At 73.8% G+C, this 56265-nt stretch carries 48 protein-coding genes (1 of these 48 only partly in view); 29 read left to right on the forward strand and 19 right to left on the reverse strand.

Annotated features, from left to right (window positions below; all coding sequences use genetic code 11):
* On the forward strand, positions 1 to 664 hold a 664-nt coding region (locus tag MFF04_RS10465; RefSeq protein WP_373320007.1), incomplete at its 5' end, for a spermidine synthase.
* Positions 665 to 676: 12 nt separating this feature from the next.
* On the opposite strand, the gene MFF04_RS10470 is transcribed toward MFF04_RS10465, so the two are convergent.
* A complete protein-coding gene (locus MFF04_RS10470; protein ID WP_238275651.1) occupies positions 677 to 1615 on the reverse strand; it encodes a LysR family transcriptional regulator in 939 nt (312 codons plus the stop codon).
* A gap of 118 nt (positions 1616 to 1733) precedes the next feature.
* Between MFF04_RS10470 and MFF04_RS10475 the strand changes: the two genes are divergently transcribed.
* The 3 genes from MFF04_RS10475 to MFF04_RS10485 all read left to right on the forward strand — a co-directional run bounded on the left by MFF04_RS10475 (position 1734) and on the right by MFF04_RS10485 (position 4380).
* Positions 1734 to 2663, forward strand: a complete 930-nt coding sequence (locus tag MFF04_RS10475) for a ring-cleaving dioxygenase (protein WP_238275652.1) — start codon at positions 1734 to 1736, stop codon at positions 2661 to 2663.
* 69 nt (positions 2664 to 2732) lie between these two features.
* Positions 2733 to 3374, forward strand: coding sequence for an alpha/beta hydrolase (locus MFF04_RS10480; RefSeq protein WP_238275653.1), 642 nt, complete (start codon positions 2733 to 2735; stop codon positions 3372 to 3374).
* Between the two features lie 169 nt (positions 3375 to 3543).
* Complete coding sequence (locus tag MFF04_RS10485; protein WP_238275654.1) at positions 3544 to 4380, forward strand: alpha/beta fold hydrolase; 837 nt, start codon at positions 3544 to 3546, stop codon at positions 4378 to 4380.
* 62 nt (positions 4381 to 4442) lie between these two features.
* On the opposite strand, the gene MFF04_RS10490 is transcribed toward MFF04_RS10485, so the two are convergent.
* Complete coding sequence (locus MFF04_RS10490; RefSeq protein WP_238275655.1) at positions 4443 to 5207, reverse strand: Crp/Fnr family transcriptional regulator; 765 nt, start codon at positions 5205 to 5207, stop codon at positions 4443 to 4445.
* A 308-nt stretch (positions 5208 to 5515) separates the two neighbouring features.
* Here MFF04_RS10490 and MFF04_RS10495 point away from each other — a divergent pair, with 308 nt between their 5' ends.
* From MFF04_RS10495 to MFF04_RS10510, 4 genes are all read left to right on the forward strand, one after another.
* Complete coding sequence (locus tag MFF04_RS10495) at positions 5516 to 6946, forward strand: ABC transporter substrate-binding protein (RefSeq protein WP_238275656.1); 1431 nt, start codon at positions 5516 to 5518, stop codon at positions 6944 to 6946.
* Positions 6947 to 7020: 74 nt separating this feature from the next.
* Entirely contained in the window at positions 7021 to 7812 is a 792-nt protein-coding gene (locus tag MFF04_RS10500) for an ABC transporter permease (RefSeq protein WP_238275743.1), read from the forward strand.
* Positions 7809 to 8672, forward strand: a complete 864-nt coding sequence (locus MFF04_RS10505; RefSeq protein WP_238275657.1) for an ABC transporter ATP-binding protein — start codon at positions 7809 to 7811, stop codon at positions 8670 to 8672. The genes MFF04_RS10500 and MFF04_RS10505 overlap by 4 nt, the downstream gene beginning before the upstream one ends.
* A 301-nt stretch (positions 8673 to 8973) precedes the next feature.
* Positions 8974 to 17388, forward strand: a complete 8415-nt coding sequence (locus tag MFF04_RS10510; RefSeq protein WP_238275658.1) for an ExeM/NucH family extracellular endonuclease — start codon at positions 8974 to 8976, stop codon at positions 17386 to 17388.
* A 135-nt stretch (positions 17389 to 17523) separates the two neighbouring features.
* Here the strand turns inward: MFF04_RS10510 and MFF04_RS10515 are convergent, their stop codons facing one another.
* Both MFF04_RS10515 and MFF04_RS10520 read right to left on the reverse strand, forming a co-directional pair.
* Positions 17524 to 18858, reverse strand: a complete 1335-nt coding sequence (locus MFF04_RS10515; protein WP_238275660.1) for a sensor histidine kinase — start codon at positions 18856 to 18858, stop codon at positions 17524 to 17526.
* Positions 18855 to 19517 carry a response regulator transcription factor gene (locus MFF04_RS10520; RefSeq protein WP_238275661.1) on the reverse strand — a complete coding sequence of 221 codons (663 nt, stop codon included), beginning with the start codon at positions 19515 to 19517 and terminating at the stop codon, positions 18855 to 18857. Before MFF04_RS10520 ends, MFF04_RS10515 begins: the two co-directional genes overlap by 4 nt.
* Positions 19518 to 19763: 246 nt before the next feature.
* On the opposite strand from MFF04_RS10520, the gene MFF04_RS10525 reads away from it, so the two are divergent.
* The gene (locus MFF04_RS10525; RefSeq protein ID WP_238275662.1) at positions 19764 to 20420 is read left to right on the forward strand and encodes a DNA-binding protein; all 657 of its coding nucleotides are present in this window, start codon (positions 19764 to 19766) and stop codon (positions 20418 to 20420) included.
* 44 nt (positions 20421 to 20464) lie between these two features.
* Here MFF04_RS10525 and MFF04_RS10530 read toward each other — a convergent pair whose 3' ends face one another.
* From MFF04_RS10530 to MFF04_RS10580, 11 genes are read right to left on the reverse strand one after another with little or no spacing between them, the layout of a single operon-like run.
* Complete coding sequence (locus MFF04_RS10530) at positions 20465 to 21508, reverse strand: EscU/YscU/HrcU family type III secretion system export apparatus switch protein (protein ID WP_238275663.1); 1044 nt, start codon at positions 21506 to 21508, stop codon at positions 20465 to 20467.
* Complete coding sequence (sctT, locus tag MFF04_RS10535) at positions 21505 to 22335, reverse strand: type III secretion system export apparatus subunit SctT (RefSeq protein WP_238275664.1); 831 nt, start codon at positions 22333 to 22335, stop codon at positions 21505 to 21507. Before sctT ends, MFF04_RS10530 begins: the two co-directional genes overlap by 4 nt.
* Positions 22336 to 22345: 10 nt before the next feature.
* The gene (locus MFF04_RS10540) at positions 22346 to 22621 is read right to left on the reverse strand and encodes an EscS/YscS/HrcS family type III secretion system export apparatus protein (RefSeq protein ID WP_238275665.1); all 276 of its coding nucleotides are present in this window, start codon (positions 22619 to 22621) and stop codon (positions 22346 to 22348) included.
* Between the two features lie 11 nt (positions 22622 to 22632).
* Entirely contained in the window at positions 22633 to 23295 is a 663-nt protein-coding gene (sctR, locus tag MFF04_RS10545; RefSeq protein ID WP_238275666.1) for a type III secretion system export apparatus subunit SctR, read from the reverse strand.
* Positions 23296 to 23305: 10 nt separating this feature from the next.
* On the reverse strand, positions 23306 to 24532 hold the full coding sequence (sctQ, locus tag MFF04_RS10550; RefSeq protein WP_238275667.1) for a type III secretion system cytoplasmic ring protein SctQ: 1227 nt from the start codon (positions 24530 to 24532) through the stop codon (positions 23306 to 23308).
* Complete coding sequence (locus tag MFF04_RS10555) at positions 24529 to 25047, reverse strand: hypothetical protein (protein ID WP_238275669.1); 519 nt, start codon at positions 25045 to 25047, stop codon at positions 24529 to 24531. The genes sctQ and MFF04_RS10555 overlap by 4 nt, the downstream gene beginning before the upstream one ends.
* Positions 25023 to 26360 carry a type III secretion system ATPase SctN gene (gene sctN, locus MFF04_RS10560; RefSeq protein WP_283206362.1) on the reverse strand — a complete coding sequence of 446 codons (1338 nt, stop codon included), beginning with the start codon at positions 26358 to 26360 and terminating at the stop codon, positions 25023 to 25025. The genes MFF04_RS10555 and sctN overlap by 25 nt, the downstream gene beginning before the upstream one ends.
* The gene (sctL, locus tag MFF04_RS10565; RefSeq protein ID WP_238275671.1) at positions 26357 to 26959 is read right to left on the reverse strand and encodes a type III secretion system stator protein SctL; all 603 of its coding nucleotides are present in this window, start codon (positions 26957 to 26959) and stop codon (positions 26357 to 26359) included. The genes sctN and sctL overlap by 4 nt, the downstream gene beginning before the upstream one ends.
* Positions 26952 to 27545: a nodulation protein NolU gene (locus tag MFF04_RS10570; RefSeq protein ID WP_238275673.1), complete on the reverse strand. Its 594-nt coding sequence runs from the start codon at positions 27543 to 27545 to the stop codon at positions 26952 to 26954. The genes sctL and MFF04_RS10570 overlap by 8 nt, the downstream gene beginning before the upstream one ends.
* A 10-nt stretch (positions 27546 to 27555) precedes the next feature.
* Entirely contained in the window at positions 27556 to 28416 is an 861-nt protein-coding gene (gene sctJ / locus MFF04_RS10575; protein WP_283206363.1) for a type III secretion system inner membrane ring lipoprotein SctJ, read from the reverse strand.
* Between the two features lie 40 nt (positions 28417 to 28456).
* A complete protein-coding gene (locus tag MFF04_RS10580) occupies positions 28457 to 29044 on the reverse strand; it encodes a nodulation protein NolB (RefSeq protein WP_238275675.1) in 588 nt (195 codons plus the stop codon).
* 236 nt (positions 29045 to 29280) lie between these two features.
* Between MFF04_RS10580 and MFF04_RS10585 the strand changes: the two genes are divergently transcribed.
* From MFF04_RS10585 to MFF04_RS10625, 9 genes are all read left to right on the forward strand, one after another.
* Positions 29281 to 30135: a hypothetical protein gene (locus MFF04_RS10585; protein ID WP_238275677.1), complete on the forward strand. Its 855-nt coding sequence runs from the start codon at positions 29281 to 29283 to the stop codon at positions 30133 to 30135.
* Positions 30136 to 30498: 363 nt separating this feature from the next.
* Complete coding sequence (locus MFF04_RS10590) at positions 30499 to 30717, forward strand: hypothetical protein (protein ID WP_238275678.1); 219 nt, start codon at positions 30499 to 30501, stop codon at positions 30715 to 30717.
* 76 nt (positions 30718 to 30793) lie between these two features.
* Positions 30794 to 31027: a hypothetical protein gene (locus tag MFF04_RS10595; RefSeq protein ID WP_238275679.1), complete on the forward strand. Its 234-nt coding sequence runs from the start codon at positions 30794 to 30796 to the stop codon at positions 31025 to 31027.
* 82 nt (positions 31028 to 31109) lie between these two features.
* Positions 31110 to 32198 (forward strand): SctD/MshK family protein, encoded by a 1089-nt coding sequence (locus MFF04_RS10600; RefSeq protein ID WP_238275681.1) that lies wholly within the window; start codon positions 31110 to 31112, stop codon positions 32196 to 32198.
* A 62-nt stretch (positions 32199 to 32260) separates the two neighbouring features.
* On the forward strand, positions 32261 to 32815 hold the full coding sequence (locus MFF04_RS10605) for a hypothetical protein (protein WP_238275683.1): 555 nt from the start codon (positions 32261 to 32263) through the stop codon (positions 32813 to 32815).
* Positions 32812 to 33300, forward strand: coding sequence for a type III secretion apparatus assembly chaperone SctY (sctY, locus tag MFF04_RS10610; protein WP_238275685.1), 489 nt, complete (start codon positions 32812 to 32814; stop codon positions 33298 to 33300). Before MFF04_RS10605 ends, sctY begins: the two co-directional genes overlap by 4 nt.
* Positions 33297 to 35459: a type III secretion system export apparatus subunit SctV gene (gene sctV, locus MFF04_RS10615; protein WP_238275686.1), complete on the forward strand. Its 2163-nt coding sequence runs from the start codon at positions 33297 to 33299 to the stop codon at positions 35457 to 35459. The genes sctY and sctV overlap by 4 nt, the downstream gene beginning before the upstream one ends.
* Positions 35460 to 35517: 58 nt before the next feature.
* On the forward strand, positions 35518 to 38904 hold the full coding sequence (locus tag MFF04_RS10620) for a DUF4781 domain-containing protein (RefSeq protein ID WP_238275687.1): 3387 nt from the start codon (positions 35518 to 35520) through the stop codon (positions 38902 to 38904).
* Between the two features lie 33 nt (positions 38905 to 38937).
* Complete coding sequence (locus MFF04_RS10625) at positions 38938 to 39327, forward strand: hypothetical protein (RefSeq protein WP_238275688.1); 390 nt, start codon at positions 38938 to 38940, stop codon at positions 39325 to 39327.
* A gap of 96 nt (positions 39328 to 39423) precedes the next feature.
* Here the strand turns inward: MFF04_RS10625 and MFF04_RS10630 are convergent, their stop codons facing one another.
* Both MFF04_RS10630 and MFF04_RS10635 read right to left on the reverse strand, forming a co-directional pair.
* Complete coding sequence (locus tag MFF04_RS10630) at positions 39424 to 40320, reverse strand: response regulator (RefSeq protein ID WP_238275689.1); 897 nt, start codon at positions 40318 to 40320, stop codon at positions 39424 to 39426.
* A 336-nt stretch (positions 40321 to 40656) separates the two neighbouring features.
* Positions 40657 to 41805: a DUF1521 domain-containing protein gene (locus MFF04_RS10635; RefSeq protein WP_238275690.1), complete on the reverse strand. Its 1149-nt coding sequence runs from the start codon at positions 41803 to 41805 to the stop codon at positions 40657 to 40659.
* A gap of 454 nt (positions 41806 to 42259) precedes the next feature.
* On the opposite strand from MFF04_RS10635, the gene MFF04_RS21935 reads away from it, so the two are divergent.
* The 8 genes from MFF04_RS21935 to MFF04_RS10675 all read left to right on the forward strand — a co-directional run bounded on the left by MFF04_RS21935 (position 42260) and on the right by MFF04_RS10675 (position 50959).
* Positions 42260 to 44119: a LysM peptidoglycan-binding domain-containing protein gene (locus MFF04_RS21935; RefSeq protein ID WP_283206364.1), complete on the forward strand. Its 1860-nt coding sequence runs from the start codon at positions 42260 to 42262 to the stop codon at positions 44117 to 44119.
* On the forward strand, positions 44113 to 44613 hold the full coding sequence (locus MFF04_RS10645; RefSeq protein ID WP_238275691.1) for a hypothetical protein: 501 nt from the start codon (positions 44113 to 44115) through the stop codon (positions 44611 to 44613). The genes MFF04_RS21935 and MFF04_RS10645 overlap by 7 nt, the downstream gene beginning before the upstream one ends.
* Before the next feature lie 17 nt (positions 44614 to 44630).
* Positions 44631 to 46325: a radical SAM/SPASM domain-containing protein gene (locus MFF04_RS10650; RefSeq protein ID WP_238275692.1), complete on the forward strand. Its 1695-nt coding sequence runs from the start codon at positions 44631 to 44633 to the stop codon at positions 46323 to 46325.
* Positions 46322 to 47212 carry a hypothetical protein gene (locus MFF04_RS10655; protein ID WP_238275693.1) on the forward strand — a complete coding sequence of 297 codons (891 nt, stop codon included), beginning with the start codon at positions 46322 to 46324 and terminating at the stop codon, positions 47210 to 47212. Before MFF04_RS10650 ends, MFF04_RS10655 begins: the two co-directional genes overlap by 4 nt.
* 2 nt (positions 47213 to 47214) lie before the next feature.
* The gene (locus MFF04_RS10660) at positions 47215 to 47583 is read left to right on the forward strand and encodes a YybH family protein (protein WP_238275695.1); all 369 of its coding nucleotides are present in this window, start codon (positions 47215 to 47217) and stop codon (positions 47581 to 47583) included.
* Between the two features lie 102 nt (positions 47584 to 47685).
* On the forward strand, positions 47686 to 48162 hold the full coding sequence (locus MFF04_RS10665) for a zinc-ribbon domain-containing protein (RefSeq protein ID WP_238275697.1): 477 nt from the start codon (positions 47686 to 47688) through the stop codon (positions 48160 to 48162).
* Positions 48163 to 48428: 266 nt separating this feature from the next.
* Positions 48429 to 50033: a type II and III secretion system protein family protein gene (locus MFF04_RS10670; RefSeq protein ID WP_238275699.1), complete on the forward strand. Its 1605-nt coding sequence runs from the start codon at positions 48429 to 48431 to the stop codon at positions 50031 to 50033.
* A gap of 14 nt (positions 50034 to 50047) precedes the next feature.
* On the forward strand, positions 50048 to 50959 hold the full coding sequence (locus tag MFF04_RS10675; RefSeq protein WP_238275701.1) for a CpaD family pilus assembly lipoprotein: 912 nt from the start codon (positions 50048 to 50050) through the stop codon (positions 50957 to 50959).
* A 103-nt stretch (positions 50960 to 51062) separates the two neighbouring features.
* On the opposite strand, the gene MFF04_RS10680 is transcribed toward MFF04_RS10675, so the two are convergent.
* Both MFF04_RS10680 and MFF04_RS10685 read right to left on the reverse strand, forming a co-directional pair.
* Positions 51063 to 53081: a hypothetical protein gene (locus MFF04_RS10680; RefSeq protein ID WP_238275703.1), complete on the reverse strand. Its 2019-nt coding sequence runs from the start codon at positions 53079 to 53081 to the stop codon at positions 51063 to 51065.
* Between the two features lie 82 nt (positions 53082 to 53163).
* The gene (locus tag MFF04_RS10685; protein ID WP_238275705.1) at positions 53164 to 53799 is read right to left on the reverse strand and encodes a DJ-1/PfpI family protein; all 636 of its coding nucleotides are present in this window, start codon (positions 53797 to 53799) and stop codon (positions 53164 to 53166) included.
* Positions 53800 to 53870: 71 nt separating this feature from the next.
* Between MFF04_RS10685 and MFF04_RS10690 the strand changes: the two genes are divergently transcribed.
* The 3 genes from MFF04_RS10690 to MFF04_RS10700 all read left to right on the forward strand — a co-directional run.
* Positions 53871 to 54482, forward strand: a complete 612-nt coding sequence (locus tag MFF04_RS10690) for a helix-turn-helix domain-containing protein (protein ID WP_238275706.1) — start codon at positions 53871 to 53873, stop codon at positions 54480 to 54482.
* 325 nt (positions 54483 to 54807) lie between these two features.
* Complete coding sequence (locus tag MFF04_RS10695) at positions 54808 to 56070, forward strand: MFS transporter (RefSeq protein ID WP_238275745.1); 1263 nt, start codon at positions 54808 to 54810, stop codon at positions 56068 to 56070.
* A 91-nt stretch (positions 56071 to 56161) separates the two neighbouring features.
* Positions 56162 to 56265, forward strand: partial view of a Rid family detoxifying hydrolase gene (locus tag MFF04_RS10700; RefSeq protein WP_238275708.1) — the beginning only. Its footprint extends 292 nt past the window's final position; 104 of the gene's 396 nt are visible here — the first part of the coding sequence; the start codon lies at positions 56162 to 56164; its stop codon lies off the right edge, out of view.

Raw genomic sequence — 56265 nt, forward strand, 5'->3', positions numbered from 1 at the left:
CGACACGGCCGCGATCCCCGGCGAGCCGGATCCCATGCGGCTGATGCGCCGCGGCGACGAGTTCTCGATCGTGCCGACCACGATCGAGCTCATGAACAACCGCCTGCGCGGCTCCGAGCAGGCGCTCGGCACCCTCACCTGCCAGCGGCTGCGGGACCGGGCGCGGCCCCGCATCCTGATCGGCGGCCTCGGCATGGGCTTCACCCTGCGCGCGGCGCTGGACGCCCTCCCGCCCTCGGCGCAGGTGACGGTGGCCGAGCTGATGCCCGCCGTCGTGGACTGGGCGCGGGGGCCGCTCGCGCCGCTCTTCGCCGGCAGCCTCGACGACCCGCGGGTGGAGGTGCGGGTGGAGGACGTCAACCGCACGATCCAGTCCGGCCCCGAGGCCTTCGACGCCATCCTCCTCGACGTGGACAACGGCCCGGAGGGGCTGACGCGCCGCTCCAACGACCGGCTCTACGACGTCTGGGGGCTGGGGCGGGCCCGCTACGCCCTGCGGCCGGGCGGCATTCTGGCGGTCTGGTCGGGCTCTCCCGACCGCCGCTTCAAGAGCCGGCTGCAGCGCTGCGGCTTCGCGGTCGACGAGCAGCGCGTCCACGCCAACGGCCGCTCCGGCCGCCGGCACGTCCTCTGGCTCGCCACCCGGCCTTCCGGGCGGGATTAGGCTCCGGGCCTCCTACCCGCCGGCACCGCGTCCCGCGGCGCGATCATGCGCCCAGGGAGCGCTCGACAGCCGCCGCGCCAGGAAGTCGATCAGGGCCGTGACCCGCGCCGGGCGGGGCTCGCCGGGCGGCATCACGAGGTGCAGGGCGATGGGCGGCGCCTGCCAGTCGGCGAGCACCCGCTCGAGCCGGCCGGCCTCCAGATCGTCCCAGATCATGAAGTCCGGCTGCAGGGCGAGGCCGAGCCCGGCCCGCAGCGCCGGCACCAGCGCCTCGGCGTTGTTCGCCCGCAGGCACGCCCGCGGCGCCACGACCGCCGCGCGCCCGTCCGGATGGGTGAAGCGCCAGCGGTCGGCGCTCGGGAGATAGGCGTAGCCGAGGCAGGCGTGGTCGAGGAGTTCGTCCGGGTGCGCGGGCCGTCCCCGCTCCGCGAGGTAGCTCGGGGCCCCGACCACGGAGCGGCGCACCTCGCAGAGGCGGCGCGCCTTCAGCGCGGAATCGGGCAGGGCCGCGATGCGCAGGCCGATGTCGAAGCCGAGCCCGACGAGGTCGACGGTCGCGTCGGACAGGTGCAGGTCGACCGCGACGTTCGGGTGCCGCGCCAGGAACTCCGGCAGGAGCGGGGCCACGTGCATCACCCCGAAGCTCATGGGGGCGGCGAGGCGGACGAGCCCGCGGGGCTCGGCGGCGTCCGCGCTCGCCCGCGCCTCGGCCGCCTCCCCTTCCGCGAGGATGCGTGCCGCGCCCTCGCGTGCGGCGAGCCCCGCCTCGGTGAGCGCCAGCTTGCGGGAGCTGCGGTGGAACAGGCGCGCCCCGATCCGGGTCTCGAGCCGCCCGACCGCCTTCGAGACGGTGCCCTTCGACAGGCCGAGATCCACCGCCGCCGCGCTGAAGGAGCCAGTCTCCGCCACCTTCGCGAACACGGCCCAGGCCTCGAAATCCGGAAGTCTCATGGTTCGATCCAGAAACGATGGTTTTCCATCGTTTCCATTTTCTCCGGATCGGGCAAGGGCCAGATTGCGGTCATCGAGACGGCGCCGTCCGCGCCGCTCTCCCAGGGGAGTTCCCGCCATGACCGAGACCGGCCTTCACCACTTCACCGCCTTCTCCGGGCCCGCGGAGCGCAATGTCGGCTTCTACACCGGCGTGCTCGGCCTGCGGCTCGTGAAGAAGACCGTCAACTTCGACGATCCGGGCACCTACCACCTCTACTACGGCGACGAGACCGGGCAGCCCGGCACGATCCTGACCTTCTTCCCCATCGCCCACGCCGCCCCCGGCCGCGTCGGCGTCGGGGAGACGGGGGAGACGGCCTTCCGGGTGCCGCTCGCCTCGATCGGCTGGTGGGTGCAGCGCCTGATCGAGAAGGGCGTCGCCCACGAGACGCCCGCGACCGCCTTCGGGGAGCCGGTGCTGCGCCTGCGCGACCCCGACGGCACGATGCTGGCGCTCGTCGGCGTCGCGGAGGACGGAGCGGCGCCGGCCTGGTCGGCGGGGGGCGTGCCGGTCGAGCACGCGGTCCGCGGGCTGCACGGCGTCACCCTGCTCCTCGACAGGGCGGCGGCGACGGGGCGGATCCTCACGGACGCGCTCGGGTTTCGCGAGACCGGCCGGGAGGGGTCCTCGACCCGCTACGCCGGCAGCGCCGGGCGGGGCGCCTTCGTCACCCTGCGGGAGGTCGGCGGCTTCCTGCGCGGCCGGCCGGGCGCCGGCTCGGTCCACCACATCGCCTTCCGTGCCGCAGACGACGCGGCGCAGGCGGCCATGGCCGAGCGGCTCGCGAGCGAGCACGGGCTCGTCGTCACCGAGCAGCGGGACCGGCAATACTTCCGCTCGGTCTACTTCCGCGAGCCCGGCGGCGTCCTGTTCGAGATCGCCACCGACAGTCCCGGCTTCGGCGTGGATGAGCCCGTGGCCGAGCTCGGCCGCGTCCTGAAGCTGCCCGCCTTCCTCGAACCGCACCGGGCCACGATCGAGCAGGCGCTGCCCGCCGTCGCCTGACCCGTCCCTTCACACACGACCTCCGATCCTCCCGCGCGAGGGTCGGAGGGGCCTGCCAGGAGAACCTCCATGCGTCCCAGCGACCTCTCCTTCCTCCACCGCTTCGAGCCGGGCGACGGCTCCGCGCGGCCGCCGCTGCTGCTCCTTCACGGGACCGGCGGCGACGAGGGCGACCTCCTGCCGCTGGGCCGGATGGCCGCGCCGGGCGCCGCCCTGCTCTCCCCGCGCGGACAGGTGCTGGAGCACGGCCAGCCCCGCTTCTTCCGGCGCCTCGCCGAGGGAGTGTTCGACGAGGCGGACCTGCGCCGGCGCGTCGAGGACCTCGCCGGCTTCGTCGCCGAGGCCCGGGCCGCCTACGGGCTGCCGGCCCCGGTGGCCCTCGGCTTCTCGAACGGCGCCAACATCGCCGCCGCGATGCTGCTGCTGCGACCCGACGTGCTCGCGGGAGCGGCCCTCGTGCGGGCGATGACCCCCCTCGCCTCGCCCCCGCAGGCGCGGCTCGACGGACGGCCGGTGCTGATGCTGTCGGGGGCGATGGACCCGATCGTGCCGCTGGCGAACGCCGACCGGCTCGCCGGACAGCTCACCGAGGCCGGCGCATGGCTCGATCGTCGCATCCTGCCCGCCGGGCACGGGCTCGGCCAGGCCGACGTCGCGGCCCTGTCGGCGTGGTTCGCATCGACCGCCATGCAGGGCGCGAACGCTGCCTGAGGAGACGTGCTTCGATAGTCGTCGAAACAGAAACGATGCCTTTCGAAGGTTTCTGTTTTGCGGAAGCGAGAATCACGCGACAGTAGATACGCCGGATGGGAAGCGCCCGGCGATCCCGAGGGCCTCGAGGCCCGCGATCACCACCACGCTTCACGCGCAGGAGACCCCCATGCCCTTCGTCACCACCGCCGACGGCACCGAGATCTTCTTCAAGGACTGGGGACCGAAGGACGCCCAGCCGATCGTGTTCCACCACGGCTGGCCGCTCTCGTCCGACGACTGGGACGCGCAGATGCTGTTCTTCGCGGGCCACGGCTACCGGGTCGTCGCCCATGACCGCCGCGGCCACGGCCGCTCCGCGCAGGTCCCGGACGGGCACGACATGGACCACTACGCCGCCGACGCCTCGGCGGTCGCCGAGCATCTCAACCTGAGGAACGCCGTGCATATCGGCCACTCGACCGGCGGCGGCGAGGTCGCCCGCTACGTCGCGAAGCACGGCGAGCCGCAGGGGCGCGTCGCCAAGGCGGTGCTGGTGAGCGCCGTGCCGCCGCTGATGCTGAAGACCGAGGCCAACCCGGAGGGCCTGCCGATCGAGGTCTTCGACGGCTTCCGCAAGGCGCTCGCCGACAACCGCGCCCAGTTCTTCCTCGACGTCCCGACCGGCCCCTTCTACGGCTTCAACCGGGAGGGCGCCGAGGTCCATCAGGGCGTCATCCGCAACTGGTGGCGGCAGGGCATGATGGGCTCGGCGCTGGCGCATTACGCGGGCATCAAGGCCTTCTCCGAGACCGACCAGACCGAGGACCTGAAGGCGATCTCGGTGCCGACCCTCGTGCTCCACGGCGAGGACGACCAGATCGTGCCGATCCACGACGCGGCCCTGAAGGCGATCGAGCTGCTGCGCAACGGCACGCTCAAGACCTATCCCGGCCTCTCCCACGGCATGCTCACCGTGAACGCCGACCTCCTCAACGCCGATCTGCTGGCCTTCGTGCGCGGCTGACCGGCGCGCCGCCCCGCCCGGCGATGCGCCGGGCGGGGCGGCGTCGGCCCGCGCGCTGGGGCTCAGCCCTCGGTGAGCACGATCTCCTGGAGCCGGCCCGGCCGGACCAGGCGGATATGGGCCCTGTCGATGGCGATGACGCCCTCCCGCTGGAAGCGCTTGAGCATCATCGTCACCCATTGCCGGGTCGAGCCGACCAGGGCGGCGATCTCGTCGTGGGTGATGCGGCGGCGGATGACCACCGTGCCGTCCTCCGGCGTGCCGTAGAGCGCGCCGAGGTTGATGAGGAGCTGGGCCAGCCGCTCGATCACCGAGCGGGTGCCGAGCATCTGCGCCATCGCCGTGTAGCAGCGGCCCTTGGCCTCCAGCGCCTCGATCAGGCAGAGGGCGAAGTTCGGCATCTGGCGGACGAGCCCGCGCAGGGTCGCGCTCGACAGGATCGTCACCCGCACCGGCTCGATCGCCACCCCCGACCACTGGTGGACGCCGCCTCCGGAGATGCTCGGGCCGCCGATGAAGTGCCCCGGCGTCCAGTAGGCCAGCGTCACCTGCCGGCCGGAGGGGCCGGAATAGAACACCCGCACCCGGCCGGACTCGATCAGGAAGATGCCCTCGTGCGGCTCGCCCTGCGTGAACACGCTCTCGCCGGGGGCGAGGCCGACGGCGCGTCCGGCCTGGCGCAGCCTTTCGGCCTCCGCCGGCGTCAGCCGGTCGAGGAAGCCGGCGCCGTCGTCGAGCCCCTCGATGGTCTCGCTGAGGAAGAGCGCGCTGGCGATCAGCGGCGCCGGCCTGCGGCGTTCGGGAAGGGGGAGCGGCGCCGACGACATCGATGCAACCGGGGCTGGAGCCAGCCCCGATCGGAGGCCGCGGGGCGGAGCGGCCGATTATCGGGCGGTTCGCCCCTGGAGCAATTCCAAAGATCGGATCGCACCGCAAAAGATGCTCTCCGGACAAGTCGTTCCGGGAGATGTTCTTTCTCTGTCGCGATGAAGGCACGCGCGAAGAACGGCGAACATCTTGCGGATGAAATTAATTGCTCGCCGCAATGCAGCAGACCAGGGCTTGAATGCAGCGTCGCCCTGCCGCGGAACGCCCGTTCCCGGCACCCCGCCCGCCTCCCCGATGGAGCCCGACCGTGCCGCTCTCCCGCAGCCTCGCCGCCCTGCTGCTCTCCGCCACCGCGACCCTCGTCACGAGCCTCGGCGCGGCGCGGGCCGAGACCATCCGCGTCGCGGTGGGCACGCAGGACACCACCATCAACTGCGCCACGGGCGGCCTCCTGATCCGCGAGCTGAAGCTCCTGGAGAAGCACCTGCCGCGGGACGGTAAGTACAAGGACGCGACCTACGACATCCAGTGGCGCAACTTCACCAGCGGCGCGCCGCTCACCAACGAGATGGTGGCGGGCAAGCTCGACCTTGGCGCCATGGCCGACTTCCCGGGCTCGCTGAACGGCTACGCCTTCAACAAGGCGGGCCGGCAGAGCCTGTTCATCTCGGTGCTCTCGGGCAGCATCAAGGGCAGCGGCAACGGCATCGTGGTGCCGGTCGAGTCGCCGGTGCAGTCCCTCGCGGCGCTGAAGGGCAAGACCATCTCGGTGCCCTTCGCCTCGACCGCCCACGGCCTGCTCCTGCGGGCGGTGAAGGCACAGGGCTGGGACCCGGAGCGGGACGTGACCATCATCACCCAGGCCCCGGAGGTGGCGGGCTCGGCGCTCAAGGCCAACAAGATCGAGGCGCATGCCGACTTCGTGCCCTTCGCCGAGCTGTTCCCCTGGCGGGGCATCGCCCGCAAGATCTACGACGGCGCGCAGGCGAACGCCCCGACCTTCCACGGCTCCCTGGTCGATGCGGCCTATGCCGAGAAGTACCCGGAGGTCGTCACCGCCTATCTCGAGGCCGCGATCGAGGCGGACGCCCTCTTCGCGGCCGAGCCCGAGACGTATTCCGAGCTGATCGAGAAGGTCACCGGCATCGAGGCGGAGGTCGCCTACCTGTTCCACGGCCCCCTCGGGCTTCAGACCCGGGACGTGACCTGGAAGCCCGAGTACCGTCAGGCGGTGAAGACCTCCTTCGAGACCCTGAAGCTCCTGAAGAAGGCCGATTCGGACATCGACCTCGACCGCTTCGTGAACGACCGCTTCATCCGCGCGGCGGCGGCGAAGGCCGGGATCGACTACGAGGCCCGGCTGAGGGACTACGGGCAACGGCCGCTTGCCGCCAGCGACGCCGTCACGGGCAAGCCGATCGCCGACCCGAACCGGGTCGCGCAGATCTGGGTCAAGGGCGAGCCCAAGGTCCGCCACTACGCCTCGCCGGAGGGCGCGTTCTCCGCGCTCGCCGAGATCGAGAAGGGCGGCGGGCAGGCCCGCGTCGTCTACGCGCAGGACCGCGAGAGCGGCATCAAGCTCTTCGCGAACCAGGCCTGGTTCGTCCGCGACGGCGAGCGGCGGCTCAGCGCCTTCTTGCTCAAGGGCGACGCGGAGGCCTACGCCAAGGCGCAGGGCGGCGAGGTCGTCGACTACGCCGCGGCGCGGGCCGGCACCACCCAGCTGACCGCGCGATGAGCGGGGCCGCGATCGAAGCCCCGGCGGCGATCCTCGACGGGGCCGCCGCCGGGCGCTCCCGGACGCGCAACGCCATGGCGCGCGGGGGCCTGCCCCTGCGCCGCCTCGCCCTGCGGGGCGCGGCGCTGGCGCTGGCGCTCCTCGCCTGGCACCTCCTGGCGAGCGCCCGGCTCGATCTCGGGGTCGTCACCTTCCGCAACGTGCCCACCCCCGTCGAGGCGGCCCGCGCCGCCTGGGCGCTGATCCAGTCGCCGAAGCTCGCCGCGCATCTCGGGGCGAGCCTGGCGCGGGTGCTCTCCGGCTTCCTGGCCGCGCTCGCCGCCGGGGTGGCGCTCGGCCTCGTCATCGGCCGCTCGCGAACCGCCGCCGACCTGCTTCTGCCGCCCCTCGAGGTGCTGCGGCCGATCCCGGCGGTGGCCTGGATCCCGCTGGCGATCCTGATGTTCCCCTCCTCCGAGCTGTCGATGGCCTTCATCACCTTCACGGGCGCGCTGTTCCCGATCCTGCTCAGCACGATCCACGGCGTCGAAGGGGTCAATCCCAGGCTGGTGGCCGCCGCCCGCAGCCTCGGGGCGGGACGGGGCGCGATCCTGCGGGAGGTGATCGTGCCCGGCGCCGCGCCCAGCATCATCACCGGCGCGGCGATCGGCATGGGCACGGCCTGGTTCTGCCTGGTGACCGCCGAGATGATCTCCGGCCAGTACGGGATCGGCTACTTCACCTGGGAATCCTACACGCTCCAGAACTACGACGACATCGTCGTCGGCATGCTGCTCATCGGGCTTCTCGGCATGGGCTCGAGCCTCGCCGTGCGCCGGCTCGGCGCGCTCGCGACCCCCTGGATCGGCGCGGGAGAGACGCGATGAGCGCGCCGCACGCCCCCGAAGCGCGTTCCCCCGCGTCCGGCGGGATCGCCGTCGACGCCGCCGCGATCCGCCTCGGCGAGGGCGCCAACGCCTTCGACGTCGTCGAGGACATCGACCTCGCGATTCCCGACCGCCAGTTCGTGTGCCTGCTCGGCCCCTCGGGCTGCGGGAAGTCGACGCTCCTCGGGGCGCTCGCCGGCCACCTCGGCCTGAGCCGGGGCCGGGCGCTCCTCGACGGGCAGGCGATCCGCGAGCCGCATCCGGAGCGGGGCATCGTCTTCCAGCACCACACCCTCTTCCCCTGGAAGAGCGTGATCGAGAACGTCGCCTTCGGCCTCAAGATGCAGGGCGTCGGCAGGGCCGAGCGGCTGGCGCGGGCGCGGGAGTACCTCGCCCTCGTCGGGCTCGACGGCTTCGCGGAGCGCTACCCGGCGGAGCTGTCGGGCGGGATGCAGCAGCGGGTCGAGATCGCCCGCGTGCTCGTCAACGGCCCCCGCGTGCTCCTCATGGACGAGCCCTTCGGCGCGCTCGACGCGCAGACCCGCCTCGTCATGCAGGAGCTGCTCCTCGACGTCTGGACGCGCCGGCGCACCACCGTGGTCTTCGTGACCCACGACATCGACGAGGCGCTGTTCCTCGGCGACCGTGTGCTGGTGATGACCCCGCGCCCCGGGCGCATCCTCGACGACATCGCGGTGCCCTTCGCCCGGCCCCGGCGGCGCGACCTCGTGGCGGAGCCGGAGTTCGCCGCGCTGAAGCGCCGCTGCCTCGACCTGCTCCGCCCGCGGACGGGCACGCATCCGCTGCCGCGCCTGACGCCGCTCGGCCTGCCGAACGGGGCGTCGAGCCCCGCATCCTGACGGGCCCGCGTCCCGGATCGCGCAGATACGTAGTTCGACGCGGGCGATGCGGCGATCCCTGTGAAAGGGTTTGGTAACTTTCACGTGAGTGTCGCAAACGATCCATACAGGTCGGATCCGACCGGAAACAGATCGTAGCAACGCCCCTCATCCCGCAGGTCGTCTCAAGAGGAGACTCGGCCGGCGTGAAGTCGTGCGCGGTCGCGTCTGAAGTTCCCGGAGACGAATCCATCCGCTGTACGCTGCGCATGCTCGACGAGCGTGCCCGGCGATCGCAGGCCTGTGCCCGGAGTTCCGTACCATGGCGACGACTCTCGCTGCCGGTGATCTCGCGCTCGTCGGATACGACGCGGACAACCCGGACGATTTCGCCTTCGTGCTCCTGCGCGACATCGAGGCGGGCACCGAGATCCACTTCACCGACAACGGCTGGACGGCGGCCGGCGCCTTCCGCGGCGGCGAGGGCATCTACACCTTCACGGCGGCCGCGGCGCTCGCGGCGGGCACGGTGATCCATCCGACCACCGATGCCACCGCCGGGGGGGCGAACACCCCCGTCTTCACGGCGTCGAACTTCGCGCTGAACGCCTCGGGCGACCAGATCCTCGTCTACCAGGGCGCGGCGGCGAGCCCGACCTTCCTCTACGCGATCAACTTCGCCGACGGCGTCGGCGCCTTCGCGGGCGACGCCACCAACGCCAGCACCTCCGCCCTGCCGACGGGCCTCACCCTCGGCACGACGGCGGTGGCGCTGCCCGCCGACAACGGCCGCTACGCCGGGCCGACCACGGGCACCCGCGATCAGATCCTCGCCGCGATCGGCTCGGCGTCCAACTGGACGCAGGACGACGCGGTCCGCGTCGGGGCGGGCAGCTACGGCGCCTTCACGGTGAGTCCGGCCGCCGTCACGCCGAGCCTCTCGATCGCCGACGCGTCGATCACCGAGGGCAACACCGGCACCAAGGCGCTGACCTTCACGATCACCCTCTCCGACCCGGCGCCGGCCGGCGGCGTCACCTTCGACATCGCGACCAGCGACGGCACCGCGACCGCGGGCTCCGACTACGTGGCGCGGACGCTGACGGGCCAGACCATCGCCGCCGGCCAGACGAGCGCGACCTTCAGCGTCGACGTGATCGGCGACACCGTGTTCGAGGCGGCCGAGACCTTCACCGTCACGGTCACCAACCTCACCGGCGCGACGCTGGCCGACGGGCAGGCCACCGGCACCATCCTCAACGACGACGCGCCCTCGACCATCAACGGCATCGCCGTCTACGACGCGGCGCCCTCGCTCCAGGGCCAGTCGGGCGCGACCGCGACGACGCCTCCGGCGGCCACGAACGCGCTGACGCTCGTGCGGCTCGGCGCCTTCGCGGCGACCGACGACCCGGCGACGGCCGCCGCCCCCAACGCCGAGGTCGTCGCCTACGATTCGACCACGAACCGCCTCTACATCCAGAACACCAACGAGAACCGCATCGAGATCGCCGCGATCACCGCCGCGGGCGCGATCGAGAAGACCGGCGAGATCCTGCTCTCGGGTCTCGAAGGCTACGGCGCGGTGAACTCGGTCGCCGTCTTCAACGGGCTCGTGGCCGTGGCCTACGCGAACCCGGTCGGCGACCAGCCCGGGCGCGTCGCCCTGTTCGATGCCGCGGGCAATCTCCAGCGCACCCTCACGGTCGGGGTCGGCCCCGACCAGATCGTGTTCAACCGCGACGGCACCCGCCTCCTCGTGGCGAACGAGGGCGAGCAGGCGAGCGTGGCGAGCAACCCGGTCGGCGGCGTCTCGATCATCGACGTGTCGGGCGGCGCGGCCGCGGCGAGCGTCGTCGCGACGGTCGGCTTCGAGGGCCTGAACGGCAGCGAGGACGCGCTGCGCGCCAAGGGCCTGGCGATCACGCCCGGCAAGTCGGCCGCCGCCGACATCGAGCCCGAGTACATCGCGATCTCGCCGGACAACCGCTTCGCCTACGTCACCCTGCAGGAGGTGAACGGCGTCGCGATTATCGATCTCGCCAACCCGGGCACCGCCCCGATCGCGATCCAGCCGCTGGGCTCGGTCAACCATTCGCTCGCCGGCAACGAGTTCGACGCCTCCGACCGCGACGGGCCGGGCGGCACCGCCTCGATCCGCATCGGCGCGACGCCGGCCGGCACCCCGATCTACGGCCTCCTCCAGCCGGACGCCTTGGCGAGCTTCTCGACGGGGGGCGTCACCTACTTCGTGACCGCCAACGAGGGCGACCAGCGGGTCATCGGCGGGGCCGACGACACCGGCGACGTCGCCCGGCTCAGCACGGTGGCGAACAGCCGCCTGACGCCGGAGCTCCAGGCGCTGAAGGCCGATCCGGCCTACGCCCGCCTCAACGTGCTGCTGCGCTATGGCGACACGGACGGCGATGGGGTCATCGACCAGCTCCACACCATGGGCGGCCGCGGCATCTCGATCTTCCGCCAGAACGCGGACGGCACCATCACCAAGGTCCGCGAGACCGGCGGCGAGTTCGAGAAGATCTTCGCGGCGCTTTCCCCCGAGCGGTTCAACAACGATCAGGTCGTCGGCAACACGCCCGACGACCGCTCCGACAACAAGGGTCCGGAGCCCGAGGGCGTCACCATCGGCACCGTGAACGGCCGCATCTACGCCTTCGTCGGGCTGGAGCGGCAGAGCGGCGTCATCGTCTACGACGTCACCGATCCGGCCAACGCCGCCTACGTCTCCTACGTGCCCCCGCTGGCCGGCGCGACGACGGACCTCGGGCCGGAGGTGCTGACCTTCATCGCCGGCGACAAGAACCCCACCGGCACGGCGCTCGTCGTCAGCGCCAACGAGGTCGCCAACGGCGGCGCCGTGATCTACGCGGCGCTTCCCCAGGGCTTCACGCAGGAGGTCGGCTTCGCGGCGGGCTCGCTCACCGTCGCCCAGGCCGAGGGCAACGCCGGCGGCACCGTGTTCACCTTCACGGTGGAGCGCAGCAACGGCACGCTGGGCGCCGTCTCCTTCACCGCCGAGCTGACCGGCAGCGGCGCGAATGCCGCGAACGGCGCCGACTTCGCCGGCGCCCCGACCCTGCCGCTGACGATCTCCGGCACCATCCCCGCCGGGGCCGCGTCGGCGCAGGTCAGCGTCACCGTGCAGGGCGACCTGACCCCTGAGGCCAACGAGAGCTTCGCGCTGAGCCTGCGCAGCGCAACGTCGAGCCAGGCCGGCATCGCCGCCGCGGTGAAGGCGTCGGCCGCGACCGCCACGGGCATCATCCTCAACGACGACGTGACCCTGATCTCCGCGGTGCAGGGCACGGGCTCGGCGAGCCCCCTCGTCGGGCAGACCGTCACTGTCGAGGCGATCGTCGTCGGCGACTTCCAGAACGGCGACGGCGACGCCAAGCGCAACCTCGGCGGCTTCTACCTCCAGGAGGAGGCCGCCGACCAGGACGGCAACCCGCTCACCTCCGAGGGCGTGTTCGTCTACGAGGGCACCGGCAACCGCCTCGTCGACGTCGCCGAGGGCGACCGGGTGCGGGTCACCGGCGTCGTCACCGAGTTCAACGGCGAGACGCAGATCACCGTCACGGGCGCCTCCGCGATCCAGGTCGTGCAGGCGGGCGCGCTGAGCGCGGCGCAGGTGAAGGCCTCCGCCGTCACTGTCGAGCTGCCCGCGGCCGGGGTCGTCGGCACCGGGGTGACGGCCCAGCCCGACCTCGAGCGCTACGAGGGCATGCTGGTGCGGCTGCCCCAGACGCTGACGATCACCGAGCAGTTCAACCTCGACCGCTTCAACGAGATCCGCCTCGCGGCGGGCGGGCGCCCGGAGACCTTCACCAACGCCAACGAGCCGAACGCGGCCGCCTACGCCGCCTACCTCGCCGAGACGGCGGCCCGCTCGATCACCTACGACGACGGGCTCAACAGCCAGAACCAGCCGATCACCAACCTCGACGGGCTCGGGCCGGTCTACAACACCGCCACCGCGCCGCGCATGGGCGACACGGTGACGGGGCTCATCGGCACCCTCGGCTTCGGCCCGAGCGGCGCCTACCGGGTGCGCTCCATCGACGACGGCGACAACAGTTTCGTCCACGCCAACCCGCGCCCGGCGGCGCCGGACGCGGTCGGCGGCACGCTGACCGTCGGCAGCCTCAACGTCCTCAACTACTTCACGACCCTGAACAGCTCCTCGAACGCGCGCACCGCCATCGGGGCGGCGCCGCGGGGCGCCAACACCGCCGAGGAGCTCGCCCGCCAGACGGACAAGCTCGTCACGACGCTGATCGGCACCGGCGCCGACGTGCTCGGCCTGACGGAGCTCGAGAACCAGTTCCGTCCCGGCGATCCCGGCAACGCGCTGGAGTACCTCGTCGGCCAGCTCAACCTGCGGGCGGGTGCCGGCACCTACGCCTACGTGAACCCGGGCTCGCAGCTCGACGGGGGCCAGTTCCTCGGCGGCGACGCCATCGCGGTCGGCTTCATCTACAAGCCGAGCAAGGTCAGCGTGGCGATGAACACCACGATCGAGCGGCTCGACGATTCCGACGTCGCCCGCTTCGACCCGGCCTTGCTCCAGCAGAGCACCGTCGGGGGCATCTTCAACGGCGCCAACACCAGCCGCGTCGCGCTCGCCGTGACCTTCAACGAGATCGCCACCGGCGAAGAGTTCACGGCGGTCATCAACCACCTCAAGTCGAAGAGCGGCACGGGCACCGGCGCCGACGCCGACCAGGGCGACGGCCAGGGCAACTGGCAGCATCAGCGCGAGCTCGCCGCGACGGCGCTCTCCGAGTGGATCGCGACGCGGCCGACCGGCACGCAGGACAGCGACACGATCCTGCTCGGCGACTTCAACGCCTACCTCAAGGAGGATGCCCTCGACATCCTCAAGGCCGGCGGCTTCACCAACCTCGCCGAGGACCGTCTCGCCAAGGCCTACTCCTACGTCTTCGACGGGGCCTACGGCGCCCTCGACCACGCGCTGGCCAGCGCCAGCCTGAACCGCCAGGTCACCGGCGTCACCGAGTGGCACATCAACGCCGACGAGGCCGACGCCCTCGACTACAACCTCGATTTCGGCCGCGATCCGGCGATCTTCGACGGGCGCGTCGCCGCCCGCGAGTCCGACCACGACCCCGTCCTCGTCGGCCTGCGGCTCGACCAGAAGGCGCCGACCCTGGTCTCGGCGACGCCGAGGGACAACGCGGGCTCGGGCACGGACCCGGACGTGAACAACAACCCGGCCGTGCCGGTCGGATCCGACATCACCCTGACCTTCAGCGAGGCGGTGCGGGCCGGCAGCGGCACGATCACCATCCGCGACGGGGCCGGCGACACCCGCGCCATCGCGGTGGGGGACACCTCGCAGGTCACGGTCCGCGGCAACACGGTGACGATCAACCCGTCGGCCGATCTCAAGCCCGGCACCCGCTACGAGGTGATCGTGCCTGCGGGCGCCTTCACCGACGCGACCGGCAACGCCTTCGCCGGCATCGCCCAGAACCAGCTCGACTTCACCACGCAGCAGGCGGCCCCGATGACCTACACGCTCCAGATCCTGCACGCCTCAGACTGGGAGGGCGGCCTGCTCGCCACGCAGCGCGCCGCGAACTTCGCCGCCATCGTCGAGGGGCTCGAGCGCACCGCGACGAACTCGATCACGCTCTCGACCGGCGACGGCTGGATCCCGAGCCCGTTCTACATCGCCGGCGCCGACCCGCAGCTCGCCGCGACCTACAACGGCATCTACAACCAGCTCTACGGGCTCTCGGGCGCCGCCGCCTACGGCCGGCTCGCGGCCTCGGCGGGCCGCGCCGACATCACCATCCAGAACATCATCGGCGTCCAGGCGGCGGTGTTCGGCAACCACGAGTTCGACGGCGGACCGACCGAGGTCGCCAACATCATCGGCGCCAATCTCGGAAGCGCGGCGGGCGCGGCGGACGACACCTGGGTCGGCGCGCAGTTCCCCTATCTCTCGGTGAACCTCAACTTCTCCCGCGAGGCCGCGCTCTCGGGGCTCGTCCACCGGGACGGCGACCTCGCCACCTTCGCCCAGACCGGGCCGACCTCGACCCAGACCGGCACCGGTGCCGACAAGATCGCCCGGTCCACGATCATCGTCGAGAACGGCGAGCGCATCGCCTTCATCGGCGCCACCACGCAGCTCGAGCCGCTGCTCACGACGCTCGGCAACGTCACCGTCGACGGCTTCACCGGCCGCGACGAGATCCGGCTGCTCGCCGACCAGATCAACGCCGAGGTCGACCGGGTGCTCGCGGCCAATCCCGGTCTCAACAAGGTCATCGTCGGCACCCACCTCCAGCAGCTCGCCAACGAGCAGGCGCTGGCGCCGCTCCTGCGCAACGTCGACGTGCTGATCGGCGGCGGCTCGCACACCGTGCTCGCGGACTCGAACGACCGGCTCCTGCCGGGCGACACCGCGGGCGGCAGCTACCCGCAGTTCTTCACCAACGCGAGCGGCCAGACCCTCGCCCTGGTGAACACCGGCTCCGAGTACTCCTATGTCGGGCGCCTCAACGTCACCTTCGACGACCAGGGCAACGTCATCCGCGACTCGATCACCCCGCAGAACTCCGGCGCCGTCGCCGTCGACGACGCCTCCGTGGCGCAGCTCTGGGGCTCGACGGCGGCCGCCTTCACGCCGGGCAGCAAGGGCTACCTCGTCCGCGAGATGATCGAGGGCCTCGACGCCAACAACGACGGCATCCAGGAGACGCTGGGCGTCGCCGACATCATCCGCCAGCAGGACGGCAACATCCTCGGCCGCACCAGCGTCTACCTCGAGGGGCGCCGCGGCGAGGTCCGCACCGAGGAGACCAATCTCGGCGACCTCACCGCCGACGCCAACCTCTGGTACGCGCGCCAGTTCGACAGCACGGTCACGGTCTCGATCAAGAACGGCGGCGGCATCCGCGACTCGATCGGCTCCTTCTCGACGGCGGGCGGCGGCACCGCCGAGCTGCCGCCTGCGGCCAACCCCGCCGCCGGCAAGGCGGCCGGCGACATCTCGCAGCTCGACGTCACCAACTCCCTGCGCTTCAACAACGCGCTGGCCATCACCACGGTGAGCGCGGCGGAGCTGGAGCGGATCCTGGAGCACGCCGTGTCCTCGGTCGCGCCCGGCGCCACCCCCGGCGCCTTCCCGCAGATCGGCGGCATCACCTTCTCCTACGACGCCACCCGCCAGGCCCAGACGCTCGACATCAACGGCAACGTCACCCGCGAGGGCCAGCGCATCATCTCGGCGGCGATCGTCGACCAGGACGGCTACCTGCTCGACACCCTGGTGCGCGACGGGCAGCTCGTGGGCGACCCGAACCGCGGCATCCGCACCGTGACGCTCGACTTCCTCACCACGGGAACCGCCACCGCGCCGGGGCTCGGCGGCGACAACTACCCCTTCCCGGCCTACGGAGAGAACCGCGTCACCCTGCGCGACGCCACGCCGACCTCGCTGCCGAACGCCGCGACCTTCGCGGCCCAGGGCACCGAGCAGGATGCGCTCGCCGAGTACCTCAAGGCGTTCCACGCCGTGACGCCCTACGGGCAGGCCGACACCACCCCGGCCGGCGACACCCGCATCCAGAACATCGCCGCCCGCGCCGACACCGTGCTCGCCCACGGCATCAGCCGGACCGGCACGAGCGGTGCCGACGTCCTCCAGGGCACCGACTTCGCCGATCGCCTGATCGGCGGCGCGGGCAACGACACCATCTTCAACAGCCCCGGCAACGACATCCTGCTCGGCGGCCAGGACAACCCCGGCCGCGGCACCGACACGCTGGTGTTCAACTCCTCCTTCGCCTCGATCACCGTCAGCGAGGATGGCGGCCTCACCCTAATCCGCGGCCCCGAGGGCAACGACCGGGTCGGCGGCTTCGAGCGCTACCTGTTCTCGGACGCGACCATCGTCACCGACGACGGCGGCCCCCTCGTCGACGACCTCTTCTACCTCTCCCGCAACCCGGACGTGTTCCGGGCGGGCGTCGACGCCGACACCCACTACGCTGAGCACGGCTGGCGGGAAGGCCGCGACCCGAACGCCTTCTTCTCGACGGCGGGCTACCTCGCGGCGAACCCGGACGTGCGGGCGGCGGGCGTCAACCCGCTCACCCACTACGACGCCCACGGCTGGCGGGAGGGCCGCGACCCCGGCGCGCTCTTCGACAACGAGGCCTACCTCGCGGCCAACCCCGACGTGCGCGCGGCCGGCATCGACCCGCTGCGCCACTACATCGAGTACGGCCAGGCCGAGGGCCGGGCGATCCACGAGGCGGTGGGCCGGCCCGAGACCATCCGCGGCGGCTTCGACGCGGAGTTCTACCTGCTCTCGAACCCGGACGTGGCCCGTGCCGCGGCGGCGAGCCCCGACAGCTTCGCCTTCGCCGCCCGCCACTTCGAGACCTTCGGCTGGCGGGAGGGCCGCGACCCGAACTCGGTGTTCGACACCAAGGGCTACCTCGCGGCCTACGCGGACGTGCGGGCGGCGGGCGTCAACCCGCTGACCCACTACGACACGAACGGCTGGCGCGAGGGCCGCGACCCCTCGGTGGAGTTCGACACCTCCGCCTATCTCGCCGCCCAGACGGACGTGGCGCGGGCCGGGATCGACCCGATGCAGCACTTCCTGCAGTTCGGCCTCGTCGAGGGCCGCCCCTCCTACGCGGACGGCACCTTCGGCGCCGGCCTCGTCGGCTAACGGGCGATCGGACGGGCCATCCGTCCGGCAACGGCGAGCGTGCGGGGGCGGCGGCGAGATCCGCGGCCCCCGTCGGCGTGAGAGAAGGGCGTCGCGGACCCGGGATCGCGCCCGCGGTCGGCGCCCCGCCCCGTCTCAGCCCGGCAGCACCAGGGTGACCCGGAGGCCGCCGAGCCCGGCGCGGGCGAGATCGAGGCGGCCGCCGTAGAGGCCGGCAAGCTCGGTCGCGATCGGCAGCCCGAAGCCGTGACCCGGCGTGCTCTCGTCGAGCCGCCGGCCCCGCTGCAGGACTTTGGCGATCTGCGCCGGATCGAGGCCGGGTCCGTCGTCCTCCACCACGATCCGAACCTCCGGTCCCTCCGCGGCGGCCGCTACGCGCACCTCGCCCGCGCACCAGCGACAGGCGTTCTCGATGAGGTTGCCCAGCATCTCGTCGAGGTCCTGCGGGTCGCAGGCGACGCCGAGACCGGCGGGGATCCCGACGTCCATCGCGATCGTCTTGTCGGCGTGGAGGCGCAGCATCGCCGCGCGCAGATCCGCGACGTGGGCGGCGAGCGGCGCGCGCGCCCGCGCGGGGCCGGCGCCCGCGGCGCTGCGGGCCCGGCGCAGGTGATGCTGCACCCGGCGGTCCATGCCCGAGACCAGGCTGGCGAGCTCGCCCCCCGCCTCGCCCCGGTTGGCGAGCGCCAGCGAGAGCGTGGCCAGCGGCGTCTTGAGGCCGTGGGCGAGGTTGGCGACATGCGCGCGGGCGGCCTCCAGGCTCGCCGCGTTCTGGTCGATGAGCGCGTTCATCTCCTCCACGAGCGGGCGGACCTCGTCCGGATGGCCGCCCGAGAGCCGCGCCGCGCGGCCGGCCCGCACCGCGGCGAGGTCGTCGCGCAGGCGCGCCAGCGGTCGCAGGCCGAGCCCGACCTGGAGCCACGCCCCCGCGGCCAGGAACGCGCCCAGCAGGCCGAGGCACAGCGCCAGGGTCCCGAGAGCCTCCGTGACCGGCCCGCGCAGCGCCGCGACCGGAGCCGAGGCGAGGATCGTCGTCGCCGGCTCGCCGGGGATCGCCAGCACCCGCGCGACCAGCGGCTCGCCCCAGGGACCCTCCATGTCGGCGGGCCGGATGCTCCCGGGGTCGCGCGGCCGGGGCCGGCGCTCCGGCGGCGCGAGATCGCGCCCCTGGAGCGAGGCGGAGCGCAGGGTCTCGTCGCCCCGCGTGACCTGCCAGTACCAGCCGGAGCGGGGGCGGTCGAAGGGCGGCACGTCGAGGTCCCGGCGCAGGGCGAGACGGGGGCCGGGCCGGATGTCCGAGGCCAGGGCGAGGACGCGCTCGTCGAGCCGGCCGTCGACCTGGCCCCGCACGAAGCGGTGCAGGATGAGCCCGATCGCGACGCCCGCCGCCACGAGGGCGACGAGGGTCAGCGCGAGGGCCGCCAGCAGCAGCCGCCGCCGCAGGGAGCCGGAGGCGCGCCCGCCGCTCACGGCGCCTCGGCGACGAGCCGGTAGCCGAGGCCGCGCACGGTCTCGATGCCCGCCGGCGCGATCTTGCGGCGCAGCCGCGTGACGATGACCTCGATCGAGTTCGAATCGACCTCCGCGTCCCCGTCGTAGACCCGCTCGATGAGCTGGGCGCGGGGCATGGTGCCGGGGTGCAGGATGAGGGCGGAGAGCACGCGCCATTCGAGCCCGGTCAGCCGCAGGGGCAGGCCGTCGCGCTCGAAGGTGCCGAGCCCCGGATCGAAGGCGAGCGGTCCGCAGGCGATGCGCCCGGCGCCCCCCGCCTGCGCCCGGCGCACGAGCGCCCGCAGGCGCATCACCAGCTCCTCGATCCGGAACGGCTTGCCGAGGTAGTCGTCGGCGCCGGCCTTGAAGGCCGCGACCTTGTCCGACCAGCCGTCCCGGGCAGTGAGCACCAGCACCGGCATCGTGCGGCCTCCCGTGCGCCAGGCGGCGAGCACCGAGACGCCGTCGCGCTTGGGCAGGCCGAGATCGAGCACGACCGCGTCGTAGCGCTCGGTCTCGCCGAGATGCTGCGCGTCCTCGCCGTTGGCCGCCCGGTCGAGGACGAAGTTCTCGGCCCTCAAGGCGCGGACGACCTCGGCGGCAAGGGCCTCGTCGTCCTCGACCAGCAGAACTCTCATGCGTTCGTCCTCGCGACCGGCCCCGTCCCGGCGACCGGGGCGCAGTCCGGCGAAGTGGATACCGGTTCGCGGACGGAATGCACGGCGGAACAAGGACCTAGGGACGCCGGCCCGAGGCGGCCGGGCCCGAGGCGGCTCTAGGCGCGCCCGTTTAACCGAACCTGAACGGCGCGGTTCAGGGTGGATTGGCAGCCCCGTCCTAGAACCGGCGCACCCCGAGAGGGTCACCGATTGAGGACGAAACCCATGAGCATCGACGTCACCCCCACCGAGACCTCCTCCGCCACGGAGCCCACCCGCGGGCCGGAGGGCCGGCGCAGGCTTCGCCGCACCCTCGCCATCGGCGCCGTCGGCGCGGCCCTGGTGGCGGGCGCGGCGGGCTTGTCCTCCGCGCAGACCGTGATCCCGACGACGGTCCCGCCGATCGCGATCTCGGCGCTGGCGCCTTCCGGCGCGACCGCCGTGAAGGGCGAGGTCGCCGAGATCTTCGGCAACAAGTTCGTCGTGCAGGATTCGAGCGGCCGCGCCCTGGTCGAGACCGGCCGCGAGGGCGAGGGCGGCATGCTCGTCACCAAGGGCGAGTCCGTCACCGTGCAGGGCCGCTTCGAGAAAGGCTTCCTGCATGCCCGGGTCCTGACCCGCGGCGACGGCACCATCGTGCGGATGGGCCCGGCCGACGGGCCGCCGATGGCCTCCCTCGACTGGGCCCGCGACCGGGTCGGCCTCGGCGAGCGCTTCGACGTGCCGGCGCTGACCCGGGCGGTGGAGCAGGCGGGCTACACCGACGTGCGCGTCACCGGCCGCGGCCCGAAGCATCTCGAGGTGGCGGCCAAGCGGGACGGGCAGGAGCGCGAGCTTCATGTCGGGTTCGACGGCCGCGTCCGCGAGCGCCCGCCGCTCTGATCCGGCATCGCGCCGCAGGGACGCCCCCGCGTCCCTGCGGCGCGCTACGCCTGGCCCGCCGCGTAGATGGCGCGGGCGGCGCGGTCGAAGAAGCGGTTCGGCAGGGGCGAGCCCGGCGGCACCCGCTTGGCGAGCGCCGCGGCGAGGCCGTGGTCCGGCGCGCGGGGGATGCCCAGTTCCGCGGCCGCCTCCACCATCACGTCGGCCTGGGCGCCCTTCGCCCGGCAGACGATGACCGGCGGTCCGCCCTGCCCGGCGACGTAGCGCAGGCCCACGGCGACCCCCTGCCCGCGGATCAGGATGGTCGCCTGCTTGAGGCCGGTGCGGGGGAGCCCGGCGCTCTCCTGGCGCTGGCGGCGATGGGCGCCCTTCACGTGCGGGTCGCCCTCCTGCTCCTTGAACTCGCGCTTCAGCTCGGTGGCGCTCATCTTCATGTCGCGCAGGAACAGCCAGCGCTGGATCAACACGTCGAGGACGCCGCCGGCGAGGAAGGCGGCGAGCGCGATGCTGAGCAGCAGCTTCGACTGGGTGCTCACCACGAAGCCGAGGCAGCCGAGGCCGCAGGTCGGCATCAGCACCAGCGTGTTCCAGGTGCCCAGGAACACGAGGAGCAGGGCCGCCCCGAGGAGCGCGGCCTTGACCACGGTTTTGGCGAGCTCGACCCAGGCCTTGACCCCGAACATGCGCTTCAACCCCTCGATGGGGTTGAGGTGCTCGAGCTTCGGCTTGATCGGCTCCAGCGAGAACACGAAGCCGCCATTGGCGAGTACGCTGCCGGCGACGCCGGCCGCCAGAGCGAGCCCCAGAAGCGGCAGCACGGTGCGGACCGCGAGCTCCGTCAGGCTCGCGCCGATCTGGGCGGCAGCCACCGCCACGGGCTCGCCCTGGAGCCGGTTGGCGTTGACGAGCACCTCCCGCCACTCGTCGGCGAGCGCCCCGCCCCGCAGCCAGAGGTAGGCGACGACGGCGAGCAGCGAGAGCGCGCCCACGAGGTCGCGGCTCTTGGCGATCTGACCCTTCTTGCGGGCGTCCCGGAGCTTCTTCTGGCTCGGGGGGAGGGTCTTCTCCTCGCTGGAATCCCCGCTCATCGCAGGAACCGCCCGAGCCCCTCGACCATGCCGGAAAGGCTGCCGATCTCGGCGCCGAGATAGTCGAACAGGTAGCCGGCATAGGCCGACAGGAAGACGATCACGGCGACGTTCTTGAGGGTCGGCGCGAGGTCGTTGGCGTTGAGCTGCGGGGCGAAGCGGCCGATCAGCATCACCGAGAGGTCGAGGAGCAGCATCAGCACGATCACCGGGCCGCCGACGAGCATCGCCGTGCGCAGCACCCGGTCGACGAGGCGGGCGAGCTCCATCATCGCGCCCATGTCGTGGGCGGGCAGGAAGCTCGCCAGCGGCCAGAGCCCGTAGCTGCCGTAGAGCGTGTCGACGAGGGTCTTCAGCCCGTCGGCGGCCACGAACACGGTGATCGCCAGGATGCCGAGGAAGAGGCCGAGCACCGAGGATTGGGACTTCGTCGTCGGGTCGACGGGGGCGACCTCGCTGGTGATGCCGCGCTGGGTGTCGATCAGCTCGCCCACCGCCTGGATCGCCCAGAACGGGATGCCGAGGACGAAGCCGATCACGAGGCCCACGAACAGCTCCTTGAGGGCGACGAGGGCGAGGCGCACCACGTGCAGGTCCGCCTGCATCGCGCCGACGCTCTGGTGCATGAAGCCGAGGAGCGGCACGGTCAGCCCGAAGGCGAGGCCGAGGCGGATCAGCGTGCCCATCTCGGCCCGGGTGAAGACCGGCAGGATCAGGAACACGCCCACGGGCCGGGCCATGCCGAGCGCCGCGGCGGTGACCCAGGACATCGCCTCGGTGCTGAGCGCGGCCAGCCCCGCGTAGGTGGCGAGATCGCCGGACGGCACGGGCGGCGCCCTAGCCCGGCCGGGTCAGGGCCGGGAAGTCCGTGAAGACCTGCTTGGCCCCCTCGACGAGCGGCGCCGACAGGAGCGGCACGAACAGGGCGAGCACCGCGACGACGACGAGGAGCTTCACCGTCTGCGGCATGGTCTGGTCCTGGATCTGCGTCGCCGCCTGCAGGATGCCGACCACGAGCCCGACCACCAGCGCCGCGATGAGCGGCGGCAGGGCGAGCGTCATGAACTGCGCGAGCGCGCCGCCGACATGCATCTGGACGCTGGCCTGATCCATCCGGCCGCCCTCTAGCTCGGGATCGCGTAGCTGAGCACGAGCCCGTGCATCAGCCGCGACCAGCCGTCGATGGCGATGAACAGGAACAGCTTGAACGGGATCGAGATCACCGTCGGCGAGACCATGGACATGCCCATCGCCATCAGGATCGTGGTGACCACGAGGTCGATGACGATGAAGGGCAGATAGAGCAGGAAGCCGATCTCGAAGGCCCGTTTCAGCTCCGAGATCAGGAAGGCCGGCACCAGGATCTGGAGGTCGTCCGGCCCGGCGCTGGCCCGTGAGCCCTCCGGCCAGACCCGCTGGGTCGCCTCCAGGAAGAACTGGCGCTGCTCGGGCGACGTGAAGCGGGAGAGGTGCTCGCGGATCGGCTCCTGGATGCGCTTGCCCGCCGCCATGTAGTCGTCGACGGTGCGGTAGCTCAGCTGCGGGTCGGCGGCGCGCTGGAAGACCTGCTCGGCCACCGGCGCCGAGATGTAGACGGTCAGGATCAGGGCCGCCCCGTAGAGGACGATGTTCGGCGGCACCTGCTGGGCGCCGAGCGCGTTGCGCACCAGGAACAGCACGATCGAGATCTTCATGAAGGCCGTCGTCGTCACCACGACGAAGGCCGTCAGCCCGAGCCCGAGCGTGACCGCGAGAAGGGCGAGGATGCCCGGCTGGACCTCGGCCATGCCTGCGCGCCTAGTCCTGCCCGGAGGCTCGGTCGGACCCGTCCTGCCCGAACAGGCGGGTGACGCGCACCCCGACCCGCTCGCCGATCTCCACGATCTCGCCGCGTCCGATCCGGGTGCCGTTGGCGACGAGGTCGACGGGCTGGTCGGGGTCGAGGCCGAGGTCGAAGACGTGGCCGGCGCCGAGCGCCCGGATCTCGCTCAAGGGGAGGCTGCGGCGGCCGAGCTCGAAGCTCAGGCTCACGCCGAGCGAATCGAGGTCCGCCTCCCGAGGTCCGTTCGCCGGGTCGTCCGCCGGGTCGTCCGCCGCCGTCTTCGCCGCCCTGCCGGCGGCCGTCTCCTGCGCCATTCCGAAGTCCCCGTGGCCGCCCGCGGCCGCGGGCGGGAGCGGCCGGAACGGTGCCTTTAGCGTGCTCGTGTGACGGTCCGTCGTCGCCCGCGCCTCGTGCGTCCCGCCGAGGGCGATCCGGACCTCGCCGCGGGCGGGGTGCCATAGATCGGGCAGGAGTGCATCCCCCGGCCGCAGCCCGGCGAGCTGGGCGAGGCTGAGGCGCACGGTCCCCGCCTCGAAACCGAGGCGCGCCGTGATCCCCTCCCCGAGACCCTTGCCCAGCGTCGCGATCTCGGCGAGCCGCGGCGGCAGGGCCTCGACGAGGCCGAGGACGGCGGCGAGGCGCGGCGACAGGCCGGGCACCACGGGCGGGGGCCCGAGCACGAGCCGGGCTGTGAACGGCGCGTCCGCGAGCGACCCGTCGAGGACGAGGGTCATGACGCCGAGCCGCAGGGTCTCGGGCTGGAAGGCGACGGGGAGCGCGGCCGGCGCGCCGACCGCCTCCACCGTCCAGCGATGGCCGGTGAGCGCCTCCGCCCGGTCGAGGAGCGGCGCCAGCGCCAGTTCGAGGAGGAGCGCCCCGGCGGGCTCCGGCGGCAGGACGTCGAGGTCCGGCTGGATCGCGGCGGCGAGACGGTCCGCGACCGAGGCCGGCAGGTGCAGGGCGAGGTGCCCGCCGGGCGCGACGTCGAACAGCACCGCGACGGTCCCGCCCCCGTCGGGCGCCTCGTCGAGGGTCACGTCCCGGACGGACAGGCGCAGGGACAGGCCCTCGACTGCCGCCTCGAAGGGCAGCCGCGGCCGGCCGAGGCGGTTGACGAGATCGGCGGCAGGCCCGCTCAAGCGCGCCCGGGGGCGGTGGCGGCGGATCGCGGCGTCGGGGCGCGGCAGGGGCGTGACGCTCATGCCCGGTCCCCCTGCGCGCGGGCGCCGCGCATCAGCGTCTCGTCCTCGGTCTCCAGCTCCTCGGCGCGCTCCGCCAGACGGCGGCGGGCGGCGAGGATGCGCTGCGAGGCCCGGTCCCACTGGCGGCCCTCGCGCGCCCGCAGGGCGTGGACGCCCCGGGCCGCCTCGACGGCCTCGGCCGCCCGGCCGGTCTCGGCCGCCCGCTCGCGGAGCGCGGCCTGCGCGTCGGCGACCCGCGCGCCGAGGGTTTCGAGCCGGTCCTGGACGGCCACCAGAGCGGCGAGGCCGACGGCGCCGCCGCCCGAGAGCCCGTCGTAGATCGCGCGCTCGCCGCGAAGGCGCTCCTCGGCGCGGGCCTCGGCCTCCGCGCCCGCCCGCCGCTCGGCGGCCTCGGCGGCGGCACGCGCCTGCGCCCGGGCCGCCAGCGCGCGGGCGGCCTCAGCCTCCCTGCGGGCGCGAAGCGCCTGGAGGCGGGCGAGGTCGGCCTCCCTCACGCGGCGAGCCGCTGCATCCATGCGACCGTCTCCTCGAATGTCGTGGTCTCGGCCTCGGGCTGGCGCAGGAAGCCGCGCAAATCCTCGATCCGGGCGATGGCGGTGTCGGCGAGCGGGTCGGCGCCCGCCTTGTACTCGCCGACCTGAAGCAGGAACTCGACCTCGCCGTAGCGGGCGAGGAGCTGGCGCCAGCGGGCTGCCGCCGAGAGGTGCTCACCCGAGGCCACCGCGCCCATCACCCGCGAGCGGCTCGCGAGCACGTCGACCGCCGGGTAGTGGTTGGCGGAAGCGAGCGCCGGCGAGAGCACGATGTGCCCGTCGAGGATGCCGCGGGTCTCCTCGGCGATCGGGTCGCCGCCGCCGTCGCCCTCGACGAGAACGGTGTAGAAGGCGGTGATCGAGCCCGTCGCGCCGGGGCCGGCCCGCTCCATCAGGCCGGGCAGGCTCGCGAAGACGGAGGGCGGGAAGCCCCGCCGGGTCGGCGGCTCGCCGGCGGCGAGCCCGATCTCGCGGAGCGCCCGGGCGAAGCGGGTCACCGAATCCATCATCAGCACCACGCGCCGGCCGGCGTCGCGGAAATGCTCGGCGATGGCGGTGGCGGCATAGGCCGCCTGCACCCGCTCCACCGCGGAGCGGTCGGAGGTCGCCACCACGAGGACCGAACGGGCCATGCCCTCGGGCCCGAGATGGCGCTCCACGAACTCGCGCACCTCGCGGCCGCGCTCGCCGATCAGCGCGATCACGCAGACATCGGCCTGCGTGCCCTTGACGATCTGGGCGAGCAGCGAGGACTTGCCGCCGCCGGGCTCGCCGTAGATGCCGAGGCGCTGGCCCTCGCCCACGGTGAGGAGGCCGTCGATGACCCGCACGCCGAGCGGCATCGGCCGGGCGACGAGCTGGCGCTCCAGGGGGTTGGGCGCCTGCCCCCGGAGCGAGCGGGTCGGGGACGCGTCGAGGGTCGGACCGCCGTCGAGGGGCCGGCCGCGGCCGTCGAGGATGCGCCCGAGCAGCCCCTCGCCCACCGGCACCTCGACCATGCGCCCGGTCGGCACCACCTCGGCGCGGGCGGAGAGGTTCTCGATCGCCCCGATCGGGGTGAGGAGCGCGGTGTCCTCGGCGAGGCCCACCACCTCCGCCTCCAGGCAGAAGCTGCCGCGTTCGTCCTCGATCCGGCAGAGCTCGCCGACGCGCACCCCCGGCACCACGGCGTGGATCAGGGTGCCGACCGCCCGCGTCACCCGCCCGCGCACGGGCCGGGTGTCGACGGCGCGGGCGGCCTCGCGCAGCCGCGGCAGGGCCTCGGAGAGCAGGTTCGACAGGGCCGCCTCGCTCACGAGCCGGCCCCTTCCGCCGCCGCGGCGAGGCCGGTGCGGAGCGCCCGCAGCTGCGCCTCGATCCCGAGCTCGACGCTGCCGACGGGGCTGCGCAGGCAGCACTCGCCGGGGCGCATCGCCGGGTCGGCCTCGACCTGCACCGGGCTCGCCTCGCCGAGCGCCGCGCGGACGCTCTCGAGGTCGCCGGGAGCGACCCGCAGGCTCGCTCCGGCGTCGGGGGCGAGCCGCCCGACCGCGTGGGCGACGGAGCGGGCGAGCGCGTCGCCCGGCTCGAACTGTCCGAGGATGTCGGCGACGAGGCCGCCGACGAGGGCGGGCAGCTCCCGCTCCAGCCTGGCGAGATGGGCCGCGGCCCGGGCCGAGGTCTCGGCGAGGAGCCGCGCGGTGGCCTCGGCGCCGGCGGCGCGGCCCTCGGCGAAGCCCCGCTCCCGCTCGCGATCCACGAGGTCCTCTGCCCAGGCGCGGGTCTCGTCGGCGTGGCGGCGGGCGGCGGAGAGCGCGGCGCCGGCTTCGCCCCAGATGCCGAGATCGGCGGCGCGAACGATCGGCCCGAGGGGCCGCAGGCGCGGCGGCGCGGGCGGGGTGTGCGCCTCAGGCATCGCGCTCGGCCTCCCCGCCGGTCTCGTGCGTGTCCGCTTCGGCGGCGAGGTCGGCGGCGACGAGCGCCATGATCGTCTCCGCATGCGCGGCGATCGCCGGATCGACGGGGGCCGCCTCGGCCGCCGTGCCGGGGGGCAGGACGAGCCATGTCCGATGCCGGATCGCGCCGGGCTGGGTCGCCAGCCAGACGCCGAGGCAGGCATGGCCGTCCCGGCGGATCGCTTCCGGAAGGTCCGCCTCCGAGGGCAGCGGCGGCGCCAGCGTCGCGTGGCGCAGGCCCAGCGCCAGCGCGCCGCGGCCGATCGCATGCACCAGGGCCGCGACCTCCGGCCCGGCGACGACGCCGCGCAGGGCGGAGCCGTGCAGCACGGCGCCGGCCCGCAGCACCGCCTCCTCCGGGTGGGCGAGGAGCCAGTCCGGCACCCCGGCGCCCTCCCCCTCGTCCTCGATCCCGAGGCGCGTTGCGATGCGCGTGCGGGTGCGCTCGCAGGCGGTCAGGCGCGCGAGCGTCGCCTCGGACAGGCGCGGGTCGAGGGCCGCCCGCAGGCGGTCTGGATGGACGGCGAGATCGGCAGACGCTGGCATCGGCCCTCCGTCAGGCGACGCGCTTCAGCGCGACGGGCGGACGCTCCTGCGGCGGCGGCAGGGAGGGGTCTAGGCTCTCGAGCGCGCCGAGCGGTGCGCCGGTGTCCCCGCTCGCGCGGCGGCGGCGCAGCCACCACCAAGCCGCCCCCGCGAGGCCAAGCCCGGCGGCCCCGGCCCCCATCGCCACGGTGCCGCCGTCGAGCCCGCCCGCCTTCGCGGGGGCCGCGGCGAGCGAGCCGGTGGCGAGCACCTGGCTGCGGTCGACCGGCACGAACACCACCGAGACCTTCTCGTAGTTCAGGCCCTCGATGCTGTTGGCGACGAGCATCTTGATCTGCGGCAGCAGGGCCTTCAGGGGCGCGTCCTTGTCGTGGCGGATGAAGACGGAGGCCGAGGAGGGCGTCGCGTCCTGCTTGAGGAGGTCGTTCTTCGGCAGCACCACGTGGATGCGGGCCGAGAGCACGCCGTCGATGCCGGAGATCGTCTTCGAGAGCTCCTCGCTCAGCGCGTAGACGTAGCGGGCCCGCTCCTCCGTGGGCGAGGCGATGAGGCCGCCGCCCTTGAAGACCTCGCCCATGTTGGTGAAGCTCTGGCGCGGGTAGCCGCCTGCCTTGAGCACCTCGACGGCCTGGGCGAAGCGGCCCTGGTCGACCTGCACGGTGCTCGACCCGTCCTTGCTGCTCGCCCGGCTCGCCTCGATGCCCTTGTCGAGGAGGAGGGCCACCATCTCGTTGGCCTCGCGCTCGGAGAGCTTGGTGTAGAGGTCGGTCTTGCAGCCGCCGAGCACGAGGGCGACGAGGGCCAGCGCCGCGATCCGCCGGGCGCGGCCGCGCTTCGCGGGCCGGGACGGGCTGGGGTTCGAGGCGTCCATGACGGTCTCCGGATCGGGAAGGGAGGCGGGGCGCATCGCGTCAGCCCGAGGAGAGGAGCTTGTTTAGGGAGCCGGTGAAGCTGCCGGTGGTCTTCGAGACCACGGAGACCTGGATCACCTGCCCGCTCACCTGCTCGAGCTGCTGGAGCATCGCGTCGAAGCCGGGGTTGCGACTCTGGCCGGGCTGGGTCGTCGGCTGGCCGGCGATCTCGGGGCCTGCGGGCGCGGCCTCCGCCCGCAGGGGCGCCGCGGCGGGGCCGGGCGGGCGCATGGCGACCTTGAGGGTCGGGCCCTCGACGGCCGGCGGCGATCCCGCGCCGGGCCGGCGCCAGGCGGCGTCGCCCTGCTGGAGGCGCCCGACGCCGTCGAGCACGCTGTCGCCCATGGAGCGGCCCATCTGGTGCGGACCGGCGGGAACCTCGGAGACCGGCGCCGAACGGGGCGTCGCCTGCGGCGGAAGGCCCGCCTCGCGCACGGCCTGAGCGGGCGCCTGAGCCTGCTGGCCGGCCAGCGCGCCGTCGAAGCCGCCGGCCTGGCCCGGCGCCGCGACGGGTCCCGGGCCGCCGACGCCGCCCGCTGCTCCCGCCCCGAGGGATGCCGCCCCGGCGGCGACCGTCTCGACTGCCATGTCCCGGAGCCCCCTTCGAGAAAATCGATGGCCGGAGGCTACGGGCCTGACCTGACGGCTAGCTGACGAGTCCCGTCCGAACCCGCGAAGCGCGGGGACGGGAGACGGATTCTCGCGGGCCGGGCGAGGCGCCGGCTTGCCAAACCGCGGCCAGGCTCGAGATTGGCGCGGACTGTCAGCCCGGTGTCGTCGACCTGTCGTAGACGAGGGCCGGAATCGTGAGGCGGCGCAGGGTCATGAATCGAATCGCTGGCGGATCGTCGGTCGGAAGCTCCCACCGGCCGCGCGGCCTCGTCCTCGCTGCGCCCTTGCTCGCCGCGCCCTTGGCCGCGCTCCTCGCGCTCGCGGTGGCCGCGCCCCTTCCCGCCGGGGCGGCGGTGCTGAAGCTCTCTGACAAGCCCTACAGCTACACGGTCATCGACCAGGACCTCTCGGCCGCCCTCCAGGAGTTCGGCTCGAACGTCGGGATCAAGGTCAACATCAGCCCGGAGGTGAAGGGCCGCATCCAGGGCCGCATGCCGGAGGGGACGGCGCAGGCGTTCCTCGACCGTCTGGCGACGAGCTACAATCTCGAATGGTACTTCGACGGCAGCGTTCTGTTCGTCACCTCCGCCAAGGAAAGCCGCACCCAGCTCCTCGTGCTGAGCCCCATCGGCTACGAGGACCTCACGGGCGCCCTCGACGCGCTCCAGATCAGCGACGCGCGCTTCCCCCTGCGCCCTTCGCCGGGCAAGGCGGTGGTGATGGTCTCCGGGCCGCCCCGCTACGTGGCGCTCGTCGAGCAGACGCTGGCCGGCCTCGTCGCCGAGGAGCAGGCAAGGCCGAAGACCGGCCCCGCCGCCCGCAAGGCCCCCCAGGCGCAGAAGGAGACGGTGCTCACCGTGTTCCGCGGCGGCCAGACCACGGTCCTGCGCGACGGGCGCCCCGAGCGACTCACCGAGGCCGAGGCGCCGACCCAGTCGGGTCCGCAGCCGGCCGCGAATCAGGTCCGCGCGCCGCTTCCCGCCGGCACCGCCCTCCCCGGCCCCGTCCTCCCGGCTCCGGTTCCGGCGATCCCGCAGCCCGCCGGCCTGCCGCTTCTCTCCCGCTGATCGCGGGCCTGCGCAGGCAACTCTTCCGGAAGGCGCGCCCGTCCCGGCACGGCGCCGGGCCGTCTTCGCGCGCCCTGCCTGACACTAGGCACGCGCGCGGGCGTCTCCGCGCCGCCGGGAGGCGATCCGGCGACCGGATTCGGTGAGCCGGCTCAACCGCATCACCGTCAGGTTCCCGAAAGCTCGCCTTCCTAGCGTCCCGGCCGTGGCGCTCCGCGGCGGCGGGAAAACACCCCTCCGACGCGGCGCCGACGAGCGGCCGGGGCGCGTTCGCGCGTCCGCGGCCTTTCGAGGAAGCGAGAGGCCGTGCCCGGCGTCTCCCGCGACGCGGGGCGCGCCGGACCGGCCACAAGGGAGCAGCCGATGCTCGGAACGATCGGGAACATCGCGGGCGGCCTTCTGGGCGGCCCCCTCGGCAGCCTGGCCGGCGGGGCGATCGGAAGCGCCCTCGACGGCGGCAGCGGCGGCGGAGAGGCCAAGGCCTTCGAGCAGGCGCTCGGCCAGTTCGCCACGCAGGTCGCCGGCGACGCCATGGACGAGATGAACCAGGCGATGGCCGACACCGAAGAGGATTTCGCCTGACCGGGCGGGATTCAGGGATCCGGGCCCCGCGGCCCGGCCCCGTGAACGCAGACCAATCCAGATCAGACAGGAGACGATGATGGCCGGTGGAATTCTCGGAGGCATCACCAACGCGATCGGCGGCCTGGTGGGCGGCGGTGGCGGCGGCGCGGGCGGTGCCGGCGGCGCGGGGGGCGACAGCTTCGCCAACAACCTCTCCCAGCTCAAGCAGGTGAGCGAGGAGCAGCAGCAGAAGCAGATGGAGCTTCGCATGGTCTCCGCGAAGCTCGGCACGGACCAGAACGCCGCCAAGGAGAAGCCGCAGCAGTAAGGCTGCGCACCGGGGCCGGCCCGTCCGGCCCCGCGCTTCCAGCCAAATGCGCCCCGCGCCGCTCGCGTGCGGGGCGCCCACCATGAGGGGTGAAGCCGTGGCGAGCGCGAACGACACCATCGAGACCGATTTTCATGCCGGCGCCCCGCGCGTCGACGAGGCCTATGCCTTCGAGATCCGCTCGGGGCTCTATCTCGGGCTGACCCACGCGGTCGCCGAGGGCCGGCACCTGTTCGGCAGCGGCGAGGATTGCGACCTCGTGCTCCTGGAGCCGGGTCTCGCCACCACCCACGCCGCGATCGTCCTTGAGGGCGACACCATCCGCGTCGAGGGCCTGGCCGAGGGCGTCGCCGTCGAGGGCGCCGGGCTCGTGCCGCCGGGCGCCGCCCGCACCGTGCGGCTGCCGGCCGTGGTCCGGATCGGGCCGGTCGAGACCGCCTGGCGCGGGTCCGGGGCCGCCGAGGAGGCGCCCGCGCCGCAGGCCGCGCTGCCCGCCTGGCGCCGGTTCCTGCAGCGGCCGGCGATGCCCGGCATCGCCGCGGCCGGGTTCCTGGCCGCCACCCTCTTCCTCACCGTCGCCAAGCCCATCGCCGACGCGGCCTCCCTCGCGGAGGGCGCCCGCGGGGCCGTCTCGGCGGTGCCCGAGGCCGCGACGCCCGCCACGCTCTCCGCGCCGTCACCGGCGAGGGAGGCGGTTCCGGGTCCGAACGAGGGTCCGGTCAAGGGCGCCCCCAAGGAGGCCAAGGATATCGGCCGAACGGCTCCGGCGCCGTCCCAGCGCAGCCTGGAGACCGCCACCGCCTCGCTTCGGGCGGCCGTCGAGGGCGCCGGGCTCCTCAACGTCCACCTCTCCTCCAGCGGCGGCGCCGTCAGCGCCAGCGGGACCGTCGAGCCGGCCCAGGCCCGGCGGTGGGAGGCGCTCCAGAAGGAGTTCGACGAACGCTTCGTCGGCGAGGTCACCCTCGTCAACAGCGTCGCCGTCAAGGCCGAGAAGCTGCCCGCCTCCCTCGGCATCGAGGGCGTGTGGCGGGGGCCGCAGCCCTACATCGTGGTGCGCGGGCAGCGCTACCTCGTCGGCGCCGTCGTCGACGGCGGCTGGGCGATCCGGGGCATCGAGGCCGACCGGGTGATGCTGGAGCGCGAGGGCCGCCTCGTCGCCATGCGCTTCTGAACCCCGCCGCCTCCCGAAACCGACCGGCCCGCTGACCCGCGCGCCGACTGGAAGGACGCATCATGGCCCGCCTGCGCCGCTCGCCCGTCTCCACCGGGACCACCCCGCCCGCCGCTCCGCCCCCGGCCGGGGCAGACGGGCTCGGCCGCGATCCGCGCGCCGACGGTCTCGATCCGCGGGCCCGGCTCGACGGGGCGGCACCCCTCGGCGAGCGCGGCGGCCGCGGCAGCGAGGCCGTTGGCCAGGGGCCGGGCGAGGAGGGTGTCGAGCTCGACGCGGCGATCGACGCCATGCTCGCCGCCGGCGGCGTCGATGCGGTGACGCGGGTGCGCCTCAGCGAGGCCCGCCGGGCCATCGCGGAGGCCGGCGCCGGCGAGGCGGAGGTCTTCGAGGGCGCGAGCCTGTCGCGCTCCCTGTTCCGCTTCGTGATGCCCCGCCTGCACCACCCGGAGGTGCTGCGCGGCGACCGCCACCGGGCGCTGTTGGAGGGCCTCGCCGAGGGGCTCGCCGCCGAGAGCGACGACGGCATCGTGCGCGAGGGCGCCCTCGTGGTCCACCGCGAGCTGCGCCGCCTCGCGATGCTGCGCGCCAGCCGAAACGCGCTGATCGAGGGATGACGGCCATGCTCGACCCGAAATCCGATCCCCCGCTCGATCCGGCGGACGATCTTTCCGGAGACGCGGCGGTCGCCCTGCCCGTGCCGGCCCTCGCGACCGTCGCGATGCCCGCGCTCGCCGGCCGCCACCGGCCGCTGATCGCCCGCGAGCAGCGCGACCTTCTCTGCGCGCTCGCCTACGTCGCCCTCGGCGTCGGCGATTCCGCCCAGGCCGTGACGCTGCTCGGCCTCGTCCTTCGCGAGGCTCCCGATGATGCCGGCGTGCTCCGCCTTCTCGCCTACGCCCTGGTCGAGGCCGGCAGCGGCGCCCAGGCGCTCGCGGCGCTCGACCGTCTGGAGCGGATCGAGCCGGCGCAGGCCCCGCCGATGCTGCTGCTGCGCAGCCAGGCCCTGCGCCTCGCCGGCCGGCTCGACGAGGGCCGCGCCGTGTTCCGCCGCTTCGTCGAGACCCGCCAGACCGCGCCCGCCGAGGAGACCCGCCGATGACCGACGCCCTCGGCACCGCCCGGACCTTCCTGCGCCGCCTGCCCGCGAGCCCCGACATCGCGGTGGCCCTCGTCGTCGTGCTCGCCGTGGCGATGATGGTGCTGCCGATGCCGCACGTCCTCGTCGACGCGCTGATCGCCTTCAACCTCGGCTTCGCGGTGCTGCTGCTGATGGTGGCGCTCTACGTGGTGAGCCCGCTCTCCTTCTCGACCCTGCCGGGGATCATCCTGATCTCGACGGTGTTCCGGCTGGCGCTGACCATCACCACCGCCCGCCTGATCCTCGCCGAGGGCGATGCCGGCGACATCATCCGCACCTTCGGCGAGTTCGTGATCTCGGGGAACCTGATCGTCGGCCTCGTGGTGTTCCTCATCATCACGCTCGTGCAGTTCATCGTCATCGCCAAGGGCGCCGAGCGGGTCGCCGAGGTCGGCGCCCGCTTCACCCTCGACGCGCTGCCCGGCAAGCAGATGGCGATCGACGCCGAGCTGCGGAACGGCGACATCGACCAGGCCCAGGCCAAGGCCCGCCGGAACACCCTGGAGCGGGAGAGCCAGCTCTACGGCGCCATGGACGGCGCCATGAAGTTCGTAAAGGGCGACGCCATCGCCGGGCTCGTCGTCATCGCCGTCAACATGATCGGCGGGCTGGCCATCGGCACCCTCGTGCGGGGGATGCCGATCGGGCAGGCGCTCCACGAGTACACCCTGCTCTCGATCGGCGATGCGCTGATCTCGCAGATCCCGGCGCTGCTGCTCTCGCTGACCGCCGGCACCATCGTCACCCGCGTCACCGGCGGGCGCGACATCGGCCTCGGCCGCGACATCGCCGAGCAGCTCGTCTCAGACCCCCGGGCGCTCCGCCTCGCCGCCGCCGTGCTGCTCGGCATGGCCGCGATCCCGGGCTTTCCCGCCCCGATCTTCCTGGTGCTGGCCGCGGCCTTCGCGGCGGCGAGCTTCCGGCGCAAGCCGGAGCCGGCTGCGGAAGTGGCCGGCGAGGCCACGGCCGAGGAGCAGGAATCCGCCCGCGCCCGCAAGCCGGCCCTTCCCGCCGAGGCGGTGCCGGTCATGCTCGTGCTCGCGCCCGGCCTGCTGGAGCGGCTCGACGCGGGCGCGCTCGCCAAGGGCATCGCCCGCATCCGCTCCGGCGTCTCGACGGATCTCGGCGTGCTCATCCCCGAGGTCGGCACCGGGGTCGACCCGCAGCTCGGCGAGGGCGAGTTCCGCCTCGACGTCGAGGGCGTGCCGGTCGATGCCGGCCATATCCGCCCCACGCTGCTCGTCCTCGACGACGACGTGGCGAACCTCGAGCTCGCCGGCATCCCCTACACGACCGAGGACGGCGCCGGCGCGCCGGTCTGGATCGAGGCCGAGCACCGCCCGGCGCTCCGCGAGGCCGGCATCGGCCATCTCGACGCGGGCGAGCTGGTCGCCGCGCGCCTGCGGGCCGTGCTGATGCGCTACACCGGCCGCTTCGTCGGCATCCAGGAGACCCGCGCCCTGCTGGCGCGGATGGAGACGGGCTACGCCGACCTCGTCAAGGAGGTGCTGCGCTCGGTCCCCGTGCCGCGGATCGCCGAGGTGCTGCGCCGCCTGCTCGAGGAGGGCATCCCGATGCGCAACACGCGCATCCTGCTCGAGGCGCTGGCCGAATGGGGCGAGCGCGAGCAGAACCCGATGCTGCTCACCGAGTACGTGCGCTCGGGCCTCAAGCGCCAGATCTGCCACCGGCATGCCAACGCCCACAAGGTCGTGGCCGCCTACGTGCTGGAGCGGGAGGCGGAGGAGGCCGTCCGCGCGGCGGTGCGCGACACCGCCGTCGGCCCCTACCTCGTCCTCGACGAGCGCCCCTCCGAGGCGCTGCTCTCGCAGATGCGGCGTATCCAGGAGAATGCCGGCCCCCGCGGGGCGGCGGGCGAGGCCGGGCGGCCGGTGCTGCTCGCGTCCATGGACATCCGCCGCTTCGTGCGTGGCTTCCTCGCCCGCAACGGCGTCGACATCCCGGTGCTGTCCTACCAGGATCTCGCCGACGAGTTCACGGTGCAGCCGGTCGGCTCGATCAGCCTGCAGCGGGGCCAGGCCAAGGCCGCATCCCCGGCGCGCACCCCCGTCTCGCCACCCCGCGAGACCGTCCGCGACGCCGCGCTCGCCGCCGGCTGAACTCCGCCTTTCCTGACGCCGCACGGGGCGAGGCCCCGAACCGACGAGGAGACACGCGATGGCCTCCACCGCCTCCGTCGCCCCGCAGAAGCCCCCCGCTCCGCCGCCGCAGCCCCAGAAGCCGGCGCCCGAGGCGCAGCGCTTCCCCGGCCCGCCGGCCGAGCAGACCACGGCTGAGCAGGCCAAGGCGGATCCGGCCAAGGCCGGTCCGGTCGAGACCGCGGCCGCCGCGGCGCCCCAGGCCCGGCCCGCCAACGAGAACGCGCCTCAGGCCGCCGCGCCCGAGGCTCCGGCCTCCCCCGCCCCGGAGCCGGTGGCGCCGGAGCGGGCGCGGCAGATCGCCGACTGGGCGGCGAACCGGTCCGACCACAGTGGCGGCTTCCTCGGCTTCGGCGGCACGGATTCGAGCGAGAAGACCCGCGACGCGCTGACCGGCCGCTCCGAGCTCGGCCCGATGAGCGCCGGCGAGCAGCGCGTCCTCGCCGACCGGATGATCGAGCGCTGGGAGGCGGGCAAGGGCGATGGCGCCTCGGGCCCCGCCCGGCTCGTGGAGGCTCTGAGCGACGCGCCCGAGAGCCGCGCCCTCCTCGGCGAGCGCCTGGCCTCGCGGGCGGCGGCGATCGACCGCGACACCCCCTTCGACCCCGCCAAGCCCGACGAGAACTGGGGCGAGCGCCTGCGCGCGGGCAGCTACGCCCGCCAGGCGGTCGCGGCGGCGGGCCCCGCCGACGACCCGGCCGCGAAGGGGCGTCTCGCGGCCACCGTGACGGCCCTCGGACCCGAGGCGGCCGGCGGCTTCGCCAACGCCCTCGCCGCCGACGGGATCGGCCTCTACGCGCCCGGCGGCAGCGACCTCGCCCGGACCCTCGACGCGTCGGCCACCGCCGCGCCCGATGCCCGGGCGGCCTTCGTGCAGAACGCCTTCGCCCGCACCGACGCGAGCCGCTACGCCGAGCCCGATCTCCAGAGGGCCATGGCCGGGGCGCTCGCGCGGGAATGGAATCCGGACGACCCGGCGGCGGCCGGTCGCGACGCGGAGCGGCTCTCCGGCATCCTCGCCACCGACCAGGGCCGGCGCCTGCTCGGGGCCGGGGGCGAGGACGGACCGTCGCTGGAGACCCGCGTCAACGCGCTGGCGACGGTGCGCGCCGACCCGTCGATCACCGGCGACGTCCTCAAGCGCACCGACGATCCCTGGACGAATCCGGCGGTGATCGCGCCGAGCGCCCAGGCGAGCGCCCGGCAGTATCTCGACAACCGGGGCGACGCCCCCGTCGCGCTGTCGGGGAGCGACCTCGACAACACCGTCGGCACGGCGATGGGGCTGCCCCCCGCTCTGCCGCCGGGCACCGACCCGGCGCAGGCCGAGGCGGCGGCGGCGCGGGGGCAGTTCAGCTACTTCGCCACGGGCGACTCGGCCGAGCCGGTCAAGGCCGTCGCCGACCAGATCCGCGCGGTGGCCGGCGACGGCCCGGCGAACGTGACGGTCCTGCCCGTCACCTATTCCGACGGCAAGACCGGGCCGGTGCAGCTGCCTCTGTTCCGGGTCTCCGATCCGTCGGGAGCCGAGCGCTTCGTCGACAACACCGGCCGGCGCTACGACAGCTTCGAGGACTGGCGCACCAACAACGTGCTGCCGCCGGGCACGCAGGTCTATCCGGAGAACGGGCACCTCGCGGCCGGGCCGGACGGGCGCGTGGCGCTCGGCCAGGAGAACACGCCGAAGACCGTCGACACGTTCGGCGAGCATCTCACCTCGGTCGTGGACAAGGTGGCCCTCGTCGGCGGCATCGTCGCCGGCGGCGTGCTCATCGTCGGCACCGGCGGTCTCGCGACGCCGGTCGTGGCGGGAGCCGCCGCCGTCGCGGTGGGCGCGGGCGCCTGGGGCGCCTATCGCAGCGGCAGCGAGCTCGTGGATCGCGGGCAGCACGGCCAGTCGCTGAATCCGATCACCGACGCGGACGCCCGCGGCCTCTGGCTGAACCTCGGGGCGAGCGTCGCCTCGGTCGGCGCCTTCGGCAGCGCCGCGCGCCTCGCCCAGCTCGGCCAGGCGGGCCGCGCCGTGGCGCCGCTTGAGGCCTCGCTTCACGGCTACGTCCAGGCGGGCTCCTTCGCCCTCGACACCGCGGCGGTCGCCGACCAGGGGGTGAGCACCGCCCGCAACTGGGACCGGATGAGCGGGGAGGAGCGGGCCACCTCGATCCTCCAGATGGGCTTCTGGGGCGTCGGGGCCGGCGTCGGCATGCGGGCGTCCGGCACTCGCAACCCCGGCGACATGTTCAACCCGATCACGGTCCGCGACAACATCCTGGCGGCGAACCGGCCCCCGGTCTCGGCCGATCCGGCGCTCGCGGGTGACGCCGTCAAGATCGACTTCGACCCGGCGTCCGGCGTCGTCCGCGGCATCCGCCACGGGCCTGAGGCGACGCCGGCCGACATCGATCTCCACGCCCGCACCGCGGAGGGCATCCAGCGCAGCCTCACCCTGGAGGGGCAGGTCGCCCGCCTGTTCTCGGGGCGGAACGATCCGCCGCCCGGCAGCGTCGGCTGGGCGGCGCGCCAGGACATCGCCAAGGTCCGCGAGCGCCTCGACACGCGCCTGCGTGAGCTCGATGCCCCCGGTCTGACGCCCGAGCGGCGCGCCGAGATCGAGCACGCCAACGGGGTCGACCGCGCCCATCTCGACGCGCTCTCCGGCGAGGTCTCCTCCTTCGCCCGCGATCCCGACGCGGCGACGATCGACGCCCGCAACAGCAAGCGCAAGCGCGTGGAGGACGGTGCCGGCCCGGCCCCGAAGCGGAGCGGCGGCTACGACATCGAGGCGGAGCGCGCCAAGCTCCCGGTCGGCGAGACCACGCGGGAGGTCGGCGGCAACCGCGTGACCTACACCGTCAACGCCGAGCACAACCCGACCCAGGTCGACCTCTACCTGACCGAGATTCCGCCGAGCAAGAAGCGCTCCTCCGAGGAGAACCGGATGACCGCCGAGGTCGGCCGCTCCGGCGGCCGCGGGCGCGACACCCGCGAGGAGCGCGACAATGGCGGCCACATCGCCGGCTTCCAGTTCCTCCACGAGCAGGGTCTGATCAACCAGTTCCCGCAGAACGAGGATTTCAACCAGCGCGTCTTCAACGAGATCGACGGCGAGGTCCGCCAGTGGGTCGAGCAGGGCGCGCATGTCCACACCCGCTTCACGATCGGCGACGGCGACACGCCCGAGACCCGGACCTGGGGCGGCAAGCGCCCGAGCCACGTCACCGTCCAGTACGAGGTCACCGACCCCAAGACCGGCGAAGTGATCTACAGGACCGACGTGGCCCGGTTCGAGAACGAGGCCGGCCAGGAGTTCGACGGCTACAAGGACGGCCTGATCGAGGCGGGGGGCAACCCGAACGCCAAGATCGACGTTGCCGCCCGGATGCGCGAGGCCCTCGGCCTGGAGTAGCGGCCGCGGCGGCTGGAACGGAGGGAGACGGGCTTGAGCGAGCAAGGCACCATCGAGGCGCTGCATCACGAGATCGGCCGGCTCATCGTCCACGACGAGGCCTTCCTGGAGCTGCCCTGGACGAGCCTCGCCCTCGTGGCGACGATGCGCGACGAGACCACCGTGCAGCTCCACGGCTACGCCTATCTCGAGGACGGCAAGACGGAGGCGGTGACGCCGCGTGCCTCGACGGTGGCGCAGCGCTTCGTCGAGCTGCACCACGCCGCGCGCGAGCGCGACCCCCGGCCCTGGAAGGCGGCCCTCGTGCAGATCTGGCGCTCGAGCGCGAAGGTGAGCTTCTTCTTCGAGTACGACGACGCGGCGCGCTGGAAGGTGACGCCCCTCAACTACCAGACGATGCGCGAGGAGCTGCGGCCGAAATAGCCGGGGAGGTCGCCACGCCGGCCGCGCGAACGACCCGGTTCCGTCACCCGGAAAGGACCGTCCCCACGGCGGTCCTCGACCTGTCGGTGGTGCCCCTCAGGCGCTGCCTTCGCGCTCGCCGCCCTGGCTGAGGCTGACGGCGATCGCCGCCGCGACCACGGCGATCTGCGTCTCCGGAGGCTGCGGATCGGCGGCGAGGCTCGCGGCGATCGCCGGGAGCGTCGGAGCCGCAATCCCCTCCTCGCTCGCCAGCGCCACGGCGACGCGGGCGGCCATGATCGCGGCCTGCGGCACCTCGGGCAGGTCGATCGGCTGGTCCTCCTCGGTCTCCAGCACGTAGCCGGTGCCGCGGACGGTCCGCACCTTCGGCGTCGCCCCCGAGCCCATCAGGTGTCCGCGCAGCCGGTAGATGCCGACCTCGATGGCGTTCGAGGAGACCTCGTCCTCGAAGCTGTAGAGCCCCTCCTCGAGGACGCCCTTGGCGACCGTCTTGCCGGAGCGGCGGATCAGCATCTCGAGGATGCAGGTCTCCCGCCGCGGCATCCGCAGGAGCTTGCCGTCGACCCGCGCCTCGCGGCTCGCCGGATCGAAGGTGACGTTGCCGGCCTTGAGCACCGGGTCGAGGGCCGCCACCGGGCGGCGCAGCACGGCCCGGACCCGCGCCACGAGCTCGTCCAGCGGCATCGGCTTGAGCATGTAGTCGTCGGCGCCCGCGTTCAGCCCCTCGACCCGCTGGTCGACGGCATCGTGCTCGGCGGTGACGATCAGGATCGGCGCGGCGTTGCCGGCCCGGCGCTGGGCGCGCACCCAGTCGAGGCCGTCGCCGTCGGGCAGCATGCGGTCGACGAGGATCGCGTCGTAGGGCGCGACCGAGACCGAATCGCCGGCATCGGCGAGGCAGGGAGCGTGATCGACGACGAAGCCCTCGTCGCGCAGCACGCCGCCGATCGCGCGGGCGCAGTCCCGGTTGTCCTCGACCATCAGTATCCGCATCGATCTTCGTCCTCACGCCTATGAAGTCCGGGTCGTGATTCCGGCAAGTCGAGGGTCTGCCCGTCAGCGCAGGAGAGAACGCTTCCGTCTGGATCCCCGCTTCGCGGGTTCTATAGGCTGTCCGTCTATCGCGGATAGCCTGCGGTCATCAGGTTTGATCGCATTAATCAGTCACAAACAAGCCTTGTATGGCCTGTCCAATCGTGCTTGACTGATTCTCTGCTAAAGTTAGCTCGCTAAACATTATGCCAGAATGGTGAAGGGCGGCGGATCCGATGATCCGCCGCCCTCCCTTCCTTGGGGGTCGGGCCGTGCTCCTCGGCGCGGCCGACGACGTCAGGCCGCCGCCTCGGCCGCGTCGACGACGCTCTGGTCGACCGGCTTGCCGTCGCGGGTCTGCCAGGCGCCGCCGTCCTCGTAGATCGTGAGGGCGCCGTCATGCTCGAGGTCGTCGAGCGTCCGGCCGGCGTTCGACTGCTTCACCTCGAGGTTGTTCGCGCCGTCATGCGTGTCGCCGAGGCCGGTGACCTGGATGGCGTTGTCGCCGTTGGTGATGGTCAGCTTCGAGGAGAAGGTGGTGCCGTTCTCGCCGCCGGGCACGGTTCCGACGGTGATCTTGGTGCCGTCGTCGAGCTGGAAGGTGGTGTCCTTCTTGAAGTCGAAGTCGGTCTTGCCGTCACCATCCTTGTCGACATGGGGGTCGCCCCAGACCTTGGTGGTCTTGCCGGTCTCGTTGTTGGTCACCGTCCAGCTGGCGTCCTTCTCGTTCGCCTTGACGGTGTACTTGTCGCCGAGCTGGATCGTCGCCTCGCCGTCCTTGACCTCGTGGCTCCAGACGCCGCTGTTGCCGGTCGCCTGAGCCGAGCTCTCGTCCGGACGCGGCGCGTTCTGGGCCGTGGGCGCGGAGCCGCCGGCCGAGCCCGAGCCGCCCGGCGCGCCGTTGGCGCAGCTGCCCTTGGAGCCGCCGGCCGACCCGCCCGCGGGCGCCTCGGCCTTGAGCTTCGACATCAGCTCCGCGATGCCGTCGAGCAGGGCGTTCTTGGCGCCCTTGGGCAGGGCGGAATCGGCGACCCGGTCGGCGATCTCCTGGAAGCCGCTCATCAGATCCTGCGGGCTCGCAGGCGCGTCGCCCTCGGCGCCGCCGGTGGCCGCGGCCTCGCGGGCGCCGCCCGCCGAGCCCGAGCGCTCGCCGCGTCCGGCGTTCCGCGCCGGGGAGGTGTCCTCCGACGAGGCGCCCTCGGAGGCGGCACCCTGGGAGGCTGCGGCGAAGCCCTCGGCGAAGCCGTCGATGAGGGCGCGCTTCTCGTCGGGGTTCCGGGTCTCCTTGACGTCGGCGAGGAAGGCCTGGCCGCCGGAGCGCGGCGCGCGCTCCTGGCCGAGCAGGGCGTCGAGGAAGTTGCGCGCCGCCGTGGCGCCGTTCTCGGAGAGGTGGGAGGCGCCGAGCGCGCCGTTGGCGCCGGGCAGGTTCGAGACACCGAGGGTCATGGTTGAGCTCCGCTCAGGATGGATGGGCCTTAAGGTCCCTCGCGCGCCGGGCCTGCCGCCGCGTCCGGGACCGCTGATCCGAGCCGGCCGGCCGGCGCCTCGAACGGCGCCCCCGACCTGCCTGCGGAGACAGGGTTAGGAAGACCAGCTTTCGGCAACCTGACGGGGCGCGGCCCCGATCGCATTCCCGCGCATGCCCGCGGGGCCGGAGGGCGTCGTTGAGTTGATCCCCGCGCGCGAGGAGCGGATCGACCGCAGGCCCGATTTTTTCGCCGTCGACCGCGCGAAGAGACCCGTTGCCGGCAAGAAGATCGACGTGTCTCGACCGGGGATCGTCTGCGGTGTTCGAGACATCGTCGGAGATCTGCTTGATTCGTCAGGTCGGCGTCAGGTCGAGCCGTTAGCCCTGATCCTCGGAAGCGTTCGCCGGAACGCGAGAGGCCGGGGGGCCCGCATGCCGAAGGTCATCGACAAGCCGCAGGCCGCCCGCGCCGCCGAGCCCGCCCCCGAAGAGGAGGCCGGCACCCACTGGCCGGCGAGCCTGGAGCGGGCCGCTCCGCCCCCGGAGCCTGTCAAGCAGCAGAGCGCGGGCGGTGCCGGGCCGGTCTCGGCCGCCGCGGTGTCCTCCACCTCCTCCGCCGGCGCCAGCCCCGCGGCCGGGGCCGATCCGGCCAACGACAACGTCGTGCGCCACACGGTGCAGGAGGGAGACTCGCTCTGGAGCATCTCCCGCCAGTACGACCGGCCCTTTCCCGAGGTGCTGAAGGCCAACCCGCAGTTCCGCGATCCGGACCTCATCCATCCGGGCGAGACCGTCAACGTGCCGATGGGCGCCCCGCGCCAGGCGCCCCCGGCCCCACCGGCCGCCGTTCCCCCCGCCCCGCCCCCGGCCCCTCCGCAGGAGCCGCCCCGGGGCTCGGACACGCCGGGCCGGCCGGCGCCGCCCTCCGCCCCTCCGCTCGCGTCGCCGGACGTTCCGCCGGCCGCGCCGGGACCGGCGCCCGAGACGCCGCCGGGACCGACGCCCCCCACGGGCGCGCCGCCCTCGGGCGAGGCCTCCGGGCCGCCCTGCGGGATCGACGGCAGTCTCGGCTCGGCCTGCGCCGCCAACACCAACGTGCCCTGCGGCGTCGATGTCGGGGTCGGCACCGCCTGCGGCGGCAACGCCTCCGCGCCCTGCGCCGCGAACGTGAGCGTCGGCCGGGCCTGCGGCGGCAACGTCTCGGGTCCCTGCGCGGCCAAGGCCAGCGAGGGCACCGCCTGCGGCGGCAAGGCGAGCGCCTGCGCCGCCGACGGCGGCCTCGGCTCGGTCTGCGCGGCCGATGCCGGCGCCTGCGGGGCCAATCTCGGGGCGGGCACCGCCTGCGGCGCCAAGGAGAGCGCCTGCGGGGCCAATGCCAGCGGCGGCGTCGCCTGCGCCACCAATTTCGGCGCCTGCGGCACCAAGGCGACCGAGGGCAAGGCCTGCGGCGTCGACGGCAGCGTCTGCGGCTCGCGCTACAGCGGCCCGACCGTCTGCGGCGTCGACGGCAACCTCGCTTGCGGCGCCAAGGCGGGCGCGGGCGCGGCCGGCGGCGCGGTCGGCGCCTGCGGGGCCGATGCCGGGGTCCAGGTCTGCGGCACGGACGCCGATGCCTGCGGCGCGAACGTGGGCGCCGATGCCTGCGCGGCGGATGCCAACGCCTGCGCCGCCGACGCCACGGTCGAGGCCTGCGCCGCCGACGCCAACGCCTGCGGCGCCGATACCGGGCTCGACGCCTGCGCAGCGGATGCGGGCGCCTGCGGGGCGGATGCGACGGTCGACGTCTGCGCCGCCGATGCCGGGGCCTGCGGCGCCGATCTCGGGGTCGACGCCTGCGCGGCGGACGCCAACGCCTGCGGAGCCGACGCCACCGTCGAGGTCTGCGGCGCCGACGGCGCGGCCTGCGGCGCGGATGCGAGCGTCGAGGCCTGCGCGGCGGACGCCAACGCCTGCGGGGCGGACGCCAATGCCGAGGCCTGCGGCGCCGACGCCAATGCCTGCGCCGCCAACGCCGTGGCGGAAGCCTGCGCGGCCGATGCCAATGCCTGCGGGGCCAACGCCTCGGCCGACGCCTGCGTCGCGGATGCCGGAGCCTGCGCGGCGAACGCCACCGTCGAGGCCTGCGCGGCGGACGCCGACGCCTGCGCCGTTAAGGGCGGCGCCGATGTCTGCGCCGTCGATACCGGGCTCTGCGCGGTCAACGCCGGCGGGATCTGCGGCGTCGACGCGCCGCTCGGGGATCCCGTCTCCTTCTGCGCCATCAACGTGATCCCGCTGCTGCCCTCATGCTGATGCTCGACCTGCGCAACAGCACCGCGCGCATCTCCCTCGACGAGATCCTCGCGGGCGGCCGCCGCCACGTCTCGAACCCGGCGGCGTTCGCGGCCTTCATGGCGGGCCTGCGGCTGTCGCCGGCCCTGCTCAAGGAGCCGGACTGGCGCCGGCCGGCGAGCGCGGCCGGGGGCTTCGCCTTCTTCCGCACCCTGATGCACGTCGCGGTGCCCCGGTTCTACGACGCGCGTCATCTCGACGGGCTCGGCGGGCGCTTCGCCCTGCGCCTCGCCGGGGCCGGTCGCGCCTCCGACTACACCGTCACGGTCCTGAACCGGCGGGTGCTGACGCTCTCGGGCCTCCCCCTCGACCCGGCGAGCGGGGCCGCGGTGATCGACGCCGAGATCCGCGCCGACGTGTTCCTGGCCCTCTGGAACGACCTCACCGCCGAGCTGGCGCAGGCGACGCTGGAGCGCCTCGGCGCCCGGCAGCCCGTCATGCCCTCGGCCGCCTGAACCCTGGAGAGGACGCCATGCTTGATTTCGACCATCACGGCCTGCGCGGCACCGAGGACGACCTCGCCGGCCTCGACGCCGCCGGCGCCAAGGCGCTGGAGACCGCCGCCCGCGAGACCCTCTCGCGCGTCCAGCGCCGGGGCGGTCCGTCGACCGGCCGCTACCGGCTCTCGGCCTACGACATCCCGGTGCGGCTGGCCGACGGCAGCGCGCTGCTCTTCAATGCCCGCACCCGTTCCCTCATCCTGCTCTCGCCGGAGGAGGCCGAGGCCTATCACGCGCTCCGGGACGGCGCGGGCGACGGCTTCGAGCCCGGCGCGGTCGCCGACCGCCTGCTCCTCCAGGCGCTGCTCGGGGGCGGCCACGCGGTCGGCGCCGGCGTCGACGAGCTCGCCCTGGTCCGGCAGAGCTACGAGGCGGCCCGTGCGGCGCCGAACAGCCTGACGCTGACCATCGCCCCGACCATGGCCTGTAACTTCGCCTGCGGCTACTGCTTCCAGGGGCTGGCCAAGCCCACCAAGAAGATGACCCGCGAGGTGCAGGACGCGATCATCGCCTTCGTGAAGGCGAAGAAGGACCTGAAGTCGCTCAGCGTCGTCTGGTACGGCGGCGAGCCGCTGATGGGGAAGGACTCGATCTTCCGCCTCTCGGACCTGCTCATCGCCCACTGCGACAAGCACAAGATCGGCTACAGCGCCGGCATCGTCTCGAACGCCTGGTTCCTCGACGGCGAGATGGCCGCCCAGCTCTACGCCCGCCGGGTGAAGTGGGTGCAGGTGACGATCGACGGCGACCGCGACACCCACGACCGCATGCGCCCCCTCACCTCGGGCGGGCGCACCTTCGACCGCATCCTCGACAACATCGAGCAGTCGCTCGACGCGACACCGATCTCGATCCAGGCGCGGGTCAATGTCGGCCAGTCGAACGTCGACGGGGCCGGCGCCATGCTCGACGGATTCCACGCCCGGCGTCTCGCCCAGCGGGGCAACTTCCACGTCTACTTCGCACCGATCGAGGCCTCGACGCCCGAGAGCGGCAGCGCCTTCGAGGAGAAGCTCTCGCGGGCCGACTTCAACCGCAAGGTCCTGGCGCTGGAGGGCCGCGCCCGCGAGCTCGGCTTCGCCGGCATCCAGACGGCGCCCGGCGGCTTCTCGGGGCTGTGCGTGGCGGCCTCGAAGGGCGGCTACGTCGTCAACGGCAACGGCGACGTCCACAAGTGCTGGGAGACCGCCCACGACGCTTCCAAGCGCACCGGCAGCATCTTCGAGCCGGAGCGCCTCCACGAGAGCGTCAACGCCTCTCTCTGGGAGCAGTGGACGCCCTTCGACAACGCGACCTGCTCCTCGTGCAAGATCCTGCCCATGTGCGGCGGCTTCTGCGCCCACCGCTTCATCTACGCGAGCCCCGGCGAGACCGCCCTGCCCTGCCCGAGCTGGAAGTGGAACACCGCCGAGTACGTGTTCAGCCGCGCCCGCAGCCTCGGCGTCGTCGGCGCCGACCAATGGCTGCCGGAGGAGGCGACGGTGGAGGCCAAGCAGTCGGGCGAGCGCCAGTCGCCGGCCTCGCTCCAGGCCTCCCAGGCGCGGGTCCTGGAGAAGGTCGGCGCGCTGCGCGGACGGACCCTCGACCGGGACATGCTGTTCGCCGGAGAGGCCGCCCTGGAGACCGTGCCGGCCACCGAGGCGACCCCGGAGCCGGCCGTCCCGTGAACGCGCCGACCTCCCCCCTCGCCCTGGCCCAAGGCCTCGGACGCTTCGACGAGGCCGTCGCCGCCGCCTTCGCGGGCGCCGGCGCGACCCGTCACGTCCGCGACCGGTTGATCGAGCGCGTCCATGCTGGCGGCTTCGACCGGATGCTCCTGCGGAGCGGCGCGAACCTGCCCGAGCTGCCGGTCGCGGTGGAGCGGCGAGCGGCGGTGAACAGCATCGACTTCGCCTTCGAGCCCCTGGTGCTGCCGGGTCTCTCCGTCGCCCAGGCCACGGCCTACCTGCGCGCGGTCGAGACGAGCCTGTCGCAGGTCGAGGCCGAGGGTCTCGACGCGCCGGGCCCGCTCTGGATCGACACGCTCCACCATGCCTGCGTGTTCTCGGTGCTGTTCCAGCTCGCCGCGCACCTGCGCCGCCGCCGGGGCTGCGACCGAATCGTGCTCCTCCACCAGGGCGTCCGGCCGGAGCCGCGCCTCGACCTCTGCGCGAACCTGCTCGCCCGCGTCCACGGGATCGAGCTGGTGCGCCTGAAGCTGCGGCCCGGCTGGTTCCCGGCGCTGGCGCGGCTCCTCGGGCCGGGCAGCGCCGTCTTCTACCTCACCGACATGCCCCGCGAGACCCTGGCGCCGGCCGCCCGCGTCCGCCGCGGAGGGATGTCCCGCCTGGAGCTCGACGCCGGAGGCGGGACGCTGCGGAGCGTCGAGACGGTCTCGGGCTCGGCCGCCTTCGCCCGGCGCCTCGGGGCGAGCCATCTCGCCCTCGACTATCCCGGCCCCGGCCGGGTGCGCATCGCCCCCCACGACGCGGCACGCCCGGCCCGCTGCCCGATCGAGGACTGGGTGTTCTGGCCGGTGCTGACGGCCGGCGCGACGGATCGGGGAGTGGCTTAGGGATGGCGGGACTTCAGCCGCGGGTGCAGGCCCTCGTCGATGCCTGGACCGGCACCTTCAACGCCGGGCGCACCGGCGACCTCATCGCCTTCTACGCGCCGGCGGCGCGCCTGGTGCCGCCGGGCCGCCCAGTGCTGACGGGGGCGCCGGCCCTGTCGGGCTTCTTCGCCGACATCCGCGCCCAGGGCTTCCGGGACTACCGCGTCGTCATCGACGACGTCTTCGGCCGGGAGGGCGAGCCGGCCGCGACCGGGCGCTGGACCCTCTCCGGCCCCGGCCCGGACGGGGAGCGCCACCGCTACGACGGCAACTGGCTGATGCTCCTCGACGGCACGCCCTCCGCCCGCATCCTGCTCCACATGTGGAACTGACGCCGCCCGCGGGCCCGCCGCCGGCACGCAGCGGACACCGGAGCCGGTGGAAGTCGGGGACAAGGCGCGCCGACGGGAGACCGGCATGAGAAGGAATCCCGGATGACCCTGATCCGATGCCCGGATTGCGGCCGCGACGTGAGCGACGCCGCCCGGGCCTGCCCCGCCTGCGGGCGCCCCCTGCGCGCCGCGATCGGCACCGCGGCCTACGACCCGTTCGCGGCCTTCGAGTACCGCTCCCCCCGGACCCTGTTCGGACTGCCCCTCGTCCACGTCGTCTACGGGCCGGCGGCGCTCGGCGGGCTGAGGCCCGCCCGGGGCATCGTCGCGATCGGCAACGTCGCCGTCGGCGTCGTCGCCCTCGGGGGCGTCGCGGTGGGCGTCGTGGCCTTCGGCGGGCTGGCGCTGGGGCTCGTCTGCTTCGCGGGGCTGGCGCTCGCCCTCGGGCTCGGGCTCGGGGGCATCGCCACCGGCTACTGGGCGCTCGGCGGCATCGCCGTCGGCGTCCACGTCCTCGGCGGCCTCGGCATCGCGCTCGCCGGCGGGCCCGAGATCGTGCGGCAGGCTCTCGGCCGATAGAGCGGCGGCCCGCCGAGACCGGCGTGGGAACGGTCCGGTTTTCGACAGTCGCTGTCTCCCGTTTGCGACAGACTCCCTCCGAGTTCCCGGTCACGAACGCGTGTAATCGTTCTGTCACGCAAGCTCGACAGGACATCGGGATGAACGACGGGGAGCAGCATCGAATGGGACCGGCCTGCGTTCGGCATCGCCCCGTTCGGATTCCGCCCCGGCTGCCGCAGACCAGGCAGCGCTGCCGCTCCGGCGTCTGACCCCGGATGCTCGCGATGCCTGATGCCCGGGCCGGCCGCCCGAACCGTCTCCCCCCCGTCCGCGCTGCGCTCGCCCTCGGCCTGACGATGCTCGCCGCCGTCACCGGCGCGGCGGCCGAGCCGGTGGCGGCCACCGGCGGCTTCGCGCCGCCTCCCGCCACGGCCGCTCAGGCCCCCGCGCCCGCGCCCGCGCCCCGGCGCGTCATGGTGCCGGCCTGGCCCGGCAACGAGACGGCCGTCGATCAGGCCGCCCGTTTCCGCCGGCCGACCGCCTGGACCGCCGGGCACAGCTTCCAGCCGAACGCGCCGAGCGCCGACCGGGTCTCGGCCGCCCGCGGCACCATCTCGCTGAACGTCTCCCGCGGACAGACCCTGCGGCTGTCGCGCCCGGCCGCCTCGATCTTCGTCGCCGACCCGAGCATCGCCGACATCCAGACCCCGTCGAACCAGGTGGTCTTCGTCTTCGGCAAGAAGCCCGGCCGCACCAGCCTCTTCGCCCTCGACGAGGCCGGCGATCCGGTGGCGGAGTACGGCGTCGCGGTCACGCAGCCGATCGAGGACCTGCGCAACATCCTGCGCAACGAGGTCGGCGACTACCGCATCGGCGTGACCTACACGCCGAACGGCGCCGTCCTCAGCGGCTCTCTGCCGAACGCCGCCCTCGTCGAGACCGCCAAGGCCGTCACCGCCCAGTTCCTCGGCCAGGGCGCGACGGTGACGAACCGCCTGCGCATCTCCGGCGCGCTCCAGGTCAACCTCCAGGTGCGCGTCGCCGAGGTGAACCGGCGCACGCTCAAGCAGTTCGGGATCAACCTCAACTTCTCCGGCCGGGCGGGCGGCACGGGCTTCAGCCTCGTCTCCGGCGGCTCCGCCGTCACGCCCGGCACCGTGCCGATCACGGGCCGCAGCAGCACCTTCGGCGTCAGCTACTCGGACGGCGTCAACAGCATCACCGCGACCCTCGACGCGCTGGCCGAGGACGGCCTCGCCTCGATCCTCGCCGAGCCGAACCTGACGGCCGTCTCCGGCGAGAAGGCGAGCTTCCTGGCCGGCGGCGAGTTCCCGATCCCGATCACGCAGGCGCTCGGCCAGACCTCGGTGCAGTTCCGCCGCTTCGGCGCGAGCCTCGAGTTCACGCCGACGGTGCTCTCGGGCAACCTCATCAACATCCGGGTGCGGCCGGAGGTGAGCGAGCTGAGCCAGATCGGCGCCGTCGACATCAACGGCACCAGCATCCCCGGCCTCAGCACCCGCTCCGCCGACACCGTGGTGGAGCTGGCCAGCGGCCAGAGCTTCGCTATCGGCGGCCTCATCCGCAAGAATTTCTCCACGAACATCGGCATCACGCCGGGGCTCGGCGACATCCCGATCCTCGGGGCCCTGTTCCGGTCGAGCGCCTTCCAGAAGGACGAGAGCGAGCTCGTCATCATCGTGACCCCCTACATCGTGCGCCCGGCGAGCTCCCCCCAGGCCCTCGAAACGCCCGCCGACCGGGTGGCGCCGCCGACCGACGCCGGACGCATCCTCCTCAACACCCAGTCCAAGGCGCCCTCGAACCGGCTCGCCCCCCGCAAGGGTTCGGTCGGGCTCACCGGGGATGCGGGGCTCGGCGTCGAATGAGCGGGCGGGAGAGGATGATGCCGGGACGCTCGAACCCGCGCCGCGCGGCTCCGGCCGGCCGGCTCGCCGGAATGCTCGCCAGCCCCTGCCTCCTGGCGCTCGCCGCCTGCACGACGGCCGCGCCCCCGCCGCCCCAGGCCGTCGCGCCCATCGCGCCGCCGCCCGCGGCCTTCACCGCCGGGCCGGCGCCCCTGACGATCGTCGACCCGCCCGTCGAGCCCGGCCGCCCGGTGGCCGTGGTGCGCGGCGGCGAGCCCCGCCCCGTGGTCCTCTTCGAGCAGCCCGAACGGGTCTCGCCCCCCGGCACACCCCTCGTCCTGCCGCCGCCGATCCCCCGCGAGGCGCGCCAGGAGACCCTGGTCGAGGCGGTGCCGACGCGGATCGTCCTCGGCCGCGGCGAGCAGCGCCGCCTCGTCGCGTTCCTGCGGACGGCCGGCGAGGGCCGCTTCGACGCGCTTCACCTCGAGATGCGCGGCCGCAACCGCGGCGCGGTGGCCGCGATGATCGCCACGGCGCGCCGGGCCGGGGTCGACCCGGCCAAGATCCGCGCCGTCGACGCGGCCGCCCCCGGCGGCGCCGTCGAGGTGATCGCCACCCGATACGTGGCGACGGCACCAGCCTGCCCGTCGCTCGCCATCGTCGGCCCCTCGGTCAACGACAACGACTTCGAGCCGACCCTCGGCTGCTCGAACCGCGGCAACCTCGCGGCCATGGTCAACGACCCCGCCGACCTCCTCGGCAGCCGGGCGGTCGCGCCCGCCGACGGCGCCCGTGCCGGGGCGGTGATCGAGCGCTACCGGACGCCGGCCGCGGCCGGGGCGGGCTATCGGGGGGATGGCGTCGGGCAGGCGCCGATCGAAGGCGGCTACGGCTATGGGCCGCCTGGCGGCAGCATCCTCGGCTCCGGCGGCCCGGTGGGCCGGTAGCGTCGGCCCGGCAGAAGCGGAGGCCGGCGCTCCGCAAGGATCGGGCGCCCTGCCCGCTTCCGCCTCACGATCCCCGGGCGGGCCGCGCCCTCCCGTTCTCGCCCTACCGAAGCCTCGAACCGGCGCGGCCGGGGCTCGGATGTCCCTCCCCGTCCCGACGTCGAGTCTCCTCGTCCGGCGCCGGCTCCTCCGAGGCCTCGTCCTCGCGGCGGTCCCAGCCGAGCACCCGCAGGATCGCCCAGAGGCCGTTGCCCTCTTGCCCGCGCCGACGCGTCCGGCGCGGCGGCATCCGCCGCGCCAGGAACGGGTTGAACAGGGGCAGCGGCGCGCCCCCGATTCCCGGTGCGGCGCGACCGGGGGCCGGCTCACGGGCGCCGACCGTCAACCCGGCGGCGACGGCAGCGGCCTCGACACCCGTGCCCGCAACCGTCGGCGTCGGGCTCTCGGGCAGGCCGATCGAGCGCATGGCCGGCGCGGCAGCCTCGGGCGGAGCCGGGCGGCCCGCCTCCGCCGGCTGCGCCCGCACCGGCGCCGGATCGCTCCGGGGCTGCACCGGCAGCACCTCGCTCGCCGCGCCTCGCTCGGCGGCCCCGCCCGGCCCGCTCCGGGTCGGCGGCTGCGACGGCGGCCGCTCCTCGACGGCGGGCGGCGGGGCGGCCAGGGTGCCGGAGCCGGCGACGGGCTCGCCCTGCCTGACGGGCGCCGTCTCGGCGGAGGTCCCACGAGCTGCCGCCGTCCCGTCCGTCCGGATGGAGGGGGGGTCGGCCCTGGCCGAGGCGGGATCGGCCCTCGGGGCCTCCGCGGGAGGCCGGCCGCCGGCCGCCTCCGGGTCGGCGCGGGCCGCCGGAGCCGCGGCGGCCGCCGGCCCCTCGCCCGTCCGGGGCTCCGGACGATCCTGCGGCGGCGCTTCGGGCGGCGCGAGCCGGTCCCGCGCTGCGCCTCCCGGCGGAAGCTCCCGAACGGTGTCCCGGACGGCGCCGGCGGCGATCTCGGCGGCCGTGGCGAGGGTCGTCGCGGCGCCCGCGACCGCCGCCGTGACGGTTGCCGCCGCGACCTCGACCGCGACCTCGACCGCCTGCGCTCCCATCCGGGGGGCGGCGACGGTCTCCGCGAGGCGGGCCGCCAGTGGCCCCGCTCCGGCGTCGAGGCCGATCGCGGCGCCCGCGAAGACGTTCGGTGCCGCTTGCGGTGCCGCCTGGCCGATGCCGGGCTGGCGAAGGTCGTGGCGGATCTCCGCCGGGGGCCCTCCGGCCGCGCCCGGCCCGTTCCCCTGCGGAGGCCCGTCGAGGGCCCGTTGCGCGCCCGGCCCGGCCTGGCCCGCCGGTCCCTGCACCTCCCGCGCCCAGGGCGCTGCGTCTCCGAAACGCGCTCCGTTCCCGAAGGCGGCGCGGTCTCCGGCGGCCGGTCGGTCCGTCGCCGGCGCGGGCGGTCGCGGATCGGCGCCGCCCCGCTCCGGAGTCGGCCGATCGGCTCTCGGGCCGGCGGGCGGCTGGTCGGGGCGCGGCCGGGCGTGCGCCTCGCGATCGGGACGGTCGCGTCCCCCCTCCCGCTCCGGGCCCTCCCGACCCGGCCGCGGCCCGTTCGGCGGGCCCCGGCCCCGATCCTCCGGCCCCCTGTTCTCGTGCGGATGTTCGTTTCCGGGATGCCTTCCCGCCGGCGGGCCGGCCTTCGGCGCGGCGAACTCGGGGACCGAGACCTTGCCCGCCGCCGCGTCCCGGCCGGCCCCCTCTCCCGGCCGGTCGCGGGGCGCGGCGTCGGCCCGGTGCGGTCCCGCCGGTGGAGCGCCGGCCCGGCCTCCCCCGCCGAGCAGGTTCAGGCGCAGGTCGACGTCGAGGCGGAGCCCGGCGTCGAGGCCCGGGCCGAGCTGCAGGCCGGCCTGCACGCCCAGGCCGAGCCCGTTCCCGCCGATCTCGGCGCCGGCATTCGCGCCCACCCCGGGCGGTCCCGGGGTCGCCCCCGGCTCGGGCCTGCCTGGGTCGCGGTGGCCGCCGGGGTCGTCGCGGCCGGGCTCGTGCCCGTCCGGCCGTCCGCGGCGGGCGTCGAAGGGCTCGTCCCGGCGGGGTTCCGCGCCGATCTCGTGACGCGTCCCGCGCCCTGCGTGCAGTCCGGCCAGGCCCGTCACGGCTCTCTCCTGCGGCAGAAACCGCGAAGGATTGTCATCCCAACCTGACCACGACCTGTCGGCGGGAGGCCGCCGGACGGGCTCAGGCGCGATGGATGCCCAGCGCCGCCTCGTTCGCCCGCAGGGCGCGGTCGTACTCGATCAGGGCCGCCACGTCGTCCCGCGCCTCGGGGCCGTAGAAGCGGCCGACGAGGTAGAGCGTGGCGTCGATGGCGAGCGAGACGCCGCCGCCCGTCACCACCCTGTCGTCCACGACGACCGCGGTCCGGGCGTCGACGCCCCCGGAGCGCAGGGCGTCGAGGGGCGCGACGGGCTCGGCCCCGGCCCGGCCGCGCCGGGTCGTCGCCGCCCGCCCGTCGAGGCAGCCCGCCCGCGCGAGGATCATCGCGCCCGTGCAGACCGAGGCGAGGCGCTCCGGCGCCCGCTCCCGCAGGAAGCGCATCATCGCCGGGTCGGCCGCCGCCTCCGGCCAGCCCGGCCCGCCGCAAACGACGTAGACGTCGCAGGGCGGCGCGTCGGCGAAGCCGTAGGGCACCTCCACCGCGAGACCGCCGGCCATCCGTACGGGACCCGCCTCCCGCGCGATCACCGCGTCGGCGAGGTTCGGCAGCAGGCGCCGGGCCATCGAGAGGACGCCGACCGTGCCGCCGAGGTCGATCGGCTCGACGCCCTCGTAGAGCACGATCCCGAAGCGGATGGCGGTCGAGCGGTCCGGCATGTGGTAGTCTCCGTCTGGATCAGGATCACCCGGCCGTCCGGCACGGGCGTTGAAGGGCTCGGCACGGCGCGATGACGGTGAGGACGATTGTGGACCGCGAGCAGGTCGCGGCCGAGGCGCGCTCGCAGATCGAGGTCCTCGCCGAGGAGGTGCGCCGCCGCCGCCGGGAGCGCGGGCTCTCCCTGGAGCAGCTCGGGACGCTCGCCGGTGTCAGCCGCTCGATGATCTCGAAGATCGAGCGGGCCGAGGCGGTGCCCTCGACCACCGTGCTCTCGCGCCTCGCCGAGGCCCTCGACGTGACCTTCTCGCGGCTGATGACGCCCGCGGTGGAGCGGGAGGTGCTGCTGATCCCGGCGAGCCGCCAGCCGGTGCTGCGCGACGAGGCCTCCGGCTTCCTGCGCCGCTGCATCTCCCCAGTGCTGCCGGGCCGGGGCATTGACTGGGTGCTGAACACCCTGCCCCCGAACGGCAGCACCGGCGAGTTCGTCGCCCACCGGCGTGGGGTCAGCGAGTACATCTTCGTGCTCAAGGGCCGCCTGCGCGCCACCGTCGGCGAGCGCAGCATCGTGGTCGAGGAGGGCGACAGCCTGTACTTCGAGGCCGACGCCGGCCACGCCTTCGCCAATCTCGGCCCGGAGCCCTGCCAGTACTTCCTCGTCATCGACGCCTCGCGCGCCCGATAGAGGGCTCCCTGCGAACGGTGGTGCCGGTTCGGCAAGGAACACGCCAGGATGGAGGCCTCGAGCGCATCGGACCCTGGCGAGCCCGACGCCGGGACCGTGCTCCGGCTTCCATCGCATGGACCGGTCCGGCGCAGGGCGCGCCGATGCAACCCTGGATCGCGTCAATGTGAAGTGGCATGGCCGTTGCGTCCTCCATAGTGGATCAATCTCCACTGAGGAAGAGGGCATCGCGATGGCCGTACAAGGTGCAGAGGCGCTGGTCGCGCCCCCGTCAGCAGCCGCGGTCCGGGACGAGCCCGGCGGAACCGCGACCTCCGGCGCCGAGATGCGGCGCGTCCTCTGGGCGAGCGTCATCGGGACGGTTGTCGAGTGGTACGACTTCCTGATCTACGGCACCGCCGCGGCGCTGGTCTTCAACAAGATCTTCTTCCCGACCCTCGACCCCATGGCCGGGACGCTCGCCGCCTTCGGCTCCTACGCGGTCGGCTTCGTCGCCCGGCCGCTGGGCGGGGTGGTGTTCGGCCATTTCGGCGACCGCATCGGCCGCAAGGCGATGCTGACGCTGACCATGCTGATCATGGGGCTCGGCACCTTCCTGATCGGCTGCCTGCCGACCTACGCCCACATCGGGCTCTGGGCGCCGGCGCTTCTCGTGCTGCTGCGCATCTTCCAGGGCATCGGCGTCGGCGGCGAGTGGGGCGGGGCCGTCCTCATGGTCATCGAGCACGCGCCCGCGCATCGCCGGGGCCTCTACGGAAGCCTCGTCCAGGTCGGCTTCCCGGCGGGCGTGGCCGCCTCCACCGCGACCTTCCTCGCCCTCTCGACGCTGCCCGAGGCGGACTTCCTGAGCTGGGGCTGGCGCGTGCCGTTCCTGCTCAGCGCGATCCTCGTCGGCGTGGCCCTGTTCATCCGCCTGCGCCTCGTCGAGACACCCGCCTTCGCGAAGGTGAAGGCCGAGCGCACGGTGGCGCGGATGCCGTTCCTCGAGGTCATCCTCGGCCAGCCGCGCACCTTCCTGATCGCGGTCGGGCTCAAGGTATCGGAGGTGGCCTGGGTCTACCTGCTGACCGTGTTCTCGATCGTCTACGCCACCGGCACCCTCGGGCTCCCCAAGCGCCTGATCCTCGACGCGATCCTCTGCGCCGCGGTGCTGGAGTTCGCCACGATGCCGTTCTTCGGCTGGCTCTCCGACAAGGTCGGCCGGCGCCCGATCTACATCTTCGGCGCGCTGGTGAGCGTGGTCTGCGCCCTCGTCGTCTTCCGCCTCCTCGACACCCGCGACCCGCTCGTCATTACGCTGACGATCGCGGTGATCATGAGCCTCACCCACGCCTCGATGTTCGGCCCGCAGGGCGCGTTCATGCCGGAGCTGTTCGGCACGCGGGTCCGCTACAGCGGCGCCTCCCTGGGCTGCCAGGTCGCGGCGGCGATCTCGGGCGGGTTCTCGCCGATCGTCGCCTCCTCCCTGCTCGCCTGGACCGGCGCTACCTGGCCGATCTCGCTGTTTATGATCGCCCTCGCCGTGATCTCCCTCGTCGCGACTCTCGCCGCGACCGAGACCCGCGACCTCGACATCGCCCGGCAGTGACGGAAGGGCACGGCGCTGGCGGCGCCGTGCCAATTCCATTATCGTGGATGAACGTCTACTGAGCAGATCGGGACAGGGAAGAGGCAACACCATGGATCGGACCACCATCAAGACGGCTGCGGCGGCTCCCGCCGCCGGCCCCTACGCCCAGGCCATCCGGGCGGGCGATCTCGTCTTCGCCTCGGGCCAGCTGCC

The organism is Methylobacterium jeotgali (genome assembly GCF_022179345.1).
GTDB lineage: Bacteria > Pseudomonadota > Alphaproteobacteria > Rhizobiales > Beijerinckiaceae > Methylobacterium > Methylobacterium jeotgali.

What these genes read in the sequence shown, in the direction of transcription:
- sctR (WP_238275666.1), bottom strand. Translation starts at nt 23,295, where the DNA reads ATGGCCGAGGTCCAGCCGGGCATCCTCGCCCTTCTCGCGGTCACGCTC.
- MFF04_RS10645 (WP_238275691.1), top strand. Translation starts at nt 44,113, where the DNA reads ATGCTGATGCTCGACCTGCGCAACAGCACCGCGCGCATCTCCCTCGAC.
- MFF04_RS10505 (WP_238275657.1), top strand. Translation starts at nt 7,809, where the DNA reads ATGAGCGCGCCGCACGCCCCCGAAGCGCGTTCCCCCGCGTCCGGCGGG.
- MFF04_RS10490 (WP_238275655.1), bottom strand. Translation starts at nt 5,207, where the DNA reads ATGTCGTCGGCGCCGCTCCCCCTTCCCGAACGCCGCAGGCCGGCGCCG.
- MFF04_RS10585 (WP_238275677.1), top strand. Translation starts at nt 29,281, where the DNA reads ATGAATCGAATCGCTGGCGGATCGTCGGTCGGAAGCTCCCACCGGCCG.
- MFF04_RS10670 (WP_238275699.1), top strand. Translation starts at nt 48,429, where the DNA reads ATGCCTGATGCCCGGGCCGGCCGCCCGAACCGTCTCCCCCCCGTCCGC.
- sctY (WP_238275685.1), top strand. Translation starts at nt 32,812, where the DNA reads ATGACGGCCATGCTCGACCCGAAATCCGATCCCCCGCTCGATCCGGCG.
- MFF04_RS10660 (WP_238275695.1), top strand. Translation starts at nt 47,215, where the DNA reads ATGGCGGGACTTCAGCCGCGGGTGCAGGCCCTCGTCGATGCCTGGACC.
- MFF04_RS10690 (WP_238275706.1), top strand. Translation starts at nt 53,871, where the DNA reads ATGACGGTGAGGACGATTGTGGACCGCGAGCAGGTCGCGGCCGAGGCG.
- MFF04_RS10590 (WP_238275678.1), top strand. Translation starts at nt 30,499, where the DNA reads ATGCTCGGAACGATCGGGAACATCGCGGGCGGCCTTCTGGGCGGCCCC.
- MFF04_RS10620 (WP_238275687.1), top strand. Translation starts at nt 35,518, where the DNA reads ATGGCCTCCACCGCCTCCGTCGCCCCGCAGAAGCCCCCCGCTCCGCCG.
- MFF04_RS10520 (WP_238275661.1), bottom strand. Translation starts at nt 19,517, where the DNA reads ATGAGAGTTCTGCTGGTCGAGGACGACGAGGCCCTTGCCGCCGAGGTC.
- MFF04_RS10580 (WP_238275675.1), bottom strand. Translation starts at nt 29,044, where the DNA reads ATGGCAGTCGAGACGGTCGCCGCCGGGGCGGCATCCCTCGGGGCGGGA.
- MFF04_RS10555 (WP_238275669.1), bottom strand. Translation starts at nt 25,047, where the DNA reads ATGGATGCAGCGGCTCGCCGCGTGAGGGAGGCCGACCTCGCCCGCCTC.
- MFF04_RS10635 (WP_238275690.1), bottom strand. Translation starts at nt 41,805, where the DNA reads ATGACCCTCGGTGTCTCGAACCTGCCCGGCGCCAACGGCGCGCTCGGC.
- MFF04_RS10600 (WP_238275681.1), top strand. Translation starts at nt 31,110, where the DNA reads ATGAGGGGTGAAGCCGTGGCGAGCGCGAACGACACCATCGAGACCGAT.
- MFF04_RS21935 (WP_283206364.1), top strand. Translation starts at nt 42,260, where the DNA reads ATGCCGAAGGTCATCGACAAGCCGCAGGCCGCCCGCGCCGCCGAGCCC.
- MFF04_RS10540 (WP_238275665.1), bottom strand. Translation starts at nt 22,621, where the DNA reads ATGGATCAGGCCAGCGTCCAGATGCATGTCGGCGGCGCGCTCGCGCAG.
- MFF04_RS10665 (WP_238275697.1), top strand. Translation starts at nt 47,686, where the DNA reads ATGACCCTGATCCGATGCCCGGATTGCGGCCGCGACGTGAGCGACGCC.
- MFF04_RS10510 (WP_238275658.1), top strand. Translation starts at nt 8,974, where the DNA reads ATGGCGACGACTCTCGCTGCCGGTGATCTCGCGCTCGTCGGATACGAC.
- MFF04_RS10525 (WP_238275662.1), top strand. Translation starts at nt 19,764, where the DNA reads ATGAGCATCGACGTCACCCCCACCGAGACCTCCTCCGCCACGGAGCCC.
- MFF04_RS10485 (WP_238275654.1), top strand. Translation starts at nt 3,544, where the DNA reads ATGCCCTTCGTCACCACCGCCGACGGCACCGAGATCTTCTTCAAGGAC.
- MFF04_RS10675 (WP_238275701.1), top strand. Translation starts at nt 50,048, where the DNA reads ATGATGCCGGGACGCTCGAACCCGCGCCGCGCGGCTCCGGCCGGCCGG.
- MFF04_RS10605 (WP_238275683.1), top strand. Translation starts at nt 32,261, where the DNA reads ATGGCCCGCCTGCGCCGCTCGCCCGTCTCCACCGGGACCACCCCGCCC.
- sctQ (WP_238275667.1), bottom strand. Translation starts at nt 24,532, where the DNA reads ATGAGCGTCACGCCCCTGCCGCGCCCCGACGCCGCGATCCGCCGCCAC.
- sctV (WP_238275686.1), top strand. Translation starts at nt 33,297, where the DNA reads ATGACCGACGCCCTCGGCACCGCCCGGACCTTCCTGCGCCGCCTGCCC.
- MFF04_RS10650 (WP_238275692.1), top strand. Translation starts at nt 44,631, where the DNA reads ATGCTTGATTTCGACCATCACGGCCTGCGCGGCACCGAGGACGACCTC.
- MFF04_RS10500 (WP_238275743.1), top strand. Translation starts at nt 7,021, where the DNA reads ATGGCGCGCGGGGGCCTGCCCCTGCGCCGCCTCGCCCTGCGGGGCGCG.
- MFF04_RS10695 (WP_238275745.1), top strand. Translation starts at nt 54,808, where the DNA reads ATGCGGCGCGTCCTCTGGGCGAGCGTCATCGGGACGGTTGTCGAGTGG.
- MFF04_RS10470 (WP_238275651.1), bottom strand. Translation starts at nt 1,615, where the DNA reads ATGAGACTTCCGGATTTCGAGGCCTGGGCCGTGTTCGCGAAGGTGGCG.
- MFF04_RS10530 (WP_238275663.1), bottom strand. Translation starts at nt 21,508, where the DNA reads ATGAGCGGGGATTCCAGCGAGGAGAAGACCCTCCCCCCGAGCCAGAAG.
- MFF04_RS10595 (WP_238275679.1), top strand. Translation starts at nt 30,794, where the DNA reads ATGATGGCCGGTGGAATTCTCGGAGGCATCACCAACGCGATCGGCGGC.
- sctJ (WP_283206363.1), bottom strand. Translation starts at nt 28,416, where the DNA reads ATGGACGCCTCGAACCCCAGCCCGTCCCGGCCCGCGAAGCGCGGCCGC.
- MFF04_RS10480 (WP_238275653.1), top strand. Translation starts at nt 2,733, where the DNA reads ATGCGTCCCAGCGACCTCTCCTTCCTCCACCGCTTCGAGCCGGGCGAC.
- MFF04_RS10570 (WP_238275673.1), bottom strand. Translation starts at nt 27,545, where the DNA reads ATGCCAGCGTCTGCCGATCTCGCCGTCCATCCAGACCGCCTGCGGGCG.
- MFF04_RS10475 (WP_238275652.1), top strand. Translation starts at nt 1,734, where the DNA reads ATGACCGAGACCGGCCTTCACCACTTCACCGCCTTCTCCGGGCCCGCG.
- MFF04_RS10685 (WP_238275705.1), bottom strand. Translation starts at nt 53,799, where the DNA reads ATGCCGGACCGCTCGACCGCCATCCGCTTCGGGATCGTGCTCTACGAG.
- MFF04_RS10630 (WP_238275689.1), bottom strand. Translation starts at nt 40,320, where the DNA reads ATGCGGATACTGATGGTCGAGGACAACCGGGACTGCGCCCGCGCGATC.
- sctL (WP_238275671.1), bottom strand. Translation starts at nt 26,959, where the DNA reads ATGCCTGAGGCGCACACCCCGCCCGCGCCGCCGCGCCTGCGGCCCCTC.